The sequence below is a fragment of the Ruegeria sp. AP12 genome, assembly GCF_056540025.1.
The window spans coordinates 1-53,358 of the sequence record NZ_JBQFVZ010000011.1; the positions used below are offsets into that span (position 1 = coordinate 1).

The window sequence follows — 53,358 nt, forward strand, 5'->3', positions numbered from 1 at the left end:
GCGCGCAGGCCTTGCCCGCGCGCTGCCGGGCCCAAGGCCGCTCAGGGGCATCGGCGTCAGCCGATGGCCCGTGGCGGGCGCGGGAGTGTTCCGGGCTTCGCGTTACACCACGCGCACGCGGTCCAGCCCGTCCGTTTCGGTTACGGAACAGCAGATCGACCGCAATGTGCGCGGATGGTTGTAATCCCAAGGCCGCCCACGGTGCAGCGTCGCCCGCTCGTCCCAGATCAGGACGTCGCCCGCGGTCCATTGATGCGAATAGACATATTCGGGCCGGGTGCAAAAGGCGATGGCCTCGTCCAGAATGGCCTGGCTTTCCTTGTGCCCCAGCCCTTCGATGGCGAAGGCGTGGGATGCTATGAACAGGGCCTCTTCGCCCGTCACGGGGTTCGGCCAGATTGCCCGCCAGGGCCGATCGGGCCAGCGGGTCATCCGGGGCAGGGCTGCCAGATCGGCATCGATTTTCATGCGGGAATGCGACAGCCTGTGCCAGATGATGGCGTCTTGCAGCGGTTCTTTCAGGTGGCCGGGCATCTCGGCCCAGGCGGCGCGTGTCGAGGCAAGTTCCGTCTCGCCGCCGCTGGGTGGGACCACGAGGGCGGTCAGAATATTGATCAGAGCAGGGGTAGGCAGGAACGTGCTGTCCGTGTGCCACAGCATATTGGCCTGCAAATCCAGCAGGCGCAGATCATCGCGGGCTCGCAAGCCGTCCTCTGTCTGATTGGACAGTTCCGACACCTGAAACTCCACATCGCGCCCCGCCGCCATTTGTTCGCGATTTTCCAGCGGACCAAACAGTTCACCCAGACGCATGTGATCGTCATCCGAGATGCTCTGCCCCGGAAAAAGCAGAGCGGAATGCGTTTCAAACGCATGCCGGATCTGGGGGTAGAGATAATCCTGCGTGACCTCGCGCAGGTCGACGTCATGAACAATCAGGCCGAATTTGGGGTGCAGCGGGGTTGTGCGCATCAGGCTCCTCGGTCATGGGGCGGGGGTCGAGTTAATCCTCTTCGAACGGGTCCCATTCATCCTCGACCTCTGGCAGGGCTTCGGTTTCGACCTGTGCCGCGCGTTGTTCGGGGGTTTCTATTCTGGTGATCTTGGCCTTTGGGAAATGTGCCAGCACGGCCTGAACCAGCGGGTGTTCCGAGGCTTCTTCTTTCAGCGCCAGTTCCGCCCTGTCGCGAATCTCGGCAATCGTCGGCGCGTCGCCATCGGACACAATCGACACGGCCCAGCGATTGCCTGTCCACCGCTGCAGGGCCGAGCCCAACCGTGGGGCCAGATCCGTCGGGGCTTGCGGCGCAGGCGTAAACTCGATGCGTCCCGGCTGATAGGAAACCAGCCGCACGCCGTTTTCGACCTCGACCAACAGTTTCACATCACGGTTGACGCGGATCAGTTCGACCACGTGATCGAAACTGGGATAGCGCGCCAAAGCGGCCTGCGTGTCCTGGGCCAGCGCCGCGACCGGAGCACCCCCTGCCCCGCGAGGCGCAGGCGTATAGGTCGGTGCTGCGCGCGCTTCAACCGGTGCAGTGCCGTTGCCGTGGATCGGCATACCGCCGCCCGGTCCGCCATTTGGTGGCGCAGGTGCATCCTGCAGACGTTTGATCAGTTCTTCCGGACTGGGCAGGTCGGCCACATGGGTCAGACGGATCACTGCCATTTCGGCGGCCATCATGGCGTTGGGGGCGGCCGAGACCTCCTCCAGCGCCTTCAACAGCATTTGCCACATGCGGGTCAGCACACGCATGGGCAGGGCGTCGGCCATCTGCTGGCCACGGGCGCGCTCATCAGGGGATACTGTCGGATCCTCGGCTGCGTCCGGCGTGATTTTGACGACCGAGACCCAATGGGTGATCTCGGCCAGATCGCGCAGCACCGCCAGCGGGTCGGCCCCTTCGGCATATTGCGCGCTAAGCTCGGTCAGGGCCCCGGCGGCATCGCCGCGCAGGATCATATCCATCAGGTCCAGCACCCGGCCACGGTCGGCCAGCCCCAGCATGGCGCGCACCTGGTCGGCGGTGGTTTCGCCTGCGCCGTGAGAAATCGCCTGATCCAACAGTGAGGTTGCGTCGCGGGCAGACCCCTCGGCCGCGCGGGTGATCAAGGCCAGCGCGTCCTCGGCAATCTCGGCCCCTTCGGCGCTGGCGATCTTTTGCAGCAGACCGATCATATCTTCGGGCTCGATCCGGCGCAGGTCGAAGCGCTGGCAGCGGGACAGGACCGTGACCGGCACCTTGCGAATCTCGGTGGTCGCGAAGATGAACTTCACATGTTCGGGCGGCTCCTCCAGCGTCTTGAGCAGCGCGTTGAAGGCGCTGGTCGAGAGCATGTGAACCTCATCGATGATATAGATCTTATAGCGGGCCGAGGCGGCGCGGTAGCGGACGCTGTCGATGATCTCGCGAATATCATTGACGCCGGTACGGCTGGCGGCGTCCATCTCCATCACGTCGACATGGCGGCCCTCCATGATCGCGGTGCAATGCTCGCAGACGCCACAGGGCTCAGTCGTTGGACCGCCACTTCCGTCCGGGCCGATGCAGTTCATACCTTTGGCGATGATCCGCGCCGTGGTCGTCTTGCCGGTGCCGCGGATGCCGGTCATGACAAAGGCCTGGGCGATCCGGTCGGCTTCGAACGCATTTTTCAGCGTGCGCACCATGGCATCCTGACCCACCAGATCAGCAAAGGTTTCCGGACGGTATTTGCGGGCGAGAACCTGATAGGCGGGGCTGTCTGTGTCGGTCATGTCTGCTCTGGCGGATTCGGGACGTCGTCGCAGCGTAGTGGTCGCTGCAGCCCGCGTCCACCGCAGGGTCGGCGAAATTTGGTTTGGAAAGACCCGAGATCGGCGTAAACTGGAATCTCAGTATTTTTGAAGCACATTTTAAAAGCAGGCTTGGGTTTGGGAGGAAATCTTTGATGTCGCAACTGGTCGTCTACGCGCTGCAAGTCGGAGGCGGAACACTTGCGGTGACCTCGATGCCGGGACGCGGCGGAGATTATGCGGGCGATCTGGATACAATCGCGGATTGGAAACCCGGTCTTGTGATCTCGATGACCACGGAAGTTGAGATGTTGCAGGACGGGGCCCGGACCTTTGGCAGTGACATTCAGGGCCGCGCCAGCCGATGGGTTCATTTGCCGGTCGAGGATTTTGGCGCTCCGCCGCGCGCCGTTCAGGATCGGTGGGGGTCGGTCAGCGCATCGGCGCGGCAGGCTTTGTCCGGCGGTGGCCGGGTGCTGGTGCATTGCCGGGGTGGGTGCGGGCGATCCGGTATGGTGGTCTTGCGCCTGATGCTGGAATGCGGGGAACCGGCAGACAAGGCGCTGGCCCGGTTGCGGGCCCTGCGCCCCTGCGCGGTGGAAACCGACGAGCAGATGGCATGGGCCACGAATGCGACCCACGCAGCTTTGGATGCGCGTTCAGGCTGATACCCGTGCCGGTTCCTGCACTGGTCTTGAAGGCCTCAGGGCCAAGACCTCAAGCATGGCGCAAGGCGTTCTTGGCAAGGCCCCGGACGGAAGGGCCGCGCATGTTTCGTTAAAAATCAGGTCGGCATAGGTATCCAGCGTTTGGATCGGCGTGTCCGCCTCGGTCCCGCAGAAGATGCGTATCTGTTCTGGTCCGGCGCGAAAGCGGGCCATGCACCCTTGCGCGCAATGCGTCAGGTCGCTGCTGCCTTCGATTTCGAATCGTTCGCTGGTGACGTGGTCGGCCTTGTTCATCGCCTCTGCCAGCGCGCGTGCCATGCGCGCCATTGCGGGGCAGGGCCCGCCTGTGCGTTGGCAAATGGTCGCCACGTATTCGTGGGTTTTTGTCTTCCAGATCATCCTGCTCCCTCCGCGCGGCGGACGGGGACGTTGGCAGGCGTTTCAGCTATGCGCTGTCAGGACCTGCCCGGACACCCCGCCCGAGTTTCGGTTACGTTGATGATGGCAGGTCTCCTGACTTGCGGGTCGTTGCTTTGCCGACCTTCCCAGCCTTTCGGCCAGTGGCATTCCGGCATCGCTTACCGCTTACAGTTGCGGGGGCAGTCGCGGCCTTGGTTCGTTCCGGTTTGACCGGGCAGAACCGCACCGTGTTCCCTTTTCATCCCGACCTATTGTGTGGATCGGAAACCATCACACAACCGCTAGCGTCTGTTCGCGTTCTGAGTCAAGCGGGGTTTTGGGGGTCACGTACACATGCCTTGTGCCGGGCGACGTGTGGTCAAGTGGCAGCAGGGTTGACTCGGCTGCGGGTTGTTGTGCCTCTTGGGCAGGTAAACCGATTGGTTCAGAAAGGCCCACAGGTTCGATGTTGGACACGCAGCAGCACGTGAAGATCGAGGATTTCCAGTTTCCCGCTGGTCCGGCGCAGCTGTCGGCGCGGCTGTATCGGCCTTTTACTGATCCCGAAACGGTGGTGGTACTGAACGGGGCGACCGGTGTGCCGCGCGACTACTACCAGCACTTTGCCCGGTGGTTGGCTGCCGAGCGTGGCATGGCCTGCCTGACGTATGACTATCGTGATTTCGGTCACTCTGTTTCCGGCCCCATGAGCGACTCGCAGGTCACGATGTCGGATTGGGCGCTGATCGATATGCCCGCAGCACGGGCCGAGATGCGCCGAAGGTTTCCCGACGCCCGGCAGTGGAGCATTGGTCATTCCGTCGGCGGAATGCTGGGGCCGATTCAGCCGGATATTGACCAGATCGACCGGATGATCTGTGTCTGCTCGGGGTTGGTGACGCTGTCCGATCACCCATGGCCCTATCGGGGGTTGGCCTGGGCGTTCTGGCATGGGCATGTACCGCTGCTTGTGAAAGCCCTGGGGTATCTGCCCGGTAAAGCCATTGGGTTCGGCGCCGATCTGCCGGGCTCTGTCTATTGGCAATGGCGCAGGTGGTGCACCGCGCCGCTGAATTATGTGCCTGAGATCGGGCAAAAACTGCCACCGGCGCGCTGGTCGGATCTGGGTGTTCCGGTGGATCTGTTCACCAGCGACGACGATCAGACCGTCCCGCCAAAAGCCGTATGGCGTCTGGCGGATCTGTATGGGCTGGGCGCGCGGCGGCACCTGTTGTCGCCCAAGGAGTTCGGAGTGAAAGAGATCGGCCATATCGGCGCATTTGCCCGCCGGAATTCGGCAATCTGGCCCCGTTTGGTTGCCTGATCGTGCTGATGAGCGGATACGTGGGGGAAAGGTGAGAGGTTGGACATCGACCCAAGCGGGGCTCGTTGTGGCTGCTTCCTTCCGGACCTGACCAGGTTGGCGAGGCGCTCGCCCGCGCCAACCTCTCAGCACTTGATATAGGGAAGCCTGGGGAAAATGACAACCCGTCAGAGTGTCAGCCGGATGCGTTCGAACCCCTGCGGGTCTGGGTCCAGAACGATAGGGTCGTAGTTCTGCAATTCGGGCAGGTACTTCAGCGCGCCGGGCCCTGTTCTAAGGATCACCTGAACCCCGACCTGCGGCGTGAACGAAAACGGATGAACCGCCTGAGACAGCGGGTCGGCGGGCAGGGTCCCGGTCAGATAATCGCGTAGGATTCGCTTGATATCTATTGCGGGCAGGTTGATCGGCTCAGCCGTTTCCACAAACGGGAAATGCCCGCCACCATTGGCGCGATAGTTGTTGAGCGCGACCACAAAATCCTGATTGGGGTCAAGCGTAGACCCGTCAATTCTGGCCTGCCGGATGCGGCGGTGAGAATTGTCGATCAACTGCCCCTGAGCGTCAAACCGGGCCGGGCAGGACAGGTCGATCTGGTAGGTCAGGCCAAAGAGAAGGTCGAAATTGTACCCAACCCGACCGGAGTCGATCAGATCGGTCTCGGCGTCGCGACGCAGGGTGTTGAAAAGACCCGCCGACATCTCAAGCCAGTCCAGCACCTGAGCGCCACTGACCTTCACCGCCCTCAGTTCGTTCGGAAAGACGTAAAGGTCCGCGATGTGGCGCAGGCACACCTCGCCCGCCGGGACATCGGTATAATAGCGCGGCCCGGACCGACCACCGCATTTATAGGGCGAAACGGCGGACAACATGGGCATATTGGCCAGTGGGGTGCCGGACAGATAGGGGCGCAAGGCGGCGGCCTGCGCCGAGGCCACCAGAGCCAGCCCCCGATCAACGGCGCAAAAGCTGAAAAAGCTGTGCATCGGTTGTGCGATTCGCGCCACCGGCTCGGCCATCTTGGTGCGGGTTCGGGCGTGCACGGGTGCAAAAAGCCGGACCATGTCGGGATCCTCTGGCGTTTCAGGGGTGGGTTTGGTCCGGCGAAGCGGTCTCAACGCGACCTGCTGGTCGATGACCTGCCACCCGAGATCGGCAGAGTGGCACAGGTTCAGATCAATCACGCCCAGGTGACTTCCTGCGGACCCGGGCATGACAACCGGTTTGCCATGGACCAATCCGGCCTCGGGGTCGACATGGGCCAGCCCCTGATGGTCGTTGCCGGGAAGGGTCAGATGCGTGTGCCCGGCCACGAGGGCGTCAACGTCGTCAATGGCGGCCAGCGGGATCACGGCATTCTCCAGCCCCGGTACATCCTGATCCTGACCGAGGCCGGAATGGGCCAGCGCGATGACCAGATCACACCCCGCCGATTTCAGAATCTGCACGGTGCGTCGCGCCGCGCTCAGACAGTCCTCGACCGTGATATCATGGCCCAGATGGTGCGCTTCCCATTGCGCGGTCTGAGGGGGCAGAACCGACAACACGCCCACGCGGATGGGAATGTCTTGCCCGTTCAGAGAAATCGATTGGTCAAGCACTGCATGGCCCTGCCAGCGTTGCGAACCCCCCGACCGGCGGCGCATATTGCTGCACAGGACAGGACATGGAGCCTGATCAAGAACAGTGTCCAGCACCTCCAACCCAAAGCCGAAATCGTGATTGCCAAGCCCGACGGCGTCATAGTGCAAGGCCGCAAACCCTTGCATCATTGGATGGCCGTCAGGGTCCTGTGCCGCCTGATCGCCCAGCGGCGTGCCCTGAAGCGCATCGCCATTGTCGAACAGCAAAACAAGCGCGCCGTCTGCTTCGGTTCGTGCTGCGCGGATCAGACTGGCGGTTCGCGTGAACCCAATTGTCGGGTCCGGCTGATCCGAGTAATAGTCGAAACCGGTCAGATTCATGTGCAGATCAGTTGTCGCGAGGATACGAATATGCACATCCGAACTTTCAGTTTGACCCGGTCTAAAAGTTCCAGTTTTCACTCTTGAATTCTACTATTGGATGCTGGTGCTAAATCAAAATCAACAATTGGTAGACTTAATGCCAATGTTTCCAGGCCTGTGCAAGCATTGCCTCTGGCCGCGCATGGCCCGGCACCGCGAAAGGCCATTGCAACGCCGGGGCAGTCATGGCAGCCCTGTCAGCAAAGCCGAAGGGGCAGGTGATGATAAATGCAGAACAGGTGACTTTCGGTGGCGCGGGTCTGAACCGTGCGGCCCATATTCGGGGCGACGCCGAGAAGTTGTCACAAGCACAAGGCGATCCGGCAGCCAGATGTGTTCTGCTGTGGCGCGGTAAACTGCTGGTGCAGGGTGACAGGCTGGATCGGTTGGCTTTGCAGCCCATGTCTCATCCCCTGATCACACGTGGACCCGGAGGGATTGTTTCTGCCCCGATCTTTCTGGGGCTGGATGCTTCAGATGCCCCTTTGTTTGCGCTGGATATTTCGAACTGGGCCGCCGAAGGGCTGGACCTGACCGGTGTTGGCGCGTTTGTCGACCGGACCGAACAGCAACATCCCGACCTGCCCGAAGGCCATGTCTTTGCCGAGCTGCGCCGGATCATGACTCGCCTGTCGCCCCTTGATGCCGAACTGGCGGCGACGGCCAAGGCGGTAATCGGCTGGCATGAAACGCATAAATTCTGCGCCAAATGCGGCGCGCCCAGTGAAATCTCGCAGGCCGGGTGGCAGCGCAGTTGCCCGACCTGCGGCGCGCAGCATTTTCCGCGTACGGACCCGGTCGTCATCATGCTGATCACCCATGGCGACGCGGTGCTGATGGGCCGCTCGCCCGGCTGGCCCGAGGGGATGTATTCACTGCTGGCCGGGTTTGTCGAACCGGGCGAAACGCTTGAGGCCGCCGTACGGCGCGAGGTGATGGAAGAGGCAGGCGTGCCGGTTGGCGCGGTCTCGTACCTGTCCAGCCAACCCTGGCCGTTTCCGGCCTCGCTGATGTTCGGCTGCGCGGGCGAGGCGCTGTCGCGTGACATCGTGATCGATCCGGTCGAGATTGAAGACGCGATGTGGGTCAGCAAAACGGAAATGATGCAGGCTTTCGCAGGCGAGCATCCGACCCTGCTGCCCGCTCGAAAAGGGGCCATCGCGCATTTTCTGTTGCAAAACTGGCTTGCGGACACGCTGGACTAAGGAAAAACTGGACAAAAGGCAGCAAAGGCAGACATGCAGTTTTCAGCGCGCGAAGATATCGAAGCTCCGATCAATTCGGTATTCGAAATGGTTGCCGATTTCGAACGGTTCGAGCGTATGGCCATGCGGCGCGGCATCGATGTTCGGCGCACAACCCAAGGCGTCCCGGTCGAGGCCGGCACCACTTGGGAGACCGAGTTCAAGCTGCGCGGCAAGCCGCGTCAGATGTCGGTTGTGATGACCGATTGCGACCGTCCTGCGCAGATGCGGTTCGAAGCCAACAGCAAAGGCATGAGCGGCATTACCACCGTTGATTTTCTGGCTCTGTCACAACGCAGAACCCGCCTGAGCGTCGAAATGTCCCTAAGCGCGAAATCCCTGCCTGCCCGCCTGCTTCTGCAATCAATGAAGCTGGGGCAGGCCCGTTTCCGCAAGCAGTTCCAAATCCGCTTGGGTGAGTTCGCCCGAGAGTTGGAGCAGCGCCATAAACACGGGGCTTAGGGCGCGGCTCAGGCGGCCCGTGTGCCACCCAGCCCGAACGGGACCGCCCTGCATCAACCGCGCGGTTGCGCTGCCGGGTAGACACCCAGGATCTCGACATTGGTTGTAAAGTGCTCAAGCTCGTCCATGGCCAGTTGCACGTTCCGGTCGTCCGGGTGCCCGACGATGTCTGCGTAGAACTGTGTCGCCGTGAACGAGCCATCCAGCATGTAGCTTTCCAGCTTGGTCATGTTGATGCCGTTGGTGGCAAAGCCGCCCATGGCCTTGTACAGCGCGGCCGGGATGTTGCGCACCTGAAACACGAAGCTGGTGATCATCTCATGCGCCCCCCGGCGCGACAGGTCGGCCTGGCGGGACATCAGCAAAAAGCGCGTGGTGTTGTCGCCGTGATCCTCGATATGGCGGGCCAAGACGTTCAGACCGTAAATCTCTCCGGCCAGTTCGCTGGCCAGCGCGGCGGAATGAATGTCACCGGCCTCGGACACTTCGCGCGCAGCACGTGCGTTATCGGGGCTGACGCGTCCGCGAATGTCGTGTTCGCGCAGGAACCCTGCACATTGGGGCAGCAGCACAAGATGCGAATGCGCCTCGGTAATGTCTTCCAGTTTTGCACCCGGCACAGCGAGCAGGTTGATATGCACCCGAACAAACGCCTCTTCGATGATATGCAGACCGCTGTGCGGCAACAGCCGGTGAATATCGGCCACCCGCCCGTAGGTCGTGTTTTCCACCGGCAGCATTGCCAGATCAGCCTCGCCCGAGCGGACCGATTCGATCACATCCTCGAAGGTGCGGCAGGGCAGGGCCTCCATTTCCGGGCGCGCGTTGCGGCAGGCCTCGTGACTGTAGGCGCCGGGTTCGCCTTGAAAAGCAATGCGATTGGTCATTTGGTCGTTTCCGTGCAACAAGTTCCAGAATTGGGCGTTTCGTCGCGGTGTCTATACCTTGCCTCTCGTCAGGGGAAGCCTTAGACACCTGCACAGACAGCTGAAATGGACACGCGATCAATGTTCGACACGATGACAGTTACCAAGGCCGCAGCAGGCCTGTTCGGCACTTTCCTGGTGCTGCTTCTTGCCAAGTGGGGTGGCGACATCCTTTACCATTCGCATGGTGGCCACGGTGATGCGCAGGCCGCATATATCATCGAAACCGAAAGTTCGGGCGAAAGCGCCGACGGCGAAGAGGTGGTATTCGAGGATCTGCTGGCCGCCGCCGACGTCGAAAAAGGCGCAAAAGTCTTCCGCAAGTGCACCGCGTGCCACAAGCTGGAAGATGGCGCAAACGGCACCGGCCCGTACCTGTACGGCGTAGTGGACCGTCCGCTGGGCACGGCCGAGGGCTTTGGCGGCTATTCGGCAGGCATGCTTGCGCATGGCGGGAACTGGACCCCCGAAGCGTTGGATGCCTTCCTGGAGCGCCCCAGCAACTATATCTCGGGCACGACCATGAGCTTTGCGGGCCTGAAAAAGCCGCAAGAGCGCGCGGATGTGATTGCTTACCTGCAGACCATCGGCAACTGATTGCCCTCACGAATGTGAAAATCCCAAAGCCGTTGCCTTGTGCAGCGGCTTTTTTTGTGCCGAAAATCTTCACAAAGCGTTCACGCATTCTAAACTTGAATCATCCAAGGCTGGCGATTTAGCTAGCTGAACCGACATAGAAGATGACAACGATCCAGAGGACGAGCCATATGAAACCCCTCCTGCCTGCTTCGCGCGAGATGACCGTTCGGCATTGGGGGGCGGTTTTGGGAATGATGGCAGCCACCGCTTTTGGATCGGTAGGAATTGCGCAGGCGAATGACGAGAACATCACGCGCAGCCACGGGTATTCCTACTTTGGAAATCTGGACTATCCGGCCGATTATCCGCATCTGAACTACGTCAATCCGGATGCGCCGAAAGGCGGAGAGTTGTCATTGGCGGCGTCTGGAACATTCGACTCGCTGAACCCTTATTCGCGCAAAGGCCGTAGCGGAGCCTTGACCACCATTCAGTATGATCGCCTGTTCGAAAGTGCAGATGACAGTGTGGGCCAGTATTATGGCGTCCTTGCGGAAAGCCTGGAATATGACGAAGGGCGAAACTACGTCATTTTCCACCTTCGGCCCGAGGCGATGTTCTGGGATGGCACGCCGGTTACGGCCGAGGATGTGGTTTACAGCCACCGTTTGTTCATCGAGCAGGGGTTGCCGTCATACGCGCAAGCGGTAGGGCGCATGGTCACGGGGGCCGAGGCGTTGGATGACTACACGGTCAAATTCACGTTTAACCCCGAGGTGACGCGGCGTAGTCTGATCGAAACCGTTGGGGCCACGCCGGTGTTTTCTAAAGCCTGGTTCGAGGCGGATGACTCGCGCCGTTTGGACGAACCCCGCCTGGAAGTGGCCGTTGGGTCGGGCCCGTATAAACTGGACAGCTACGACATTAATCGTCGGATCGTGTACAAACGGCGTGACGATTACTGGGGCAAGGATCTGCCATTCAATATAGGGCGAAACAACTTCGACACCATTCGCGTCGAATACTTCGCAGACCAGACCGCAGCCTTCGAAGGCTTCAAAGCCGGTGAATACACGATCCGGATCGAGAGCGATCCCAAGCTCTGGGCGACAAGCTATGATTTCCCCAAACTGACCGAAGGTTCGGTTGTGCAGGATGAGATCGCGGATGGCAGCCCTCCGACCCCGTCTGGTTTTGTGTTCAATCTGGGCAAACCTCAGTTTGAGGACAAAAACGTGCGCAAGGCGCTGGCGCTGGCCTTCAATTTCGAATGGGCAAACGAATCCCTGCTGTTCGGTCTGAACTCACCTCGCAGTTCTTTTGTCCAAGGCACGCCGTTGGAGGCGCAGGATGTTCCCACAGGGGATGAACTGGCGTTTCTGGAAACGCTGGGGGATGTCGTTCCTGCGGACTTTTTGTCCGAACCGGCGATCATGGCGCACGAATCCAATTCGGCGCGGCTGAATGACCGTCGCAATCTGCGCAAGGCGTCCCAGATGCTGGACGAAGCAGGATGGCCGGTTGGCGACGGCAACCTGCGCCGAAACGCCGAGGGGCAGACCCTGAAGGTGAATATCCCTTACCCATCGAATTTGCCCACATCGACAGCTACGATGATCGAAACCTATGTGCAGAACCTTCAGGCGCTGGGCGTTGATGCGTCGGCAGAAAAGGTCGATCCGGCCCAATACACCCTGCGCAGCCGGGAACGCGACTATGACATGGTGTATTCGACCCGGTATGGCACGTTCCTCTCGACCGGCGGCGGCTTGCTGCAGATGTACGGGTCCGAGGAAGCGGCCTTTAGCTTGTTCAACCCTGCGGGACTGGCAAGCCCGCTGGTTGATGCAATCATCAATGCGTCATTCGAGACGGACAATCAGGCAGATCAGGACACAGCCCTTATGGCGCTGGATCGGGCACTGCGGTATGAGTTCTTCGTAATCCCCGTGGGATACATCGCGGACTACTGGACGGCCTATTACGACATGTATGAATACCCGGAAAACCTGCCACCTTACTCGCTTGGTCATCTGGATTTGTGGTGGATCAACCCCGAGAAAGAAGCCGCGCTGAAAGCGAAAGGCGCGCTGCGTTAAGATGGGCGCCTATATTCTAAGACGCCTGCTTTTGGTCATCCCGACCTTGCTGGGCATCATGGTGGTCAACTTTACGCTGGTGCAGTTCGTGCCCGGCGGGCCGGTCGAACAGATCATTGCTCAGATCGAAGGGCAGGGGGACGTGTTCGCCGGGTTCGCAGGCGGCGGCGATGCAGGCGCCGGGGCCGAGCCTGCGGGCGGCGGTGTTTTTGACGACAAGTATGTCGGCGCTCGTGGCTTGCCGCCCGAATTCATCGCCGAACTGGAAAAGGAATTCGGCTTCGACAAGCCCCCGCTCGAACGGTTTCTGAGCATGATGGGCAACTACCTGACGCTGGATTTCGGCGAGAGCTATTTTCGTTCGATCAGCGTGATTGATCTGGTGCTGGAAAAGATGCCGGTTTCGATCTCGCTGGGCCTGTGGTCCACACTGATCGCTTATCTGGTGTCGATCCCGCTGGGTATTCGCAAGGCGGTCAAGGACGGCTCGACCTTCGATACATGGACCAGCGGCGCGATCATCGTGGCTTATGCGATCCCCGGCTTCCTGTTCGCCATTCTGCTGCTGGTGCTGTTCGCCGGTGGCTCATACTGGCAGATCTTCCCGCTGCGGGGGCTGACCTCGGACAATTGGGACAGCCTCAGCCTGATGGGCAAGATCGGAGATTATTTCTGGCATATCGCCCTGCCGATTATCGCCCTGACGATCTCGGCCTTTGCAACGCTGACGCTGCTGACGAAAAACTCGTTTCTGGATGAGATCAAGAAACAATACGTCATGACAGCCCGCGCCAAGGGTTTGGGTGAGCGGAAGGTTCTGTATGGCCACGTCTTCCGCAACGCGATGCTGATCGTGATCGCCGGGTTTCCCGCCGTTTTTATCGGCGTGTTCTTCGGTGGCTCGATCATTATCGAAACGATCTTCTCGCTGGACGGTCTGGGCCGTCTGGGCTTTGAGGCCGCCGTGGCGCGCGACTATCCGGTGATCTTTGGCACGCTGTTCATCTTTGGTCTGATGGGTTTGGTCGTCGGCATCATCAGCGATCTGATGTATGTACTGGTCGACCCGCGCATCGATTTTGAAAAGCGGGAGGGGTAGATGGCGCTTTCCCCCCTCAACCAGCGCCGCTGGCGCAATTTCCGGCGCAATGGCCGGGCCTTCTGGTCGCTGATCATCTTTTCTGTGCTGTTTGGCCTTTCGCTGTTTGCCGAGTTCATTGCCAATGACAAACCGATTCTGGTGAAATACCGGGGTGAGTTCTACACGCCGGTCTTCAATTTCTACGCCGAAACCGAGTTCGGCGGCGATTTCCAGACCGAAGCGATCTATCGCGACCCCGAGGTTATGTGCCTGATCGACAGCGGTGGTCTGGACGCGTGCTTTGACGACCCCGAAGGCATCATCGAACAGATCGATGCCGGAACCTTTCAGGCCGATGGGTTCGAGCGCGGCTGGGCCATCTGGCCCCTGATCCCCTATTCCTACAATACCAGCGTCGATCGCCCCGGCGCGGCCCCATTGCCGCCCAACGGGCAGAACCTGCTGGGTACGGACGACACGAAACGGGACGTTCTGGCCCGCGTCATCTACGGCTTCCGCCTGTCGATCCTGTTCACCCTGATCGTCACCGGCGCCGCCAGCCTGATCGGGATATTCGCCGGGGCCATTCAGGGCTTTTTCGGCGGTTGGCTGGATCTGATCTTCCAACGGATTATCGAGATCTGGTCGGCGACCCCGTCGCTTTATGTGATCATCATCATGTTCGCCATTCTGGGGCGAAGTTTCTGGCTGCTAGTGGCGTTGATGATCCTGTTCAGTTGGACCGGGCTTGTGGGCGTTGTGCGAGCCGAATTCCTGCGGGCGCGCAATCTGGAATATGTTCGTGCCGCACGCGCGCTGGGTGTGGGCAACATGACCATCATGTTCCGCCACATGCTGCCCAACGCAATGGTCGCCACGCTGACTTTCATGCCGTTCATCGTCACCGGCACCATCGGTGGTCTGGCGTCGCTGGATTTTCTGGGCTTCGGCCTGCCATCTTCGGCCCCTTCTCTGGGGGAACTGACCTTGCAGGCCAAACAGAATCTGCAGGCCCCATGGCTGGCCTTCACCGCGTTCTTCACCTTTGCCATCATGCTGTCGCTGCTGGTCTTCATTTTCGAAGGCGTCCGCGATGCGTTTGATCCCAGAAAGACGTTCTCATGACCGAAAAGGTGATCAACACGCCGGTGGAACGTCTCATCCTTGTCGCGGGGCTTGCCGCATTGGGATACATCGCTCTGGTGTTGGGTGGGCTTGGCTGGGATTTCTTCACAACGCACCCCCACGGCCCGTTTCAATTCGACGTCTTTGGCCTGATTTTCCTAGTGCTGTTCGGGCCGGGTACTGCCGTTCTGATCGCCAGCGCGGTCATCTTTGCAACGAAACGGTCTTTCCCAACATGGCTGCAGGTCGGCGCGATGCTCGGCGCGGTCTGGGTTGGTTTCATGCACGCAGCGCTTGAGGGGATCAGCACATGAAAACGTCGCTGTTGAATGTGCAGGACCTGAAAGTCTCGTTCCGGCAGGACGGTCAGGTATCAGCGGCCGTCAAAGGCGTGTCCTTCACCGTGGATCGGGGCGAAACTGTCGCCTTGGTGGGTGAATCCGGGTCGGGGAAATCCGTGACGGCCCTGTCCACGGTGTCCTTGCTGGGCGACAGCGCGATTGTCGAAGGCTCGGTGCAGTATGACGGGCAGGAGATGATCGGCGCGTCCGAGGACACGCTGATGGGCGTGCGCGGCAACGATATCAGCTTTATCTTTCAGGAGCCGATGACCTCGCTCAACCCGCTGCACACGATTCAGAAGCAGATGGCCGAGTCGCTGGCGCTGCATCAGGGGCTATCAGGCGATGCGGCGCGGGACCGGATTGTCGAGCTACTGACCAAGGTGGGTATCCGTGACCCCGAAGAACGTCTGGACAGCTATCCGCATCAACTGTCCGGCGGACAGCGGCAGCGTGTGATGATCGCGATGGCGCTGGCCAATAAGCCGGACATCCTGATCGCGGACGAGCCGACAACCGCGTTGGACGTCACCATTCAGGCGCAGATCCTCGAACTGCTGGCCGAATTGCAGAAATCCGAGAATATGGGGATGCTGTTCATCACCCATGATCTGGGGATCGTCCGTCGGATCGCGGATCGTGTTTGCGTGATGAAGGATGGCGAGATTGTTGAAACCGGTGTTACGGCTGAGATTTTCGACAACCCGCAACACCCCTATACGCGCAAGCTGCTGGCGGCTGAGCCTTCGGGCCACCCTGACCCTGTTGCACATGACGCAGAAGAGGTCGCGCGCACGGACCATCTGAAGGTCTGGTTCCCGATCCAGCGGGGTTTCCTGAAACGCACCGTGGGTCATGTGAAGGCGGTCAATGACGCCACGCTCAGCGTAAGGGCGGGCGAGACATTGGGGATCGTCGGCGAAAGTGGCTCGGGCAAGACCACATTGGCGCTGGCCATCATGCGGCTGATTGCGTCAGAAGGCGGCATTACCTTCCGCGACCAGAACGTCCGCCGCTGGTCCACGCGGCAGTTGCGGCGACTTCGCAAGGATATGCAGATCGTGTTTCAGGACCCGTTCGGCAGCCTCAGCCCGCGCATGACCTGCCAGCAGATCATCGCCGAGGGGCTGGCCATCCATAAGGTCGATCCCCATCGCGCCCCGCGCGAATTGGTGGCCGAAGTGATGACCGAAGTGGGCCTGGACCCGGCGTCGATGGATCGCTACCCGCATGAGTTCTCGGGCGGGCAACGTCAGCGCATCGCGATTGCGCGGGCCATGGTTTTGCGCCCGAAACTGCTGGTTCTGGACGAACCGACCAGCGCGCTGGACATGACGGTGCAGGTTCAGATCGTCGATTTGCTGCGCGATCTGCAGCGGAAATACGGGCTGGCCTATCTGTTCATCAGCCACGATCTGAAGGTTGTGCGCGCCATGTCCCATAATGTCGTCGTCATGCGCAACGGTGACGTGATCGAGATGGGCGCGGCAGAAGACCTGTTTGAAAACGCGCAAACAGACTATACGCGCGAGTTGATTGCGGCGGCGGGCTGACGCCCGCCCGACGCGTTTCTCAGGCGCTGGCCTTTTCCCGGTCGGCGGGTTTGGGAACCGGTCCGCGCAGCTCCTCATAATGATCAAAGCTGAGCTTGACCCAACCGGTCCCGCGCGTGGCGCTGGCGAGGGTGCGGTGTAGCTCATCCTGTGCAACGGCCGGAAGCTGCGCATTGAAGATCTCCCAGCCCGAGGCGTTTGGATTGCCCTCGAACCCCAGAACCTGCCCTTGCAGCGTGCTGATCGTGGGCACCAGATCGCCGACGAAATCCGACGGCAGGTGAATCTCGGCGGTCAGGATCGGTTGCAGGACCACGGGTTTGGCTTCGGGCAGGGCCTCGCGGACGGCGTTCTTGCCTGCGGTGCGGAAGGCATAGTCCGAACTGTCGACATTGTGGTGCTTTCCGTCGCTGAGTGTGACTTTGACATCCACAACCGGAAAGCCTTCGGGGCCCTGTACCAGCGCGTCCTTGGCCCCGTGTTCGACCGACGGGATATAGTTCTTCGGCACGGCCCCGCCCTTGACGATTTCCTCGAACTGAAAGCCCGACCCGCGCGGCAGCGGCGCGACCGAGATGACCACATCGGCAAATTGTCCGGCCCCGCCGGATTGCTTGCGGTGCCGATGCCGGTGTTCCACCTGCGTGCGGATGGTTTCGCGATAGGCGGTTTCAACCGCGCTGGTTTCGATTTCGATGCCGAAATCTTCTAACAGCTTCGCCGTCACCCGCCGCATATGCTGTGGCCCTTGCGAGCCCAGAACGGAATGACCGCTGAGTTCATCCTGCTCCATCTGAAGCCCCGGATCGATTTCGACCAGTCGGGTCAGGGCGTTGGACAGGCGCACGTCGTCGCGTTCATGCGCGGGCGAGACGATCTGCCGGTGCGCAACCGGGTGCGACGCGGCCCAATCCGGCAACGGTGTTGCCGCACGGCTGTCATAAATAAAACCGGGATTCAGGTGATCGGATTTGACCGCCAGACCGATCTGCCCGGCCTCCAACGCATTAATCTGGGTTTTCGCGTCCAGCGTGGTCAGGTTGCCCACGGTTTCGCCGCCCAACGCCTCATGCGCTTTGACGCCATCACCAAGGCCGCGCAGAACGGTGATCTTGCCGATATGTTTCTTCACATCGGCAAAGCCTGCGATTGCGCGGGCATTGTCTGCCGCTTCGTCACGCCCGGCGGCGATATCAAACTCAGGCGCCTCGTGCCGCAGGGCTTTCATCAACCGGGTCAGGCCATTGCCATGGCTTGCGGCCCCCAGACAGGCCGGGATCAACTGGTGGTTTTGCAGGACCTGCGCGGCGAGGTCATAGACCTCGGCGCTGGGGGGCTGCTTGTCCTCGATCAGTTGTTCTAACAGGTTGTCATCGAAATCGGACAGGGTTTCCAGCAATTCGGTGCGGGCCTCCTGCTCGCGATCCTCGACCGATTGCGGCAATTCGATCAGGGCCGAGGGTTGGCCTTCCTGATATTTCCACGCGCGTTCAGAAATCAGATCGACCGCGCCGATGATCGTTTCCCCTTCGCGGATCGGAACCTGGCGCAATGCGATGTGGTTGGTGCAATAGGTTTGCAGCGCCGCGATAATGTCGCGGATGCGGCCGTTGGGGTTGTCCATCCGGTTGATGAACAGAAAGCAGGGGATGCCGGCCTCTTCGACCAATCTCAGATACGGCGCACACAGCACAGCGGCGTCTGGATCGGGTGGCACGACGACGACTGCCGCGTCCGAGATTGCCATGGCCGGACCGACATAAGCCAGCGCATCGCCGCCGCCATCAACGTCAACCGCACACCATGGTTCGTCCAAGTAAGAAAAACCGTGCAAATGCACGGTTCCGGATACGTCGAATGTTGTGGGGCGCCCGTCGAGGCGGCTGATGGCCTCGACCAGAGTGGATTTGCCCGATTGACTGGGGCCCAGGACGGTGAAAACGCGCATATGTGCTGTCCCTCTTTCAGGTTGCAGAGTGGCTGCACGAATGAGGATGTCGAACGCAAAAGCGTCGGCACGGGATGTCTGCGAATTTACCTGCCTCGAATTGCGGACCAGTTTAACGGGCCACACCCCAAGTGTGGAGAAAACAGAAGCCTTGCGTCAAGCCCCTGTTCGAAATCTCGCGAGGCGGGCGGAAAAGCCGCCCGCGGTCTTTGGGTCAGATGGCGGAACTATGCCCGGCCTTGCTGAGGTCGTAGGCATCGAAGGTCCGCGCGATCATCCGGGTCAGGGCGCGGGCTTCGGGCGGGATGAACAGCCCGTCCTCGGTGATGCGCAGCAAACCGTCAAACGCCGTATTCGCGGCGCTGTACATCGCGTTCAACTCTGTGGCGGTGATGTCGTAGTTGCGCAGAATCTCGGCCGAGTTGATCTTGAAATCGCACATCAGCGCTTCGATCAGCCGGGCGCGCAGCACATCCTGAGCTTTGAACAGATGCCCGCGCGAGGTTGAAAACCGCCCGTCGCGAACCGCCTTGGTATGCGCCGAGGTCGCCGGATTGTTCTGTGCGTAGCCCTGCGGGAAGCGCGAGATCGAACTGGCACCGACCCCAATCAAAACCTCGGCCTGATCGTCGGTATAGCCCTGGAAGTTGCGCTTTAACTGCCCCGCGTTCAAAGCCCGGGTCAGGCCGTCTTCCTGTGTTGCGAAGTGGTCGATCCCGATCTCGGCATAGTTGTCCCACATGAACAGGCGGCGGGCCGTGTCGAACAGGTCCAGCCGTTGTTCGGGCGTCGGCAGCGCGTCTGATGGAATCAGCTGCTGCCGCTTGGCCATCCACGGCACGTGGGCATAGCCATAAAGCGCCACGCGGTCCGGGCTGAGCGACAGAAGCTTCTGCACGCTTTCGGTCATGCGGGCCTTGGTCTGATGGGGCAGACCGTACAGAATATCGGCATTCAGACTGGTGATGCCGCGCGCGCGGATCATGTCGACCGCTTCGCGGGTGGTGTCATAGCTTTGAATGCGCCCGATGGTCTTTTGAATCTCATCATCGAAATCCTGCACACCGATCGAGGCGCGGTTCATGCCTGCCTCGGCCAGGGCATCCAGACGCGCATCGTCAATCTCGTTCGGGTCGATTTCGACCGAGAACTCGGCATCCGGGCCCATCGGCACAATGCCCAGGATATGCTGCGCCAGTTCGCGCATCAGGTCCGGGTTCAGCAATGTCGGCGTTCCACCGCCCCAATGCAGGCGCGACAGCACGACGCCGTCTGGCAGGCGCGCGGCCAGCAAGTCCAGCTCGGCCTTCAGAACATCCACATAGGCAATGACCGGGTTGTCCGTCTGCGTGCCTTGCGTGCGGCAGGCGCAGAACCAGCACAGCCGGCGACAGAAGGGGACGTGGATATATAGCGAGACGGCGCTTCCGGGTTTTATTGCGGAAATCCAGTCGCCATAAAGGTCAGCCCCCACGTCATTGCTGAAGTGGGGGGCGGTTGGGTAGCTCGTGTAACGCGGCACTTTCGCGTCAAATAGTCCAAGCCTTGCCAATTGTGATTTATCTATCATGACGATAACCTTATGAGGCCAACGACTTGGCTGCTTTGACAGAGATCAAGTGGGAACGCGCATGACAATTAAAGCACAGTTCGATCACGCCAATTGCGAAGACTGCCCGATTCGTCACCGGGCCGTCTGTGCACGCTGTGATACGGATGAGTTGGAAGCCCTTGAAGAGATTAAGTATTACCGCAGTTTCGAGGCGGGTCAGACGATCATTTGGTCAGGCGATCAGATGAACTTTGTCGGTTCGGTCGTGTCGGGAATCGCCTCTTTGACCCAAACGATGGAGGATGGCCGGACCCAGATGGTGGGTCTTTTGCTGCCCAGTGACTTTGTGGGACGACCGGGGCGTGACGCCGCGGCCTATGACGTTCAGGCCACCACGGACGTGGTGATGTGCTGCTTTCGCAAGAAACCGTTCGAGGATTTGATGAACGCGACGCCGCATATCGCGCATCGCCTGTTGCAGATGACATTGGACGAGCTGGACGCCGCGCGCGAGTGGATGCTGGTTCTGGGGCGCAAAACCGCGCGGGAAAAGATCGCCAGTCTTTTGTCGATCATTGCGCGTCGCGATGCCTCGATCACGCAAAAGGGGCTGTCGGGGGCGATTGTCTTTGACCTGCCTCTGACCCGCGAGGCGATGGCCGACTACCTCGGCCTGACGCTTGAGACGGTCAGCCGTCAGATTTCGGCCCTGAAAAAGGACGGGGTGATTGCGCTGGAAGGCAAACGCCACGTGACCATTCCCGACATGGGCCGATTGATGGATGAGGCCGGTGACGATTCGGATGGTGGGTTCCTGGTCTGACCAGATCAGTCACCCGCGTTGGCTAAACCTGATTGGGTTCGCTTTGGCCTAGCTGATCTTGCTGCCCGAGCCTGATGGTGTTCGACCAGCGGTTCCGGGCAGGATCATCTGCATCAGGAAGGTCAACAGGGATGCCGCAGTGGCTCCGACCGCAATCCATCCGAAGTACCACAGCTTACCTGCCAAGGCATCTTCGGCATATGAGGCGGCGAATTGGGTCTGACCGTATTTTGCAACACCAAAAGCGAACGCTGTGAGCACCACGGCAACAGCCAGCCTTGCTACCGGAACCGACACGCGTGCAAGCAGGGTTGCAAGGATCAGCCCGATTAGCGCGCCAAACAGCAGCGTTTTCTGCGACCACCATGGGTGGGCACCCAGAGGCTTGGCGACATCTGCGCCGATAAGAATGGCCAGCATGACCGCAGCGGCAAGGGTTGGGATAAAGGTGCGCATTGTGCCTCCGTCGATTTGAAACCGAGGTAGGGAGTGTCCGCGCACCACGCCAGCATCGTTTCACCGCACTAGCGGGCATGTGAAGATGCGGCAGCCCGGGTGGCAGAAGGTGCCGCGAAACGGTTGCACGTTCATGCGCGCCCGAACTCTCATCCGGTCGTACTTGACGCCGCTTTCAAAGCTCCAGCCCCTCAGCGGGGTTCAGTGGGCCAGAAAAACCGGGACGGCGGATTGTTCCAGCATGTTGCGTGTTGCACCGCCAAGGATCGCTTCGCGAAAGCGGGAATGGCCATATGCCCCCATGACGATCATGTCGGATTCCGTATCCATCGCGTGCCGGTTCAGAATGTCCGAGACGCGGGTCATTGTCTTGCTCAGCACCTCGATCTCGCATTTGACGCCGTGCCGCGCCAGCATCTGGGACAGCATCCCGCCGGGATCGGACCGGTCAGGCCCGTGCCGCGGCGGGTCGATGACCACGATACGGGCCACATCAGCCGCCTTGAGGAAGGGCAGGGCGCGGCGCACGGCGCGCATCGCCTCGATGCTTTCGTTCCACGCGATCATGATGCGCTTGGGCACCGACATCGGACGGGCGGTATTCGGGACGACCAGCACAGGCGCGTGGCCTTCGAACATGGCGGCTTCGATAATCGGTTCGGCCTCGGCGCCGCGATCCTCACCGTACGGATGCGGCAACACGACCAGATCCGAAAACCGCGCCCGATGTGCCACATGGCGGCCAATATCTGCGATCTGGGCCACACCGCTTTCGGCTGACCAGCGGGCCCCGGTTTTGCGCAGATACTCCTTAGCGAAGGCCAGCAACTCATCCGCTTCGGCATTGGCCCGGCTAAGCGTTTCCTGAAGGATCAACGCATTTGCCCCGGCATAGTAATAGCCTGTCTGACTGCGATCGACGCCCAGACACAGGGCCTCGGCATGACCATCCTGCGCTTCGGCCAGTGCCGCCAACTGGGCAAGCGCGGCCTGTGCGCCCTGTGTTTCGGTCATGATTGTGAGAAGAGATTTATACGCCATGTCGACCTCTTGACTTGGGGTCAACGGTCCCCTGCGACCAGATAACCCATTCATAGAGGTATGCGTGTCATAGAAAACGGGTGTCTGTCTTGACTCAGATCAAAGCAGCCCAGGCTGCAATTCTTCAATACAGCAAACAGTCAAAAAGGTTCTGCGCGGCACGCAAATTGCGCGGGGCACGGTAAAGGGACGCAATATGTCGAATTACATCAAGCTGATCGTGCTTGGTCTGGTCGTGGTATTTGCCGCGATCGGGTCCAATTATGCACGCGATTTGGCGTATCAGGTGCATGCGATTCTGGTGATGGTCATCGCCGGCGGTCTGTTCATCTGGACGCTTCGAAACACGGATGAGCCAGATATTCTCACTGATCGCTCGGGCGAATACATGGATGACGTGATCCGCTACGGCGTGATCGCAACCGCCTTTTGGGGCGTGGTCGGGTTCCTTGCAGGGACCTTTATTGCGTTCCAGCTGGCCTTTCCGACGCTCAATTTCGAATGGGCGCAGGGATACCTGAACTTCGGGCGGCTGCGTCCGCTGCACACCTCGGCGGTGATTTTTGCCTTTGGCGGCAACGCGTTGATCGCAACCTCGTTCTATGTGGTTCAGCGTACCAGCGCCGCGCGGCTTTGGGGTGGAAACCTCGCGTGGTTCGTGTTCTGGGGCTACCAGTTGTTCATCGTGCTGGCTGCCACCGGGTACGTTCTGGGCGGAACCCAGTCCAAGGAATATGCCGAGCCGGAATGGTATGTTGACCTGTGGCTGACCGTCGTCTGGGTCGCTTATCTGGCGGTCTATCTGGGCACGATCATCAAGCGGAAAGAGCCCCATATCTACGTGGCAAACTGGTTCTACCTGGCCTTCATCGTCACCGTCGCCATGCTGCACCTGGTCAACAACATGACCATCCCGGTCAGCATCTGGGGTTCGAAATCGGTCATCGTCTGGTCGGGCGTGCAAGACGCCATGATCCAGTGGTGGTACGGCCACAACGCCGTGGGCTTTTTCCTGACTGCGGGCTTCCTGGGCATGATGTACTACTTCATCCCGAAGCAGGCCGAACGTCCGGTGTTCAGCTACAAGCTGTCGATCATCCACTTCTGGGCGCTGATCTTCCTGTATATCTGGGCCGGTCCGCACCACCTGCACTATACCGCGCTGCCCGACTGGGCCTCGACGCTGGGCATGGTGTTCTCGGTGATCCTGTGGATGCCGTCCTGGGGTGGCATGATCAACGGCCTGATGACCCTGTCGGGCGCGTGGGACAAGCTGCGCACCGACCCGGTGATCCGGATGATGGTGATCTCGGTCGGCTTCTACGGCATGTCCACCTTTGAAGGTCCGATGATGTCGATCCGCGCGGTTAACTCGCTGAGCCACTACACCGACTGGACCATTGGTCACGTGCATTCCGGCGCGCTGGGCTGGAACGGCATGATCACATTCGGTGCGCTGTACTTCCTGGTGCCTGTCCTGTGGAAGCGCGAGCGTCTCTACTCGCTGCAAATGGTCAGCTGGCACTTCTGGCTCGCCACCATCGGCATCGTGCTCTACGCCGCGTCGATGTGGGTGACCGGTATCATGGAAGGCCTGATGTGGCGCGAAGTGGATGCCAACGGCTTCCTGGTGAACTCGTTCGCCGACACCGTGGCGGCCAAGTTCCCGATGTACGTGGTGCGCGGTCTGGGTGGGGTCATGTTCCTCGCTGGGTCGGTGATCATGTGCTACAACCTGTGGATGACTGTGCGGAAAGCGCCGGCCCGTGAGGCCAGCCTGACCGTCGCGGTCCCGGCTGAATAAGGAGGGCCGGAGCAATGGCAATTCTCGACAAACATAAGATCCTCGAGACCAACGCGACCCTCCTGCTGATCTTCAGCTTTCTGGTCGTGACCATCGGTGGCATCGTACAGATCGCACCTCTGTTCTATCTTGAGAACACCATCGAGAAGGTGGAGGGCATGCGCCCTTACACCCCACTCGAAATGGCGGGACGCGAGATCTATCTGCGCGAAGGCTGCTATGTCTGCCACAGCCAGATGATCCGCCCGATGCGGGACGAGGTCGAACGTTATGGCCACTACTCGCTGGCGGCTGAATCGATGTATGACCACCCGTTCCAGTGGGGGTCCAAGCGTACCGGGCCTGATCTGGCCCGTGTCGGTGGCCGTTACTCGGACGACTGGCATGTGCGCCACCTGCGCGATGCGCAATCGGTGGTGCCGGAATCCGTGATGCCGAAATATGGCTTCCTGGAACGTCGCAAGATCGACGGTGAATATATCGGCGACATCATGGCGGCAAACGCCGTGGTCGGCACGCCCTACACCGAAGAAATGCTGGAAAACGCCGTGGCCGACTTCCGCGCGCAGGCCGATCCGGACAGCGACTATGACGGGCTGCTGGAGCGTTATGGCGACAAGGTCAATGTGCGCAACTTCGACGGTCAGTCCGATCTGACCGAGGCCGATGCGCTGATTGCCTATCTGCAGATGCTGGGCACGCTGGTCGATTTCTCGACCTTCACCCCGGCAGCCAGCCGATAACAGGAGGGTATGATGGAAGAATATACACTCTTACGGCAATTCGCGGATAGCTGGATGCTGCTGCTGCTGTTCACCTTCTTTCTTGGCATCGTGGTTTGGGTTTTCCGCCCCGGTGCCAGCAAGGAATACAAGGACACCGCCAACATCCCGTTCCGGCACACCGATGCCCCCGCCCAGCAAGACAAACCCGCCACACCCAAGGAGGCGCGGCCATGAGCAAGACACCTGAAAAACAGCCGGGCGATCCGAATACAACCGGCCATAGCTGGGACGGGATCGAGGAATTCGACAACCCGATGCCCCGCTGGTGGTTGTGGACCTTCTACGCCACGATCTTCTGGGGCGTGATCTACACCATCATGTATCCGGCCTGGCCGCTTGTGCAATCGGCAACGGCGGGTGTGACGGGCTGGTCATCGCGCGCTGAGGTGCAAAAGGAACTGGTCGCGTTTGAAGAGGCCAACGCGCCTTTGAACGCCCAATTGGTGGATACGCCGCTCGACGATATCTCGAAGGATGCTGAGCTTCAGCAATATGCCGTCAACGCGGGCAGCGCCGTGTTCCGGACCTGGTGCGCGCAGTGCCATGGTTCGGGTGCGCAGGGCGCGCCGGGCTTCCCGAACCTGCTGGATGACGCATGGCTGTGGGGCGGCACGATGGAGGATATCCATTTTACCGTCAGCTATGGCATCCGGAACGAAGAAAGCGACGATGCGCGCTATTCCGAGATGCCGGCCTTTGGTGAGATCCTCGAGAAGGAAGAGATCACCCAGGTGGTTCAGTACGTCATGTCGCTGACCAACGCGCAGACCGACGATGCGGCTGCACAGGCGGGCAAGGTTGTGTTCGAAGACAACTGTGCGGCCTGTCACGGCGAAAACGGTCAAGGCGACATGTTCCAGGGCGCTCCGAACCTGACGGATGCGATCTGGCTGTACGGCGGCAGCGAAGAGGCGCTGATCGAGACCGTGACCTATAGCCGTTTTGGCGTGATGCCGAACTGGGATACCCGCCTGACCGAGGCGCAGATCCGCGCCGTATCCGCTTACGTCCACCAGTTGGGCGGGGGTCAGTAAGCGCAAAAGAATACCTGCGGGCGGTTCGCTGCCCACAGGTCCCGGCACCGGCTGTTCCATCTGTTCGCGCGTTTCCTGAACAGCCGGTGCCTATTTCAGGTCTGAGGACAGGACTGCCCCGTGGGCAGATGTGTCAGAACCCTGCTTGTGTCTTTCTGAACCGATCTGGGCGCGTGTTTCGACAAAGGATGACCCACCGGCGGCAAGGCGATCAGCTTTGGCTTCGCCTCTGAGTGCGCGGCAGGTGTAGTTGCCGGTTGGTGCAGTCTGGTCGCGTTCAATATCGCTTTGGCATAAATCGAGAGCATGGGTTCCCTCCTGTCGCTGTGTTGCGGATAACAACAAGATTGTGTTCTCCGGCAAAAAATGCGAACCAATTAGCGTTCCAAAATGTAAGCAGGGATTACACGTGAATTGGCTGAAGCTACCCCCGCTGGCCTCATTAAGGGCCTTTTCTGCCTTTGCAGATAGGGGCGGCGTCGTTCAGGCTGGCGAGGCATTGAATGTTAGCCATGCTGCCATAAGTCAGCAATTGCGCGCGCTTGAGAAACACATGGGCGTCGCGTTGGTTCAGCGTGACGGCAAATCCCTGACCTTGACCGCCGAAGGCGAACAGCTGGCTCGCGCCCTGCATCTGGGTTTTGAATCCATCGGCACCGTTGTGGAAGAGCTTATGAAATCGGGCGAGGCGCGTCCGGTGCACGTATCGCTGACCTCAAGTTTTGCGGCGTCGTGGCTGATGCCGCGTCTACCGGCGTTTCAGGCCGAATACCCACAGATCAACCTGGCGATTGACCCATCGCCGCATCTGGTTGCCTTGACGCCCGGAGGCGTCGATGTCGCGATCCGCTACGGGGCGGGCGGATGGTCGGGTGTCGAGTCCGAGATGTTGCTGGAAACACCCTTTGTCGTTGTCGCTGCCCCCGGCCTGTTGGGGGGCAAAACCAGCTGGACTCCGGAAGAACTGGCCCATTTGCCCTGGCTGGAGGAGTTGGGCACAACCGAGGCATCCACATGGCTTGCCAAGCGTGGTGTGACTCATCCGCCTTTGGCCGGGCGTATGTCTTTGCCCGGAAACCTGCTGCTGGATGGGCTGCGTGCCGGTCAGGGTGTCACCGCAACGGTGCGACATTTCGTCGAAAACGACATCCGCGCCGGGCGTCTGATCGAGCTGTATGCCGAGCCGGACCCCAGCGGATACCATGTTTTAACTGCAAAAACGCCGCTTAGGCCGGCTGTGAAGACATTTGTGACCTGGTTGAAGCGGCAATCTGGTAGCATGTGATAAAAGATGTTTGTTCGATGCGCGTTTTGACCCATGTCAAAGTTTGCGCGGACATGATCTGGAAGAAGACGCTAGCAGAAGACCCATTTGGAGCCAGCCAGTGAGCGATTCCGATCCCGCCCCCAGCTTGTATGCCGCGCGCGAGCCGATTTTCCCAAGACGCGTATCCGGCCCGTTTCGGAACCTGAAATGGATCATCCTGATTGTCACGCTGGGTATCTACTATGTGACCCCGTGGATCAGATGGGATCGCGGGCCCAGCCTGCCGGATCAGGCGGTGCTGCTGGATCTGGCCAACCGGCGGTTTTATTTCTTCTGGATCGAGATCTGGCCGCATGAGTTTTACTTTGTGGCCGGGCTTTTGATCATGGCCGGTCTTGGGTTGTTCCTGTTCACCTCGGCCCTTGGTCGCGTCTGGTGCGGTTATGCCTGCCCGCAAACGGTCTGGACCGACTTGTTCATTCTGGTCGAGCGCTGGATCGAAGGGGATCGAAACGCGCGATTGCGCCTACACCGGCAGAAAAAAATGGACTTCCGTAAGGCGCGGCTGCGGCTGACGAAGTGGACGGCCTGGTTCCTGATCGGCCTCGCAACCGGCGGGGCCTGGGTGTTCTACTTCGCCGACGCGCCCACATTGCTGCGCGATCTGGTCACCGGCAATGCGCACCCCGTGGCCTACACGACCGTGCTGATCCTGACAGGTACAACCTTCCTGTTTGGCGGTTTTGCCCGTGAACAAATCTGCATCTATGCCTGCCCCTGGCCGCGCATTCAGGCCGCGATGATGGACGAAGACACTCTGGTCGTCGGCTACCGCGAATGGCGGGGTGAGCCGCGCGGTAAAGGCAAACGCACTGCCGATTCCGAGTTGGGCGATTGCATCGACTGCATGGCCTGCGTGAATGTCTGCCCCGTGGGGATCGACATCCGGGATGGCCAGCAGTTGGAATGCATCACCTGTGCGCTGTGCATCGACGCCTGTGATGACATGATGGCCAAGATCGGCAAACCGCGTGGGTTGATCGACTATATGGCGCTGAGCGATGAGGCCAACGAACGCTCGGGTAAGCCGCCCAAGAATGTGTGGAAGCACATCCTGCGGTTCCGGACGATCATGTATACGGCGCTGTGGTCACTGGTTGGGTTCGCATTGCTGTTCGCGCTGTTCATCCGGTCCGATATTGATCTGACGGTTGCACCTGTTCGCAACCCGACCTTCGTGACCTTGTCCGACGGCACCATCCGGAACACCTATGATGTGCGTCTGCGCAACAAACACGGCGAAGACCGCCTGTTCAGCCTGTCGCTTGCCGGTGATCCGTCGATGCGATTGGAGATTGAAGGCACAAACCTGCATACTGTGAATGTCACGGCCGACACAGCACAGTTGGTGCGCGTGTACATCACCGCCTCTCGCGATGCTGGCCCAGCGGGAGCGGAAACGACGCCGGTTCGGATTTGGGTCGAAGACATCACCAGCGGCGAGCGCGCCTACAAAGACACCACGTTCAATGGCCGAGGGAACGGATCATGACAGAGCGCAAATTCACCGGGAAACACGCTTTGGCGGTTTTCGTCGGCGCCTTTGGGGTGATTATCGCCGTGAACCTGCTGCTGGCCTATAACGCGGTGAAAACCTTTCCGGGGCTCGAGGTTAAGAACTCTTACGTCGCCAGCCAGGAATTCAATGAGCGGTTGAAGGAACAACAGGCGCTGGGCTGGGAGGTCCGGGCCGAGACCAAGGGTGGCTTGCTAATCCTGCACATTACCGATGCCACGGGTGCCCCGGTTCAGGTGGCCGAATTGCAGGCGGTCGTGGGTCGCGCGACCCATGTAAAGGATGATTTCTCGCCGGATTTTACCTTTGACGGTATCGCCTATGCGACGCCTGCGACGCTGGGCAAGGGGAATTGGAATATCCGCCTTGTGGCACGCGATCATGCAGGGGCCGAGTTCACACAGCGCGTACCACTTTATGTGAAAGGTTAACGGAGTGACGGCGCAAATCACATCCGGAACGGCGGCTTGCCCGGGGTGCATTGCGACCCCGGCAGAACCAGCGCGCCCAATCCCCGAGGATGTTCAGATTGCGCTGTCCTTGCCGGGCATCCACTGCTCGGCCTGTATTGCGAATGTCGAACGCGCATTGAACGCGCATCCGGGTGTCGAGGATGCGCGGGTCAACCTGACCCTGAAACGCGCCATGATCAAAGCCGCGCCCGAGACGCGGGCGGCGGAGCTGATCCCGGTGCTGGAACGCGCCGGGTATGAGGCGCATGAGCTGGATCCGGCTGCCCTGTCCGCAACCAGCGCGGATAAGGCGGGTCGGGATTTGCTGATGCGGCTGGCGGTGGCCGGTTTCGCCTCGATGAACGTGATGTTGTTGTCGGTTTCGGTCTGGTCAGGGGCGGCGGACGCGACGCGCGACATGTTCCATTGGATTTCAGCCGCCATTGCCTTGCCTGCCATTGCCTTTTCGGCGCAGCCGTTCTTTACCAATGCCTGGTCGGCCTTGCGGGTTCGTCGCCTGAATATGGACGTACCGATTGTGCTGGCCATCCTGTTGGCTTTGATGACGTCCCTTTGGGAAACGGCCCTGAGCGGTGAACATGCCTATTTCGACGCTGCTCTGACCCTGACCTTCTTCCTGTTGGCCGGGCGGTATCTGGATTACCGGACCCGCGCCGCCGCACGGTCCGCGGCCGAGGAACTGACCGCTCTTGAGGTGCCGCGCGCCATCCGCGTGATCGACGGGGTCGAGGAAGAGGTTGCCGTGTCAGCCCTGACCGTGGGCGATCTGATCCTTGTGCGGCCCGGTGGGCGCATGCCGGTGGACGGCCAGATCATCTCGGGCCGGTCCGAACTGGACCGGTCTTTGCTGACCGGAGAAACCCTGCCGGTCTTTGCCGACGCAGGCCAGAGCGTCAGCGCGGGTGAGGTCAACCTGACCGGCCCGCTGACCATCCGCGCCACGGCGGTGGGCGAAGATACCTCACTCCACCGGATGGCCGATCTGGTTGCGATCGCGGAATCCGGGCGGTCCCGGTACACGTCGCTGGCGGATAAGGCAGCCAAGCTTTACGCGCCGGGCGTTCACATTCTGTCGGCACTCAGCTTCGTTGGTTGGTACATCTATTCCGGCGATCTGCGCACCGCGTTGAACATCGCGGCGGCGGTGTTGATCATCACCTGCCCCTGCGCCTTGGGGCTGGCTGTGCCTGCGGTGACGACAGCCGCCTCGGGGCGGTTGTTCCGCAAGGGGATGCTGATCAAACACGCCACCGCTCTGGAACGTCTGGCCGAGGTCGATACGGTCGTGTTCGACAAGACTGGTACGCTGACCTCCGGCGCGCCGGAACTGACCAATCTGGGCGACCATTCCCGCGCTGACCTGGAAATTGCGTTGGCCTTGGCCGAGGCATCAGGCCACCCGCTTTCGGTCGCATTGGCGCAGGCGGCGCGTGCCGCCGGGGTCAAACCTGCCGCAGTGAAAGAAATCGTCGAAGTACCCGGATATGGCACAGAAGGCCTGTATCGCGATCAGCGTGTCCGATTGGGCCGCGCGGCCTGGGTTGGCGGGGCGCAAGGGGCTCAGACCTCGGCCTGGCTTTCCGTCGGATCAAACCCACCCGTGCCCTTCACATTCTCGGACGCCCTGCGCCCCGGCGCAGCAGAAGCGGTCGAGGCGTTTGCGCGGTCGGGCAAGCAGATCATCCTGATCTCGGGTGATTCCAAAGGTGCCGTTCAGGCCTTGGCCGATAAGCTGGGTATCGAAAACTGGATTGCCGAGGCGCTGCCTCAGGACAAAGCGGCGCGCATTCAGGAGCTCAGCGATCAGGGAGGGCATGTCCTGATGGTGGGCGATGGTCTGAATGACACGGCGGCGCTGGCTGCAGCGCATGTCTCGATCTCTCCGGCCTCGGCATTGGATGCGGCTCGGGTCGCCTCGGATATCGTTCTGCTGGGCACCGATCTGTCGCCCATTGCGGACGCTTGCGACACCGCCGTCAAAGCCACCAAACGGATTCGCGAAAACTTTCGCATTGCCACCGTGTATAACGTGATCGCCGTCCCGCTGGCGGTGATCGGGCTGGCAACGCCCCTGATCGCGGCCTTGGCGATGTCGACCTCGTCCATTACCGTGTCCCTGAACGCCCTTCGGCTGAGGTAACCCAAGAATGGAAGTACTGGCCTATCTGATCCCGATTTCCCTGTTTCTGGGGGGTGTTGGCCTAGTCGCGTTTGTCTACACCGTCCGTTCGAACCAGTATGAAGATCCCGAAGGCGACGCCCGTCGAATTCTCAGCGATGAATGGGACGATAAGCCCAAGCCGTAACCGGGTCGCATCGCCCAGGCAGAGTTGATCCGAACCGCCCTTGAAATTGCCGCAATGCCCGGCTATGTCCGGCCTATCCGCTAGCAGAGAGATCAAGCCACATGGCCACCACCAACCCGATCCAGTTCATTCAGCAAGTCCGTGCCGAAGTCTCCAAGGTCGTCTGGCCGACCCGGCGTGAGGTGCTGTTGACCACGGTCATGGTGTTCATCATGGCGGCGCTGACGGCTGTGTTTTTCGCTCTGGTCGATCTGGGTATTCGCGGCGGCTTGCAACTGATCCTGGGCGCGTTCAGCTAAGCCGGTCCGGGCGGGCGGAAACGCCACTGCCCCCTTGCACAGCACGGCGTGTCAGAGTAGGTGACATGACTATTCGGAATGGGCGTGCGGCGAATCAGGTTGCGCGCCGCTTTTTATTCCGGGTCACGCGATAGAATTTCAATGAAGGGCGCTTGCACCGCCCTGACGGCAAACAAGGACGACAGGTTCATGGCGAAACGGTGGTACTCGGTCAGCGTTCTTTCGAATTTCGAAAAGAAGATCGCAGAGCAGATCCGCACGTCGGTGGCTGAACAGGGCCTTGAGGACGATATCGACGAGGTTCTGGTGCCCACCGAAGAGGTGATCGAGGTGCGCCGGGGCAAGAAAGTCACGACCGAACGCCGTTTCATGCCCGGCTACGTTTTGGTGCATATGGAAATGTCCGATCAGGGCTATCACCTGATCAACTCGATCAACCGCGTCACCGGTTTCCTGGGCCCGCAGGGCCGCCCGATGCCCATGCGCGACGCCGAGGTGAACCAGATCCTCAACCGCGTTCAGGAAGGCGAAGAAGCGCCCAAGCTGATGATCAGCTTTGAGGTGGGTGAAAAGGTCAAGGTCAACGACGGCCCGTTCGAGGATTTCGACGGCATGGTCGAAGGCGTGGACGACGAAGCACAGAAACTGAAGGTCTCGGTCTCGATCTTTGGTCGGGAAACGCCGGTGGAACTGGATTTCACTCAGGTTACGAAGCAGAGCTAACCGGGCCCGCAACGAATTGTATAACGCCGCGACGCTTGGGCTCGCGGCGTTTTGTTTGTGAACCAAGCGGTCTTTAGCTGCGTTTGGTCTGAACCATCACCCAGTCGGGCAATCGCAGGTCCCAGTGAATGACGGCGGCCCGCATGGCGAATATCAAGGTTGCGCAGACGACGCCTGACACGGTCGAGTGTTCCGGAACCAGAGACAGCAGCAGGACATAAAGGGCGCATCCGACGGATACCGGAAACGCATAGATATCCCGGCTCATGAGCAATGTGGGTTGCCCGGCCAGCACGTCGCGTATGATGCCGCCGCCAACCGCCGTAACCACCCCGAGGATCACCGGCCCGACCGGCAATCCGAACCCCAACCCCCAGGCCTTGTTTGCGCCCTGAATTGCAAACAGCGCCACGCCGAGGCCATCGGTATATAGCATGAGGCGGTAAACAGACTCCTGCCGGGCAAATCTGTAGGCATAGACGGTCACAAGACTGGCGATGAGCGCCACCCAGATGTAGTTCGGATCCATCGACCAGAACACCGGCGCATCCAGCACCATGTCGCGAATTGTGCCGCCGCCAATTGCGGTCACGATCCCCAAAACTCAGGCGCTGTATATGTCGATGCCCCGCGGGGCGACCGCCAGCACGGCGGTGATTGCAAAGGCCGCCATGCCGACCAGGCCGATCAGGTATTGAAAGTCCATGACCACGTGTCCGTTGTTTATTGTTCTCAGGTGCCCGGAATGGCGCGTCAGGTGGGTACCGCAGCATTTGCTTTGGTGCCGAGTGAGTAGCAAAAGTGCTTTGGGTGCAAGTCAGTTCTCTATCGAGGGTTTCTTCTTTGCAGCCTCGAACATTTCGTCAATCACTGCCAATAAGCGCGGCACTTCTTCGAATGCTTCCAGAGAGAGGGGGCATCCGTATGAAGAGCCGCCCGGATTACAAGATTCCACTCTGGGTATTGTCATCCATTTGAGAGTGATGTGCGGCTGTGTCCCACCAGTCGCTTCCTTCAATGAAACTGTTGCAAATGTGCACAATGAGTCACACATGCCTAGAATATGCCTATCATTGATCAATGGGCGTTTTGACAACAGTCGTAAATCTCTTCCTCCTTTCTCATTTGGCTCACCAGAATAGAGAAGCCAAAAATCGTCGTTGAAAGACGGTTGATCAGCGCGGATGACCGCTTGGATTGAAGGTGTTTCGTCGACCTCAAAATCAAGCCAGCGGCCGATCTTGTTGTGGCCGTAAGGGTGATCATGAGAATTGAAATTTGCTATGGTTGAAAGCATTCGATGGCCCCGACTATCGCGAAGAATTTCTGGAATGCCTGCGGCAAGTTCATAGAACGCCAGAAGATAGTGACAGCAGTTGGAGACTTTGAACCTGCCGCCGTCTGAGAAAGAGCGTCTGGTGTTGTTCTCTTCGTCCAGTTCGACATACCTGCCTGGCAAAAGTCCACCGGTGAAAGTGGGTGGTTTTTCGGTCATCAAGCCAATTGTCGGGAAATAGTACAGATCCGGCCCCAATTTGTAGGTAATGTAACCAACAGGAAATTGAGCGCAGTCTTCGACGGCGCATAGCTCTTGCCATTCACGTCGGAGTTTCTGAATTCTCTGTTCTTTCGCAGCTTCCTCCTGTTCTGACCTTGCTTTAAGGCCGAAATGTATGCTTGCCCCAAACAGGACAAGCCACAGCAAGAAAAGCCCGCCTATGAGTTTTAGAATGCGCTGCGCAATGTTCATTTGGATGATTTTTTAAATTCGACTTTTACTCACTGTAATTCCAGTACGCTGCGAAGCAATGCTCTTGCCAACCCCACCATTCCCCTATAAACGCCGCCTCTATCGTCTTCGGGCGAGATTCTCTCGTGGGAGGTTGCTGGGATCGCGATCCCGGATCGGACCACGCAACATAATCTGGGTGGAACGCGTTTCACCTTAGTTGAAAGGAAAACCAAATGGCCAAGAAGCTTGCTGGTACAATGAAGCTGCAGGTTCCTGCAGGTCAGGCGAACCCGTCGCCGCCAGTTGGCCCCGCTCTGGGTCAGCGCGGCATCAACATCATGGAATTCTGCAAGGCGTTCAACGCCAAGACCGCAGACATGGAGCCCGGCGCTCCGTGCCCGACCGTGATCACCTATTATCAGGACAAGTCCTTCACCATGGACATCAAGACGCCTCCCGCGTCTTACTACCTGAAAAAAGCGGCTGGCCTGAAGCCGGTTGGCAAGCGTAACCGCCCCCGCGGTGCGGAAAACCCCGGTCGTGAGACTGTGGCAACCGTGACCTCGAAGCAGGTTCGTGAAATCGCCGAAGCCAAAATGAAAGATCTGAACGCCAACGACGTCGAAGGCGCAATGCAGATCATCCTGGGCTCGGCCCGCTCTATGGGCATCGAGGTGAAGTAAGATGGCAAAACTCGGTAAACGTACCCGCGCTGCGCGCGAAGCTGTCGCCGGCAAGGAAAACCTGTCGGTTGAAGATGCGGTTGCTCTGGTCAAGGGCAATGCAACCTCGAAATTCGACGAGACCATCGAGATCGCGATGAACCTGGGCGTTGACACCCGTCACGCGGACCAGATGGTTCGTGGCGTTGTCGGCCTGCCGAACGGCACCGGCAAAGCGATGCGTGTTGCAGTTTTTGCGCGCGGCCCGAAAGCTGACGAAGCGAAAGAAGCAGGCGCAGATATCGTTGGCGCAGAGGACCTGATGGAAACCATTCAGGGCGGCACCATCGAATTCGATCGCTGCATCGCCACCCCGGACATGATGCCGATCGTCGGTCGTCTGGGTAAGGTTCTGGGCCCCCGCAACCTGATGCCGAACCCCAAGGTCGGCACCGTGACCATGGATGTGAAAGCAGCCGTGGAAGCAGCCAAGGGCGGTGAAGTTCAGTTCAAGGCGGAAAAAGGCGGCGTTGTGCACGCCGGTGTTGGCAAAGCGTCGTTTGACGAAGCCAAGCTGGTCGAAAACGTCCGTGCCTTCATCTCGGCCGTAGCCAAAGCTAAACCGTCGGGTGCCAAAGGCACCTACATGAAGAAAATCGCGCTGAGCTCGACCATGGGCCCGGGCGTGACTCTGGACGTGGCGGCTGCTGCGGGCGAATAAGCCCCGGCTTTCAGTCACTAGAAAATGGACCCGGGTCGTGCGAACGGCCCGGGTTTTTCTTTGCCTCAGGCGTTACAGAAAGATTTGACGTAAGCGGGTTTCCAGGCGGTCGCGCTTGCGCTCCTCAAACTGGCTGCACATGAAATCCGGCCGCCACAGGCGCAGCCAGTCTTTCAGCAGGCGACCGCGCAGGCAGCAATCCAGGATCTCCATGTCGATAGGGTGGCGGTAGAGTTTGAAGAACATTTGTTTGTTGGTTTTCAGGATGCCGCTTCGGTCAACCTCGGGCTTGGGGCCGTCCCGGAATATGTCCGCTTTCAGGAAATCCACGATATCATAGACGGCCAGCTTGTCCCGTGCTTCGGTGAAATCCAGCCCGATAGTGGTGCCTTGACCCATGATCAGGTTCAGGCCGTGGAAATCTCCGTGCGAGAACACGCGCAGGTCGGGCCGGTTTCGAAGGCGTGCGGCTTCGGCCAAGAAAGCCTCGACCATGGGCTGGCTGATCCGGGCGATATCGGGGGGAACGAGTGTTGACAGTTCGCGGATGTTGTCGGTCATCCAGCGCGGTCGGAACGCGTAGTCGGTCGGCTTCTGGATGCTGTGCAGGTGATGCAGCCACGACCCGCTGCGGCGGTAGATCTGGGCAACCTGTTTATCGTCGGTGCTGTTGTAGATCACATCGACGGCGGTGGGGCGGTCGACATATTCGGTGACCATGAACGCGCCGCCGGGCGACAGGAATACCGGGCGGACCACGCGGGCGGTCTCGTGCCGTCGGAAATGATCGTGCACGCGGGTCAGCACCTGGAATTCGTTGGGCAGCCGTCCGGATTCGGGTGAGATGGTGTCGATCTTCAGCGCATAGTTCTGCGACGGTGTTTCGACCTTCATCACAAAGCGCGAACCGGGGAAGCCATGTGATCGGTAGACGCTGTGAAGCCCGGTGATGCGGTCGCGCAGGTGATCGCGCGCAAATTCGTTGGCAAACTCGCGGGCCATGTCGTATTCGGAAATCGTAAGTGTTGGCATGGTCTCGCAAATCTGCGTCTGAATTTCTGTGCCCCGGCGGCGGGTCTGACAAGACAAGAGCGGTGCAATCGTGTCAATGGTTCGCCCGAACCGGACATACGGGCGATAGATCGCTGGTACGTGCAATTTAGCCCTTGGAAACCGGACCTGTCTGCCCTAAGTAGACCTGCGGAATAAAGCGTGCGATTCGTCGTGCGCTTTCTTTCGTTTCGTCCAAGACGGTGGGTGGTGCCAATCGGCCCCTTAATTCCCTGCCTGAGACGGGTAAGACCAAAGAATTCTGAGGGTCCCACCCTCGGGCGCGTTTTGGCCAATCCCGTAATAACGGACCTGAACGCCGGAGCGAAAGCTGCGGCAAATATGAGCCGGGGTGAGGTATCGCCCCTAACTTGGAGAGAACTGTGGATAGAGCCCAGAAAGAGAAAGTGGTCGAGGAACTCGGCCAAATCTTCGAAAGCTCTGGCGTCGTAGTGGTTGCTCACTACGCCGGTCTGACAGTTGCCGAGATGCAGGACCTTCGCGCACGTGCTCGTGACGCGGGTGGTGCCGTGCGTGTTGCCAAGAACAGGCTCGCCAAAATCGCCCTTGAGGGTAAGCCGTGTGAAAGCATGGCCGACCTGCTGACAGGGATGACCGTTCTGACCTATTCCGAGGACCCCGTGGCAGCAGCCAAGGTGGCCGAGGACTTCGCCAAGGATAACAAGAATTTTGAGATTCTTGGTGGTGCAATGGGTGAGAACGCTCTGGACCGCAAAGGCGTCGAAACAGTTTCGAAAATGCCGTCTCGCGAGGAGCTTATTGCTTCGATCGTGGGCTGCATTGGCGCACCTGCTTCGAACATCGCCGGCGCGATTGGCGCACCTGCAAGCAACATCGCAAGCATCCTTTCCACCATCGAAGAGAAGGCGGAAGCTGCGTAAGCGGTTGGCACTGAATGATCTGCGTAGGGGAAACCCCCTGACGTTGGAACACACACTGTAAACGGAAAGAGCTGATAAAATGGCTGATCTGAAAGCACTCGCAGAAAGCATCGTGGGTCTGACCCTGCTGGAAGCACAAGAACTGAAAACCATCCTCAAAGACGAATATGGCATCGAGCCCGCAGCTGGCGGCGCAGTTGTCATGGCAGCCGGTGGCGACGCCGGTGGCGCAGCTGAGGAAGAGAAAACCGAATTCGACGTCGTTCTGAAGAACGCCGGCGCTTCGAAAATCAACGTGATCAAAGAAGTTCGCGGCATCACCGGTCTGGGCCTGAAAGAAGCCAAGGAACTGGTCGAAGCTGGCGGCAAGATCAAAGAAGGCGTTGACAAGGCAGAAGCCGAAGAAGTCAAAGCCAAGCTGGAAGCAGCTGGCGCCGAGGTCGAGCTGGCCTAAGCCTGCTTACCGGTGCATCGCTGATGCGCCTGAAATTTTGGCTGGGTCCGGAGAAATCCGGGTCCAGCCGAACCTGTCTTAGAAAGGGCCTCAATCATGGGGGCGTTTTCTAAGACACGGTTTTCGGATCGGGAGGCCGCCTTCGGGACGGTGGCCATGAATTGATCCGGACGTGTTGTCTCGATTGTGCAAGATGCCGGGGCCCGACGGTGTCTTTGCCCGCTGAGAACATCGAAAGGTGACATCTGACATGGCTCAAACGTTCCTTGGCCAGAAACGTCTTCGTAAATATTACGGCAAAATCCGCGAAGTGCTGGAAATGCCGAACCTCATTGAGGTTCAGAAATCTTCTTATGATCTTTTCCTGCGCTCCGGCGATGCAGAGCAGCCCACCGACGGCGAAGGCATCAAAGGCGTGTTCCAGTCGGTTTTCCCGATCAAGGATTTCAACGAAACCTCCGTTCTGGAGTTCGTGAAATACGATCTGGAAAAGCCGAAATACGACGTCGAAGAGTGCATGCAGCGCGACATGACCTACAGCGCGCCGCTGAAGGTTACTCTGCGTCTGATCGTGTTTGATGTCGATGAGGACACCGGCGCGAAATCGGTCAAAGACATCAAGGAACAGGACGTGTTCATGGGCGATATGCCCCTGATGACACCGAACGGGACGTTCATCGTGAACGGCACCGAGCGTGTGATCGTGTCCCAGATGCACCGCTCGCCCGGTGTGTTCTTTGACCACGACAAGGGCAAGACCCATTCCTCGGGCAAGCTGCTGTTTGCCTGCCGCATCATCCCGTATCGCGGCAGCTGGCTGGACTTTGAGTTCGACGCCAAGGACATCGTGTTCGCCCGTATCGACCGTCGCCGTAAGCTGCCTGTGACGACCCTGCTTTATGCGCTGGGTCTGGACCAGGAAGCGATCATGGACGCGTATTACAACACCGTGTCCTACAAGCTGGACAAGAAGAAGGGTTGGGTCACGCCGTTCTTCCCCGAGCGTGTACGCGGCACCCGTCCGACCTATGATCTGGTTGACGCCAAATCCGGTGAAGTGATTGCCGAAGCAGGCAAGAAGGTCACCCCGCGCGCGGTCAAGAAGCTGATCGACGAAGGCACCGTTACCGACCTGCTGGTTCCGTTCGATCACATCGTTGGCAAATATGTCGCCAAGGACATCATCAACGAAGAAACCGGTGCGATCTATGTTGAAGCTGGTGACGAGCTGACGCTGGAATACGACAAGGACGGCGACCTGATCGGTGGCACCGCGAAAGAGCTGATCGACGCGGGTATCACCGACATTCCGGTTCTGGACATCGACAACGTCAATGTTGGTCCGTACATGCGCAACACTATGGCGCAGGACAAGAACATGAACCGCGAAAGCGCGCTCATGGACATTTACCGCGTCATGCGTCCGGGTGAGCCGCCGACCGTCGAGGCTGCGTCCGCTCTGTTCGACACCCTGTTCTTCGACAGCGAACGCTATGACCTGTCCGCCGTTGGCCGCGTGAAGATGAACATGCGTCTGGCTCTGGACGCGCCGGACACCCTGCGCACCCTGCGTCGCGAAGACATCGTGGCCTGCATCAAGGCGCTGGTTGAGCTGCGTGACGGCAAAGGCGACGTGGACGATATCGACCACCTCGGCAACCGTCGTGTGCGTTCGGTCGGCGAACTGATGGAAAACCAGTACCGCGTTGGCCTGCTGCGCATGGAGCGCGCGATCAAAGAGCGTATGTCGTCGGTCGAGATTGACACCGTCATGCCGCAGGATCTGATCAACGCGAAACCGGCTGCGGCTGCTGTTCGTGAATTCTTTGGCTCGTCGCAGCTGTCGCAGTTCATGGACCAGACCAACCCGCTGTCGGAAGTCACCCACAAACGCCGCCTCTCGGCGCTTGGCCCCGGTGGTCTGACGCGTGAGCGCGCAGGCTTTGAGGTGCGCGACGTACACCCGACCCACTATGGTCGGATGTGCCCGATTGAAACGCCCGAAGGTCCGAACATCGGTCTGATCAACTCGCTGGCCACTTTTGCCCGCGTGAACAAGTATGGCTTCATCGAAACACCCTACCGCGTCGTCAAAGACGCCGAGGTGACCGATGAGGTTCACTACATGTCCGCGACCGAGGAAATGCGTCACACCGTGGCGCAGGCGAACGCGACCTTGGACGCTGATGGCAAGTTCATCAACGATCTGGTGTCGACCCGCCAGGCCGGTGACTACACCCTTGCCCCGCGTGAGAATGTGGACCTGATCGACGTGTCGCCGAAGCAGCTGGTCTCGGTCGCTGCATCGCTGATCCCGTTCCTTGAAAATGATGACGCCAACCGCGCTCTGATGGGCTCGAACATGCAACGTCAGGCGGTTCCGCTGCTGCGCGCCGAAGCGCCGCTGGTCGGCACCGGGATCGAGGAAAAGGTTGCGATCGACTCGGGTGCTGCGATTCAGGCGAAACGCGCCGGTATCATCGACCAGGTCGATGCCCAGCGTATCGTTATCCGCGCCACCGAAGATCTGGAACTGGGCGACGCTGGCGTTGACATCTATCGTCTGCGCAAATTCCAGCGGTCGAACCAGAACACCTGCATCAACCAGCGTCCGCTGATCAAGGTGGGTGACACCGTCCAGAAGGGCGAGGTTATTGCCGACGGTCCGTCGACCGATATGGGTGAACTGGCCCTTGGTAAGAACGTGGTCGTCGCGTTCATGCCGTGGAACGGTTACAACTACGAAGACTCTATCCTGATCTCGGAGCGTATCGCGCGTGACGACGTCTTTACCTCGGTCCATATCGAGGAATTTGAAGTCGCCGCCCGTGACACCAAGCTGGGCCCGGAAGAGATCACCCGCGACATCCCCAACGTCGGTGAAGAAGCGCTGCGCAACCTCGACGAGGCCGGCATCGTTTACATCGGCGCGGATGTTGAGCCGGGCGATATTCTGGTCGGCAAGATCACTCCGAAGGGCGAAAGCCCGATGACCCCGGAAGAAAAGCTGCTGCGCGCCATCTTTGGTGAAAAAGCATCTGACGTGCGCGACACATCGCTGCGCGTGAAGCCGGGCGATTACGGTACGGTCGTTGAGGTCCGCGTTTTCAACCGTCACGGCGTCGAAAAAGACGAGCGTGCGCTGCAGATCGAGCGTGAGGAAGTCGAACGTCTGGCCCGTGACCGGGACGACGAGCTGGCGATCCTTGACCGCAACATCTATGCGCGTCTGCAGGGCCTGATCCTGGGCAAAACCGCTGTCAAAGGCCCGAAAGGCGTCAAGGCAGGGTCGGTGATCACCGAAGATCTGCTGGAAACCCTGACCCGTGGTCAGTGGTGGCAGCTGGCGCTGGAAGGCGAGCAGGACGCACAGATCGTTGAGGCTCTGAACGAGCAGTACGAAGTGCAGAAACGCGCTCTGGACGCTCGTTTCGAAGACAAGGTCGAGAAAGTCCGTCGTGGCGACGACCTGCCGCCGGGTGTGATGAAGATGGTCAAAGTCTTCATCGCCGTGAAGCGTAAGCTGCAGCCGGGCGACAAGATGGCCGGTCGTCACGGGAACAAAGGTGTGATCTCCAAGGTTGTTCCGATGGAAGACATGCCGTTCCTAGCCGATGGTACTCCGGTAGACTTCTGTCTGAACCCGCTGGGTGTGCCTTCGCGTATGAACGTAGGTCAGATCCTTGAAACCCATATGGGTTGGGCCGCGCGCGGTCTGGGTCTGAACATCGATGAGGCTCTGGGTGAATATCGCCGGTCCGGCGATCTGACCCCGGTGCGCGAAGCGATGAAGCTGGCCTATTGCGAAGATGTCTACGAAGAAGGCATCACCGGTCTGGACGAGGATGGCCTGATCGAAGCTGCGGGTAACGTGACCCGCGGTGTTCCGATCGCAACCCCGGTCTTCGACGGCGCCAAGGAAGCAGACGTCAACGATGCGCTGGTGCGTGCGGGCTTCTCGGAAAGCGGTCAGTCGGTTCTGTTCGACGGTCGTACCGGTGAGCAATTCGCGCGTCCGGTCACCGTGGGCATCAAGTACCTGCTGAAACTGCACCACCTGGTGGATGACAAAATCCACGCGCGTTCAACCGGGCCGTACAGCCTGGTGACCCAGCAGCCGCTGGGTGGTAAGGCGCAGTTCGGTGGTCAGCGCTTTGGTGAGATGGAAGTCTGGGCTCTGGAAGCTTACGGCGCCGCCTACACCCTGCAGGAGATGCTGACGGTGAAATCGGATGACGTCGCTGGCCGGACCAAGGTCTATGAGTCGATCGTCAAGGGCGAGGATAACTTTGAAGCGGGCGTACCGGAATCGTTCAACGTTCTGGTGAAAGAAGTCCGTGGCCTCGGCCTGAATATGGAACTCCTGGATGCGGAGGTTGAGGAGTAAGGGCGCTGCCCTTTCTCCCGTCCCCCCTTCCGCAAGATTTGAGGTAACAAATGAACCAGGAAATCACCAACAACCCGTTCAACCCGCTGACGCCGCCCAAGGTTTTCGACGAGATCAAGGTCTCGCTGGCGTCGCCCGAGCGGATCCTGTCTTGGTCCTATGGCGAGATCAAGAAACCCGAAACCATCAACTACCGGACGTTCAAGCCTGAACGTGACGGCCTGTTCTGCGCGCGTATCTTTGGCCCGATCAAAGATTACGAATGTCTGTGCGGCAAGTATAAGCGGATGAAGTATCGCGGCGTTGTCTGCGAGAAATGCGGTGTGGAAGTCACCCTGCAGAAAGTCCGCCGCGAGCGTATGGGCCATATCGAACTGGCCGCGCCCGTTGCGCACATCTGGTTCCTGAAATCGCTGCCGTCCCGCATCGGTCTGATGCTGGATATGACGCTGCGCGATCTGGAACGCGTTCTGTACTTTGAAAACTACGTTGTCATCGAGCCCGGTCTGACCGACCTGACCTACGGCCAGATGCTGACCGAAGAAGAGTACATGGACGCGCAGGATGCCTATGGCATGGACGCGTTCACCGCCAATATCGGTGCGGAAGCCATCCGTGAGATGCTGGCCCAGATCGATCTGGAAGCCGAAGCCGAGCAGCTGCGCGCTGATCTGGCCGAAGCAACCGGCGAACTGAAGCCCAAGAAGATCATCAAGCGTCTGAAGGTTGTTGAATCCTTCCTCGAGTCGGGCAACCGGCCTGAATGGATGGTGATGACCGTGATCCCGGTCATTCCGCCAGAACTGCGTCCGCTGGTTCCGCTGGATGGTGGCCGTTTTGCGACTTCGGATCTGAACGATCTGTATCGCCGCGTGATCAACCGAAACAACCGTCTGAAGCGTCTGATCGAACTGCGCGCGCCTGACATCATCGTCCGCAACGAAAAGCGGATGCTGCAGGAATCCGTTGACGCTCTGTTCGACAACGGCCGTCGTGGCCGCGTGATCACCGGCGCCAACAAGCGTCCGCTGAAATCGCTGTCGGACATGCTGAAAGGTAAGCAGGGCCGCTTCCGTCAGAACCTTCTGGGTAAGCGCGTCGACTTCTCGGGCCGTTCGGTCATCGTGACCGGCCCGGAACTCAAGTTGCACCAGTGTGGCCTGCCCAAGAAGATGGCGTTGGAACTGTTCAAGCCGTTCATCTACTCGCGCCTTGAGGCCAAGGGTCTGTCTTCGACCGTGAAACAGGCGAAGAAACTGGTCGAGAAAGAGCGTCCCGAAGTGTGGGATATCCTCGACGAGGTGATCCGCGAACACCCAGTCATGTTGAACCGTGCGCCGACGCTGCACCGTCTTGGCATCCAGGCGTTCGAGCCGGTCCTGATCGAAGGTAAAGCCATTCAGCTGCACCCGCTGGTCTGTTCTGCCTTTAACGCCGACTTCGACGGTGACCAGATGGCGGTTCACGTGCCCCTCAGCCTTGAGGCGCAGCTGGAAGCCCGTGTTCTGATGATGTCGACGAACAACGTTCTGTCGCCTGCAAACGGCGCGCCCATTATCGTTCCGTCGCAGGATATGATCCTGGGTCTCTACTATGTGACCCTGGAACGCGAAGGTATGCCGGGCGAAGGCAAGGTCTTTGGTTCGATCGAAGAAGTTCAGCACGCGCTGGACGCCGGTGAAGTGCATCTGCACACCAAAATCACCGCGCGGATCACGCAGATCGACGACGAAGGCAACGAAGTTCAGAAGCGCTATGAAACCACACCGGGCCGTTTGCGCCTGGGTGCGTTGTTGCCGATGAACAACAAGGCGCCGTTCGAACTGGTCAACCGCCTGCTGCGGAAGAAAGAAGTGCAGCAGGTGATCGACACCGTCTACCGTTACTGCGGTCAGAAAGAGTCGGTCATCTTCTGTGACCAGATCATGTCGATGGGCTTCAAAGAAGCGTTCAAGGCGGGCATTTCGTTCGGCAAGGACGACATGGTCATTCCGGACGACAAGTGGGGCATCGTTGATGACACCCGCGGTCAGGTGAAGGACTTTGAACAGCAGTACATGGACGGTCTGATCACTCAGGGCGAAAAGTATAACAAGGTTGTCGATGCCTGGTCGAAGTGTAACGACCGCGTCACCGAAGCCATGATGTCGACGATCTCGTCGTCGGATCGGGCAGAGGACGGGTCCGAGCAGGAACCGAACTCGGTCTACATGATGGCCCACTCGGGTGCGCGTGGCTCGGTCACTCAGATGAAACAGCTGGGCGGTATGCGCGGCCTGATGGCCAAGCCGAACGGTGACATCATCGAGACGCCGATCATCTCGAACTTTAAAGAAGGTCTGACCGTTCTCGAGTACTTCAACTCGACCCACGGTGCCCGTAAGGGTCTGTCGGATACCGCTCTGAAGACGGCGAACTCGGGCTACCTGACCCGTCGTCTGGTGGACGTGGCGCAGGACTGCATCGTTCGTGAGATCGACTGTGGCACTGAGCGTGCGATCACTGCCGAAGCCGCTGTGAACGACGGTGAGGTTGTTGCCTCGCTGGCCGAACGTGTGCTGGGCCGTGTCGCTGCTGACGATGTTCTGCGCCCGGGCACGGACGAGGTGATCGTCGCAGCCGGTCAGTTGATCGACGAACGCATGGCGGACACCATCGACGAAGCCGGTGTTGCCTCGATGCGCATCCGCTCGCCTCTGACCTGTGAGTCCGAGGAAGGCGTCTGCGCAACTTGCTACGGTCGTGACCTGGCCCGCGGTACCATGGTGAACACGGGTGAAGCTGTCGGCATCATCGCCGCCCAGTCCATCGGTGAACCCGGTACGCAGCTGACGATGCGGACCTTCCACATCGGTGGTGTTGCCCAAGGTGGTCAGCAGTCGTTCCAGGAAGCCAACCAGGAAGGCGTTGTCGCGTTCGAGAACCCGCAGATTCTGGTCAATGCCGCAGGTGAAAGCCTGGTCATGGGCCGGAACATGAAGCTGGTGATCAACGACGAGCACGGCGAAGAGCGTGCCAGCTTCAAGCTGGGCTACGGTTCCAAGCTGTTCGTCAAGGACGGCACCAAAGTGGCCCGTGGCGACAAGCTGTTCGAATGGGACCCGTACACCCTGCCGATCATCGCCGAGAAAGCCGGTACCGCGAAATATGTCGATCTGGTTTCGGGCCTTGCCGTCCGCGACGAGACCGACGAAGCAACCGGCATGACCCAGAAGATCGTGATCGACTGGCGCGCGGCCCCCAAAGGCAGCGACCTGAAGCCCGAGATCATTCTGGTCGGTGAAGATGGCGAGCCGGTCCGCAACGATGCGGGCAACCCGGTTCACTATCCGATGTCGGTGGATGCGATCCTGTCGGTCGAAGACGGTCAGCAGGTCGAAGCCGGTGACGTTGTCGCGCGTATCCCGCGTGAAGGCGCCAAGACCAAGGACATCACCGGTGGTCTGCCGCGTGTGGCTGAACTGTTCGAAGCCCGTCGTCCCAAGGATCACGCGATCATCGCAGAAGCCGATGGTTACGTGCGCTTTGGCCGCGACTACAAGAACAAGCGCCGCATCAGCATCGAACCGGCTGACGAGTCCATGGAGACCATCGAGTACATGGTGCCCAAGGGCAAGCACATCCCGGTCGCCGAAGGGGACTTCATCCAGAAGGGTGAATACCTGATGGACGGTAACCCGGCTCCGCATGACATCCTGTCCATCATGGGTGTCGAAGCGCTGGCGGATTACATGATCGACGAGGTGCAGGACGTCTATCGTCTGCAGGGCGTGAAGATCAACGACAAGCACATCGAGGTCATCGTGCGCCAGATGCTGCAGAAGTGGGAGATCCTGGATTCAGGCGACACCACCCTTCTGAAAGGCGAGCATGTCGACAAGCAGGAGTTCGACGCAGCCAACGAGAAGACCATCGCCCGTGGTGGTCGTCCGGCGCAGGGCGAGCCGATCCTTCTGGGGATCACCAAAGCCTCGCTGCAGACGCGTTCGTTCATCTCGGCGGCCTCGTTCCAGGAAACCACCCGCGTTCTGACCGAGGCTTCGGTTCAGGGCAAGAAGGACAAGCTGGTTGGCCTGAAAGAGAACGTCATCGTCGGACGTCTGATCCCCGCCGGTACCGGTGGTGCTACCCAGGCCGTCCGCCACATCGCGCAGTCGCGTGACAACGTGGTCATCGAAGCCCGTCGGGAAGAAGCCGAAGCCGCCGCTGCTCTGGCCGCCCCGGCATTCGACGACGACATGGTGGGGGATGAGCTGGACGTTCTGGTGGAAACCCCGGAAAGCCGCGAGTAAGTTTCGCTTAAGACAATTGAAAAAGGCCCCGCGATTGCGCGGGGCCTTTTTTTGTTCAGTGCGCCGACACCTATAGCAACGGCATTCTTGGAAGGTCGGTTGGATCAGGTACGGCTCCGGCTGCCGCAATAAGCGAACAGTTCTGCCAGCTGTTGTAACGGGCGAATAGACGGCAATATTCGGCTGTAATCAAAATGACCTCACATTTTTGGGATTTTTTTTGAGAAAAGCGGGCGATTTGCGTCGAGTGTGGGCAAATACGCCGTGCCCGGTGCAGCCTGCGGCTGTATCGGGTGCCAATCAGTTTACAGGTGCTGCGGGTTTTGGATAGGCCCTTTTGGCCTGGACAGGTGTCTCCCCACACCACCGTCATGCTGGGCGAGATCATTGATTGATGAGTTGACATTTCAGCGACCTGAAAGACCAATGCCCAAAAGCATTTGTATTTGGATCAGACTAGAATGACCCCCAATGTCAGAGGCGCGCTGTTGATGATGGGTAGCATGATGGCCTTTACCGTCAACGACACACTGGTGAAGGTTGCGCTGCAGGACCTGCCTTTGTTTCAGTTGATCGCGATGCGAGGTGTGCTGGCGACGGTGCTGATCTATCTGCTGGCCCGGCATCTTGGGGCGCTGCATCTGAACTTTCCGCGGCATGACAAAATCCTGGTTGCCCTGCGGTGTCTGACGGAATTGTCGGCCACGTTCTTCTTTCTGGTGGCCTTGAAAAACATGCCGCTGGCGAATGTGACGGCGGTTTTGCAGGCGTTGCCGCTGACCGTGACGCTGGGGGCGGCGCTGTTTTTCAATGAAAGCATCGGTTGGCGGCGGATGATCGCCATTGCGATTGGGTTCGCCGGAATGCTGCTGATCGTCCGACCGGGGCCCGAGGGGTTCAACCTGTATGCGGTCTACGCGCTGCTTGCGATGCTGTCGGTTACTGTGCGCGATCTGATCACGCGGCGCATGTCGGCACAGGTGCCTTCGATGGTGGTCACTCTGGCGACGTCCTTGTCAATCACGGTGACGGCGGCGATCATCTCGGTGTTCGAAGGCTGGGTGCCGGTTGCGCATGTAACCGGTGGGTTGGTGGCGGCTGCGGCCGTGTTTGTTCTGATGGGTTATACGTTCAGCGTGATGGTCATGCGGGTGGGCGAGGTCGGATTTGTCGCCCCGTTCCGCTATTCCAGCCTGTTATGGGCGCTGGGTCTGGGCTGGCTTGTCTTTGGGGATTGGCCGGACAGCGTCACGCTGATGGGTGCGGCCTTGGTTGTCGTGGCGGGGCTGTTCACGCTCCTGCGCGAGCGGTCGCTTCAATCGGACGACTGAACCTGCCGCAGAGCATCCGGATCAATCGCAAAACGCTGGCGCAGGATCTGTTCATCGGCGGGTCGGACAGGCGTCAGGTCATTCAGGTTTTTCCGGGCCTGAGGCGAGTCGTTATGCGCATGCAGTGCGCGCACCCACATCGGGCTGTCCGGCAGGGTGACGACCGGCATGACCCGGCTGATCTTGTTGTGGGTGAAGTTCATGATGGATTTTGGGTTGCCTGCCGCGACATACATGCCCAAACCGGCCGTGACCAAAGGCCGGTGAATCTGCGCCGTAAAGACGCCCGCATCCCCGGAATGCAACAGATAGCCGCTATTGAAATCGATGCCCACTGTGTCGTGCTGTTTCAGGGTTCCGCCGCAATCCTGCGCCGCCGCTCGCAAGCGTTGGACAAAATCGATGGCAATGGCATCGTCATCGTCGTGGCGGAATTGCAGGCAGGGCTGGTCCGGGTCCTTGCGCGCTGCGTTCAGCACCTCTTGCATGACTTTGCGGTGCCGCTTTGGCGGTTTGGGGATGATCTGCACCTGCGGCAGGTCCCGCGTGATGTCGCGTAGCCGGTGCAGGGCCGGTTCGGGCAGACACTCGCCGACAACGATCAGAAACTGGAAGCGCTCATCCGTCTGGTGCCGCAGGCAGGGCAGGGTCAGCGTTTCGAAAAGGTGGAAACGCTGCTCCAACCTGACCGGGTCATAGAGAAAACGCCGCCGATCCTCGATCGTGTCATGCATGACTTGAAAGCCGCCAACGGCAGGGTATGAAAACCGACACAGACCGATAACCTGCATCATGGCCGGTCGTCCGGTTTTTTGCTGTGGGCTGCCTGCACGGCATCGGAGTCGATGGCAAAGCGGGCGATGAATTCCCCGGCTTGCTGCGGCGTCAGCGGGCGAAGCTCGGTTTTGTCCGTCCGCGCATGGGGCGAGTCGTTGAACCCGTTCAGCCCGCGCACCCACATCGGCGCATCAGGTTGGCTGATCACTGGCATGAACCGGGCCAATCGGTTGTGCAATCGGTCGAATATGGTTCTGCTGCTGCCGCCCTGAACAAACATCCCAAGGCCGACGGCCAACAGCGAGCGCATGACGGCGGTGGCCTGAATCCCACCCGGCCCGAACCGCGCCAGATAGCCTGAGTTGAAGTCGATCCCGACACTCTCATACCGTTGCATCAGGCCTGCGTTGTCGTTTGCCGTCCGGCGCAGCCGTTCGACAAAATCCACCGAGACCGCGTCGTCGTCATCATTTCGGAACTGTATGCAGGGTTGATCCGGCGTCTGGCGTGCGGTGTTCAGAACGTCGCGAACCACAGCTTTGTGAGGCGCGGCGTCCTTCTGGAAAATGCGGATCTGGCGCACGTCGGACGTGACGTCTTGCAGTCGCTCAAGAAAGGGTTTGGGCAAACAGGTTCCGGTCAGCAGGATCAGATCGAAACCCGGATCGGTCTGTTCGCGAAAGCAGGGCAGGGTGGTGGTTTCGAAAAGGCGGAACCGTTCTTCCAGCCGGGCGGGGCTGTATAGGTAGGCCCGCCGGTCCTCGACCGTGTCATGCAGGATCTGAAAGCCGTCAGTGGCGGGAAAGGAAAAACGGCACAGGCCGAGGATTTGCATGATTCACCCGCTGGGACATCCGATGCGGCGACTATGCCCGCGCATCCGATGGGCTGCAACGAATGGAACGATTGCCAAACCGGAGCACGCCCTGATAAATCGCCCCAACACGGCCAGTTGACCTGCGGACCGGGTGTGCTGTTGACACTTGGGCCGACTCCCCTTAATACGCGCGACATCTCGGTACCGGGGGCCGCCCCATAACCGATTTCAGAAATGAACTGGTCAAGGCCCGGACAATTTTGCCGTTCGCGCCCTCTGATAACCAACCGCGACGTTCACCTCGGAATGGGAACGCTCGCGGATTTTGCGCTTGTGGACGCATGAGTGCAGCAAATTTAACCGCACGCAACCCGCGTGCATGTCATGTGTGTTGCAAAACGGGGAAGAAACCGGAATGCCAACTATTCAACAGCTGATCCGCAAACCGCGGCAGCCCAAAGTAAAACGCTCGAAGTCCATGCACCTGGAGCAGTGCCCGCAGAAACGCGGCGTCTGCACCCGCGTGTACACCACCACACCGAAAAAGCCGAACTCGGCTATGCGTAAGGTTGCCAAGGTGCGCCTGACCAACGGGTTCGAGGTGATCTCGTACATCCCCGGTGAAAGCCACAACCTGCAGGAACACTCGGTTGTTCTGATCCGTGGCGGCCGTGTGAAAGACCTTCCCGGTGTGCGTTACCACATCCTGCGCGGTGTTCTGGATACTCAGGGCGTCAAAGATCGTAAGCAACGTCGTTCGAAATACGGCGCGAAGCGTCCCAAGTAAGAAGGAGAGGCTGATATGTCACGTCGTCACGCCGCCGAAAAACGCGAAGTTCTGCCTGACGCCAAATTTGGCGACAAGGTTCTGACCAAATTCATGAACAACCTGATGATCGACGGCAAGAAGTCGGTCGCAGAGCGCATCGTCTACAACGCCTTTGACCGCGTTGAGAACAAGATCAAGCGCGCACCTGTCGAAGTGTTCCACGAAGCGCTCGACAACATCAAACCGTCGGTCGAGGTTCGCTCGCGCCGGGTTGGTGGTGCAACTTATCAGGTTCCGGTCGAAGTCCGCCCCGAGCGCCGCGAAGCACTGGCCATCCGCTGGCTGATCACTGCAGCGCGCGGCCGCAACGAAAACACCATGGAAGAACGCCTCGCCGGTGAGCTGCTGGACGCTGTACAGTCCCGCGGTACCGCCGTGAAGAAGCGCGAAGACACCCACAAGATGGCCGAGGCGAACAAAGCCTTCAGCCACTACCGTTGGTAATTCAGAGGCTTATCAAAAATGGCACGCGAATATCCGCTCGAACTGTACCGTAACTTCGGTATCATGGCGCACATCGACGCAGGTAAGACCACCTGCTCGGAGCGTATCCTGTATTACACTGGTAAATCCCACAACATCGGTGAGGTGCACGATGGTGCAGCCACCATGGACTGGATGGAGCAGGAGCAGGAACGCGGCATCACCATCACTTCGGCTGCGACCACCACGTTCTGGGAACGCACCGAGGACGGTCAGACCGCCGATACCCCCAAGCACCGCCTGAACATCATCGACACCCCCGGTCACGTTGACTTCACCATCGAAGTTGAGCGTTCGCTGGCGGTTCTCGACGGTGCCGTCTGCGTTCTGGACGCAAACGCCGGTGTTGAGCCCCAGACCGAAACCGTGTGGCGTCAGGCTGACCGCTACAAGGTTCCGCGTATGGTTTTCGTCAACAAGATGGACAAGATCGGCGCAGACTTCTTCAACTGCGTTCGCATGATCGAAGACCGCACCGGCGCACGCGCTGTTCCGGTTGGTATTCCGATCGGCGCCGAGTCCGAGCTGGAAGGTCTGATCGACCTGGTCACCATGGAAGAGTGGCTGTGGCAGGGTGAAGATCTGGGCGCAAGCTGGATCAAAGCTCCGATCCGCGACAGCCTGAAAGACATGGCTGACGAATGGCGCGGCAAGATGATCGAAGCGGCCGTCGAAATGGACGACGACGCGATGATGGAATACCTGGAAGGCAATGAGCCCGACGTTGAGACCCTGCGCGCCCTGCTGCGCAAGGGTACTCTGGACATCGCGTTCGTTCCGGTTCTGGGTGGTTCGGCGTTCAAGAACAAAGGCGTTCAGCCGCTACTCAACGCTGTGATCGACTATCTGCCCAGCCCGCTGGACGTTGTCGATTACATGGGCTTCAAACCCGGCGACGAGGAAGAAGTTCGTGACATCGCCCGTCGTGCCGATGACGAGATGGCCTTCTCGGGTCTGGCGTTCAAAATCATGAACGACCCCTTCGTTGGCTCGCTGACCTTCACCCGGATCTACTCGGGCACCATGAACAAGGGTGACTCGATCCTGAACTCGACCAAAGGTAAGAAAGAGCGCATCGGTCGCATGATGATGATGCACTCGAACAACCGGGAAGAGATCGAAGAAGCGTTTGCAGGCGACATCATCGCGCTGGCGGGTCTGAAAGACACCACCACCGGTGACACCCTCTGTGATGCGAAAGATCCGGTGGTTCTGGAAACCATGACCTTCCCCGATCCGGTGATCGAGATCGCGGTCGAGCCCAAAACCAAGGGCGACCAGGAGAAAATGTCCCAGGGTCTGGCCCGTCTGGCCGCCGAAGACCCGTCCTTCCGTGTGGAAACCGACCTGGAATCGGGTCAGACCATCATGAAGGGCATGGGCGAACTTCACCTGGACATCCTGGTTGACCGTCTGAAGCGCGAGTTCAAGGTTGAAGCGAACATTGGTGCACCGCAGGTGGCCTATCGTGAAACCATCTCGATGCCGGTCGAGCACACCTATACCCACAAGAAACAGTCGGGTGGTTCGGGTCAGTTCGGCGAAGTTAAGCTGGAAATCCAGCCGACCGAGCCGGGCGAAGGCTATTCGTTCGAAAGCCGCATCGTTGGTGGTGCCGTTCCGAAGGAATACATCCCGGGTGTTGAAAAAGGCATCAACTCGGTCATGGATAGCGGCCCGCTGGCTGGCTTCCCCGTGATCGACTTCAAGGTTGCCCTGCTGGACGGTAAGTTCCACGACGTTGACTCGAGCGTTCTGGCGTTCGAAATCGCGGCCCGTATGTGTATGCGTGAAGGTATGCGCAAAGCTGGCGCGAAGCTGCTGGAACCGATCATGAAGGTCGAAGTGATCACCCCGGAAGAATATACCGGCGGTATCATCGGCGACCTGACCTCGCGTCGTGGCCAGGTGTCTGGTCAGGAACCGCGCGGCAACGCGATCGCGATCGACGCGTTCGTTCCGCTGGCGAACATGTTCGGCTACATCAACACCCTGCGTTCGATGTCGTCGGGCCGTGCCCAGTTCACCATGCAGTTCGACCACTACGATCCGGTTCCGCAGAACATCTCGGACGAGATCCAGGCGAAATACGCATAAGCGAAGATTTGAGGGAGCTCCGGTCAGGGGCTCCCTTCATTACCGAAAAAGGAGGCCATCATGGCAAAGGAAAAGTTTGAGCGTACAAAACCGCACGTCAACATCGGCACGATTGGCCACGTTGACCACGGCAAGACCACGCTGACCGCAG

Annotated in this window: 47 protein-coding genes, 1 other RNA gene and 1 riboswitch; of the genes, 33 read left to right on the forward strand and 15 right to left on the reverse strand. The window is 59.6% G+C overall.

Annotated features, from left to right (window positions below):
• Positions 1-102 precede the first annotated feature (102 nt).
• Positions 103-972 carry a TauD/TfdA dioxygenase family protein gene (locus ACR0E6_RS19930; RefSeq protein ID WP_480586558.1) on the reverse strand — a complete coding sequence of 290 codons (870 nt, stop codon included), beginning with the start codon at positions 970-972 and terminating at the stop codon, positions 103-105.
• A 31-nt stretch (positions 973-1,003) separates the two neighbouring features.
• Positions 1,004-2,761 carry a DNA polymerase III subunit gamma/tau gene (locus ACR0E6_RS19935; protein WP_480586560.1) on the reverse strand — a complete coding sequence of 586 codons (1,758 nt, stop codon included), beginning with the start codon at positions 2,759-2,761 and terminating at the stop codon, positions 1,004-1,006.
• A 173-nt stretch (positions 2,762-2,934) separates the two neighbouring features.
• Between ACR0E6_RS19935 and ACR0E6_RS19940 the strand changes: the two genes are divergently transcribed.
• Positions 2,935-3,447: a protein-tyrosine phosphatase family protein gene (locus ACR0E6_RS19940; protein WP_480586563.1), complete on the forward strand. Its 513-nt coding sequence runs from the start codon at positions 2,935-2,937 to the stop codon at positions 3,445-3,447.
• Here ACR0E6_RS19940 and ACR0E6_RS19945 read toward each other — a convergent pair.
• The gene (locus ACR0E6_RS19945; protein WP_480586566.1) at positions 3,439-3,846 is read right to left on the reverse strand and encodes a hypothetical protein; all 408 of its coding nucleotides are present in this window, start codon (positions 3,844-3,846) and stop codon (positions 3,439-3,441) included. The two genes, ACR0E6_RS19940 and ACR0E6_RS19945, sit on opposite strands and share 9 nt — an antisense overlap.
• Before the next feature lie 87 nt (positions 3,847-3,933).
• Positions 3,934-4,154: riboswitch (cobalamin riboswitch) on the reverse strand.
• A gap of 158 nt (positions 4,155-4,312) precedes the next feature.
• On the opposite strand from ACR0E6_RS19945, the gene ACR0E6_RS19950 reads away from it, so the two are divergent.
• Positions 4,313-5,170 (forward strand): alpha/beta hydrolase family protein, encoded by an 858-nt coding sequence (locus tag ACR0E6_RS19950; protein ID WP_480586569.1) that lies wholly within the window; start codon positions 4,313-4,315, stop codon positions 5,168-5,170.
• 29 nt (positions 5,171-5,199) lie between these two features.
• Here the strand turns inward: ACR0E6_RS19950 and ffs are convergent.
• Positions 5,200-5,298: signal recognition particle sRNA small type (ffs, locus tag ACR0E6_RS19955), an RNA gene on the reverse strand.
• Between the two features lie 39 nt (positions 5,299-5,337).
• On the reverse strand, positions 5,338-7,215 hold the full coding sequence (locus ACR0E6_RS19960; protein WP_480586572.1) for a bifunctional 2',3'-cyclic-nucleotide 2'-phosphodiesterase/3'-nucleotidase: 1,878 nt from the start codon (positions 7,213-7,215) through the stop codon (positions 5,338-5,340).
• Positions 7,216-7,397: 182 nt separating this feature from the next.
• Between ACR0E6_RS19960 and nudC the strand changes: the two genes are divergently transcribed.
• Together nudC and ACR0E6_RS19970 are read left to right on the forward strand one after the other, a co-directional pair.
• Entirely contained in the window at positions 7,398-8,381 is a 984-nt protein-coding gene (gene nudC, locus ACR0E6_RS19965) for an NAD(+) diphosphatase (protein ID WP_480586631.1), read from the forward strand.
• Positions 8,382-8,414: 33 nt separating this feature from the next.
• The gene (locus tag ACR0E6_RS19970; RefSeq protein ID WP_170455105.1) at positions 8,415-8,882 is read left to right on the forward strand and encodes an SRPBCC family protein; all 468 of its coding nucleotides are present in this window, start codon (positions 8,415-8,417) and stop codon (positions 8,880-8,882) included.
• A gap of 53 nt (positions 8,883-8,935) precedes the next feature.
• Here ACR0E6_RS19970 and ACR0E6_RS19975 read toward each other — a convergent pair whose 3' ends face one another.
• Positions 8,936-9,769, reverse strand: coding sequence for a prephenate dehydratase (locus ACR0E6_RS19975; protein ID WP_170455103.1), 834 nt, complete (start codon positions 9,767-9,769; stop codon positions 8,936-8,938).
• 120 nt (positions 9,770-9,889) lie between these two features.
• On the opposite strand from ACR0E6_RS19975, the gene ACR0E6_RS19980 reads away from it, so the two are divergent.
• The 6 genes from ACR0E6_RS19980 (at position 9,890) to ACR0E6_RS20005 (ending at position 16,586) form a co-directional block, all read left to right on the forward strand.
• Positions 9,890-10,405 carry a c-type cytochrome gene (locus ACR0E6_RS19980; protein WP_170455395.1) on the forward strand — a complete coding sequence of 172 codons (516 nt, stop codon included), beginning with the start codon at positions 9,890-9,892 and terminating at the stop codon, positions 10,403-10,405.
• Positions 10,406-10,575: 170 nt separating this feature from the next.
• Positions 10,576-12,486 carry an extracellular solute-binding protein gene (locus ACR0E6_RS19985; RefSeq protein WP_480586576.1) on the forward strand — a complete coding sequence of 637 codons (1,911 nt, stop codon included), beginning with the start codon at positions 10,576-10,578 and terminating at the stop codon, positions 12,484-12,486.
• Position 12,487: 1 nt separating this feature from the next.
• Positions 12,488-13,585: a microcin C ABC transporter permease YejB gene (locus tag ACR0E6_RS19990; protein WP_170524023.1), complete on the forward strand. Its 1,098-nt coding sequence runs from the start codon at positions 12,488-12,490 to the stop codon at positions 13,583-13,585.
• Entirely contained in the window at positions 13,586-14,692 is a 1,107-nt protein-coding gene (locus ACR0E6_RS19995; RefSeq protein WP_170634351.1) for an ABC transporter permease, read from the forward strand.
• On the forward strand, positions 14,689-15,006 hold the full coding sequence (locus ACR0E6_RS20000; RefSeq protein WP_480586579.1) for a hypothetical protein: 318 nt from the start codon (positions 14,689-14,691) through the stop codon (positions 15,004-15,006). Before ACR0E6_RS19995 ends, ACR0E6_RS20000 begins: the two co-directional genes overlap by 4 nt.
• Entirely contained in the window at positions 15,003-16,586 is a 1,584-nt protein-coding gene (locus ACR0E6_RS20005; RefSeq protein ID WP_170737913.1) for an ABC transporter ATP-binding protein, read from the forward strand. The genes ACR0E6_RS20000 and ACR0E6_RS20005 overlap by 4 nt, the downstream gene beginning before the upstream one ends.
• A 19-nt stretch (positions 16,587-16,605) precedes the next feature.
• Here ACR0E6_RS20005 and ACR0E6_RS20010 read toward each other — a convergent pair whose 3' ends face one another.
• Positions 16,606-18,534, reverse strand: a complete 1,929-nt coding sequence (locus tag ACR0E6_RS20010) for an elongation factor G (RefSeq protein WP_480586582.1) — start codon at positions 18,532-18,534, stop codon at positions 16,606-16,608.
• 214 nt (positions 18,535-18,748) lie between these two features.
• Complete coding sequence (hemN, locus tag ACR0E6_RS20015; RefSeq protein ID WP_480586585.1) at positions 18,749-20,104, reverse strand: oxygen-independent coproporphyrinogen III oxidase; 1,356 nt, start codon at positions 20,102-20,104, stop codon at positions 18,749-18,751.
• Positions 20,105-20,165: 61 nt separating this feature from the next.
• Here hemN and fnrL point away from each other — a divergent pair, with 61 nt between their 5' ends.
• Positions 20,166-20,909 (forward strand): transcriptional regulator FnrL, encoded by a 744-nt coding sequence (fnrL, locus tag ACR0E6_RS20020; protein ID WP_170524042.1) that lies wholly within the window; start codon positions 20,166-20,168, stop codon positions 20,907-20,909.
• A 48-nt stretch (positions 20,910-20,957) separates the two neighbouring features.
• On the opposite strand, the gene ACR0E6_RS20025 is transcribed toward fnrL, so the two are convergent.
• Together ACR0E6_RS20025 and ACR0E6_RS20030 are read right to left on the reverse strand one after the other, a co-directional pair.
• Complete coding sequence (locus ACR0E6_RS20025) at positions 20,958-21,365, reverse strand: hypothetical protein (RefSeq protein WP_480586589.1); 408 nt, start codon at positions 21,363-21,365, stop codon at positions 20,958-20,960.
• Positions 21,366-21,566: 201 nt separating this feature from the next.
• Positions 21,567-22,406 carry a universal stress protein gene (locus tag ACR0E6_RS20030; protein ID WP_480586590.1) on the reverse strand — a complete coding sequence of 280 codons (840 nt, stop codon included), beginning with the start codon at positions 22,404-22,406 and terminating at the stop codon, positions 21,567-21,569.
• Between the two features lie 196 nt (positions 22,407-22,602).
• Here ACR0E6_RS20030 and ccoN point away from each other — a divergent pair, with 196 nt between their 5' ends.
• The 11 genes from ccoN (at position 22,603) to nusG (ending at position 32,673) form a co-directional block, all read left to right on the forward strand.
• Positions 22,603-24,210 (forward strand): cytochrome-c oxidase, cbb3-type subunit I, encoded by a 1,608-nt coding sequence (gene ccoN / locus ACR0E6_RS20035; RefSeq protein ID WP_170455084.1) that lies wholly within the window; start codon positions 22,603-22,605, stop codon positions 24,208-24,210.
• A gap of 14 nt (positions 24,211-24,224) precedes the next feature.
• Complete coding sequence (gene ccoO / locus ACR0E6_RS20040; RefSeq protein WP_170455081.1) at positions 24,225-24,953, forward strand: cytochrome-c oxidase, cbb3-type subunit II; 729 nt, start codon at positions 24,225-24,227, stop codon at positions 24,951-24,953.
• A gap of 12 nt (positions 24,954-24,965) precedes the next feature.
• Positions 24,966-25,169, forward strand: a complete 204-nt coding sequence (locus ACR0E6_RS20045) for a cbb3-type cytochrome c oxidase subunit 3 (protein ID WP_170524051.1) — start codon at positions 24,966-24,968, stop codon at positions 25,167-25,169.
• A complete protein-coding gene (gene ccoP, locus ACR0E6_RS20050) occupies positions 25,166-26,029 on the forward strand; it encodes a cytochrome-c oxidase, cbb3-type subunit III (protein ID WP_480586594.1) in 864 nt (287 codons plus the stop codon). Before ACR0E6_RS20045 ends, ccoP begins: the two co-directional genes overlap by 4 nt.
• Before the next feature lie 409 nt (positions 26,030-26,438).
• Positions 26,439-27,314 (forward strand): LysR family transcriptional regulator, encoded by an 876-nt coding sequence (locus ACR0E6_RS20055; RefSeq protein WP_480586597.1) that lies wholly within the window; start codon positions 26,439-26,441, stop codon positions 27,312-27,314.
• Positions 27,315-27,414: 100 nt separating this feature from the next.
• Positions 27,415-28,848: a cytochrome c oxidase accessory protein CcoG gene (ccoG, locus tag ACR0E6_RS20060; RefSeq protein WP_480586599.1), complete on the forward strand. Its 1,434-nt coding sequence runs from the start codon at positions 27,415-27,417 to the stop codon at positions 28,846-28,848.
• A complete protein-coding gene (locus tag ACR0E6_RS20065; RefSeq protein WP_170624520.1) occupies positions 28,845-29,303 on the forward strand; it encodes a FixH family protein in 459 nt (152 codons plus the stop codon). The genes ccoG and ACR0E6_RS20065 overlap by 4 nt, the downstream gene beginning before the upstream one ends.
• Before the next feature lie 4 nt (positions 29,304-29,307).
• Positions 29,308-31,485: a heavy metal translocating P-type ATPase gene (locus tag ACR0E6_RS20070; protein WP_480586602.1), complete on the forward strand. Its 2,178-nt coding sequence runs from the start codon at positions 29,308-29,310 to the stop codon at positions 31,483-31,485.
• Positions 31,486-31,492: 7 nt separating this feature from the next.
• Positions 31,493-31,651, forward strand: coding sequence for a cbb3-type cytochrome oxidase assembly protein CcoS (ccoS, locus tag ACR0E6_RS20075; RefSeq protein ID WP_170455067.1), 159 nt, complete (start codon positions 31,493-31,495; stop codon positions 31,649-31,651).
• Between the two features lie 101 nt (positions 31,652-31,752).
• The gene (gene secE / locus ACR0E6_RS20080; protein WP_050605011.1) at positions 31,753-31,950 is read left to right on the forward strand and encodes a preprotein translocase subunit SecE; all 198 of its coding nucleotides are present in this window, start codon (positions 31,753-31,755) and stop codon (positions 31,948-31,950) included.
• 189 nt (positions 31,951-32,139) lie between these two features.
• The gene (gene nusG / locus ACR0E6_RS20085) at positions 32,140-32,673 is read left to right on the forward strand and encodes a transcription termination/antitermination protein NusG (RefSeq protein ID WP_008758130.1); all 534 of its coding nucleotides are present in this window, start codon (positions 32,140-32,142) and stop codon (positions 32,671-32,673) included.
• Positions 32,674-32,746: 73 nt separating this feature from the next.
• On the opposite strand, the gene ACR0E6_RS20090 is transcribed toward nusG, so the two are convergent.
• Together ACR0E6_RS20090 and ACR0E6_RS20095 are read right to left on the reverse strand one after the other, a co-directional pair.
• A complete protein-coding gene (locus ACR0E6_RS20090; RefSeq protein ID WP_480586604.1) occupies positions 32,747-33,265 on the reverse strand; it encodes a trimeric intracellular cation channel family protein in 519 nt (172 codons plus the stop codon).
• Positions 33,266-33,490: 225 nt separating this feature from the next.
• Positions 33,491-34,423: a hypothetical protein gene (locus ACR0E6_RS20095; RefSeq protein WP_480586607.1), complete on the reverse strand. Its 933-nt coding sequence runs from the start codon at positions 34,421-34,423 to the stop codon at positions 33,491-33,493.
• Between the two features lie 215 nt (positions 34,424-34,638).
• On the opposite strand from ACR0E6_RS20095, the gene rplK reads away from it, so the two are divergent.
• Both rplK and rplA read left to right on the forward strand, forming a co-directional pair.
• Positions 34,639-35,088: a 50S ribosomal protein L11 gene (rplK, locus tag ACR0E6_RS20100; protein WP_010440985.1), complete on the forward strand. Its 450-nt coding sequence runs from the start codon at positions 34,639-34,641 to the stop codon at positions 35,086-35,088.
• Between the two features lies 1 nt (position 35,089).
• A complete protein-coding gene (rplA, locus tag ACR0E6_RS20105) occupies positions 35,090-35,788 on the forward strand; it encodes a 50S ribosomal protein L1 (RefSeq protein ID WP_170455063.1) in 699 nt (232 codons plus the stop codon).
• A 72-nt stretch (positions 35,789-35,860) separates the two neighbouring features.
• Here the strand turns inward: rplA and ACR0E6_RS20110 are convergent, their stop codons facing one another.
• Positions 35,861-36,820: a phosphotransferase family protein gene (locus ACR0E6_RS20110; RefSeq protein WP_480586609.1), complete on the reverse strand. Its 960-nt coding sequence runs from the start codon at positions 36,818-36,820 to the stop codon at positions 35,861-35,863.
• 401 nt (positions 36,821-37,221) lie between these two features.
• Here ACR0E6_RS20110 and rplJ point away from each other — a divergent pair, with 401 nt between their 5' ends.
• The 5 genes from rplJ (at position 37,222) to ACR0E6_RS20135 (ending at position 48,204) form a co-directional block, all read left to right on the forward strand.
• Positions 37,222-37,740 carry a 50S ribosomal protein L10 gene (rplJ, locus tag ACR0E6_RS20115; protein WP_170335589.1) on the forward strand — a complete coding sequence of 173 codons (519 nt, stop codon included), beginning with the start codon at positions 37,222-37,224 and terminating at the stop codon, positions 37,738-37,740.
• Between the two features lie 79 nt (positions 37,741-37,819).
• Entirely contained in the window at positions 37,820-38,194 is a 375-nt protein-coding gene (gene rplL / locus ACR0E6_RS20120; protein ID WP_008755409.1) for a 50S ribosomal protein L7/L12, read from the forward strand.
• Positions 38,195-38,444: 250 nt separating this feature from the next.
• Positions 38,445-42,581 (forward strand): DNA-directed RNA polymerase subunit beta, encoded by a 4,137-nt coding sequence (gene rpoB, locus ACR0E6_RS20125; RefSeq protein WP_480586612.1) that lies wholly within the window; start codon positions 38,445-38,447, stop codon positions 42,579-42,581.
• Positions 42,582-42,631: 50 nt separating this feature from the next.
• The gene (gene rpoC / locus ACR0E6_RS20130; RefSeq protein WP_480586616.1) at positions 42,632-46,873 is read left to right on the forward strand and encodes a DNA-directed RNA polymerase subunit beta'; all 4,242 of its coding nucleotides are present in this window, start codon (positions 42,632-42,634) and stop codon (positions 46,871-46,873) included.
• A 461-nt stretch (positions 46,874-47,334) separates the two neighbouring features.
• Entirely contained in the window at positions 47,335-48,204 is an 870-nt protein-coding gene (locus ACR0E6_RS20135; protein ID WP_480586619.1) for a DMT family transporter, read from the forward strand.
• Here ACR0E6_RS20135 and ACR0E6_RS20140 read toward each other — a convergent pair.
• A complete protein-coding gene (locus ACR0E6_RS20140; RefSeq protein ID WP_480586622.1) occupies positions 48,189-48,998 on the reverse strand; it encodes a putative rhamnosyl transferase in 810 nt (269 codons plus the stop codon). The genes ACR0E6_RS20135 and ACR0E6_RS20140 overlap by 16 nt on opposite strands.
• Positions 48,995-49,816, reverse strand: coding sequence for a putative rhamnosyl transferase (locus ACR0E6_RS20145; RefSeq protein ID WP_480586625.1), 822 nt, complete (start codon positions 49,814-49,816; stop codon positions 48,995-48,997). The genes ACR0E6_RS20140 and ACR0E6_RS20145 overlap by 4 nt, the downstream gene beginning before the upstream one ends.
• Before the next feature lie 397 nt (positions 49,817-50,213).
• Here ACR0E6_RS20145 and rpsL point away from each other — a divergent pair, with 397 nt between their 5' ends.
• From rpsL to ACR0E6_RS20165, 4 genes are all read left to right on the forward strand, one after another.
• Positions 50,214-50,585: a 30S ribosomal protein S12 gene (gene rpsL / locus ACR0E6_RS20150; RefSeq protein WP_005621086.1), complete on the forward strand. Its 372-nt coding sequence runs from the start codon at positions 50,214-50,216 to the stop codon at positions 50,583-50,585.
• Between the two features lie 15 nt (positions 50,586-50,600).
• A complete protein-coding gene (gene rpsG / locus ACR0E6_RS20155; protein ID WP_039529242.1) occupies positions 50,601-51,071 on the forward strand; it encodes a 30S ribosomal protein S7 in 471 nt (156 codons plus the stop codon).
• An 18-nt stretch (positions 51,072-51,089) separates the two neighbouring features.
• Positions 51,090-53,207 (forward strand): elongation factor G, encoded by a 2,118-nt coding sequence (fusA, locus tag ACR0E6_RS20160; protein WP_480586628.1) that lies wholly within the window; start codon positions 51,090-51,092, stop codon positions 53,205-53,207.
• Positions 53,208-53,267: 60 nt separating this feature from the next.
• Positions 53,268-53,358: GTP-binding protein (locus tag ACR0E6_RS20165; RefSeq protein ID WP_215675807.1), on the forward strand; the 91-nt coding region annotated here is incomplete at its 3' end.

Coding starts and splice junctions, on each gene's coding strand:
- ACR0E6_RS19930 (WP_480586558.1), bottom strand. CDS start 972: ATGCGCACAACCCCGCTGCACCCCAAATTCGGCCTGATTGTTCATGAC.
- ACR0E6_RS19935 (WP_480586560.1), bottom strand. CDS start 2,761: ATGACCGACACAGACAGCCCCGCCTATCAGGTTCTCGCCCGCAAATAC.
- ACR0E6_RS19940 (WP_480586563.1), top strand. CDS start 2,935: ATGTCGCAACTGGTCGTCTACGCGCTGCAAGTCGGAGGCGGAACACTT.
- ACR0E6_RS19945 (WP_480586566.1), bottom strand. CDS start 3,846: ATGATCTGGAAGACAAAAACCCACGAATACGTGGCGACCATTTGCCAA.
- ACR0E6_RS19950 (WP_480586569.1), top strand. CDS start 4,313: ATGTTGGACACGCAGCAGCACGTGAAGATCGAGGATTTCCAGTTTCCC.
- nudC (WP_480586631.1), top strand. CDS start 7,398: ATGATAAATGCAGAACAGGTGACTTTCGGTGGCGCGGGTCTGAACCGT.
- ACR0E6_RS19970 (WP_170455105.1), top strand. CDS start 8,415: ATGCAGTTTTCAGCGCGCGAAGATATCGAAGCTCCGATCAATTCGGTA.
- ACR0E6_RS19975 (WP_170455103.1), bottom strand. CDS start 9,769: ATGACCAATCGCATTGCTTTTCAAGGCGAACCCGGCGCCTACAGTCAC.
- ACR0E6_RS19980 (WP_170455395.1), top strand. CDS start 9,890: ATGTTCGACACGATGACAGTTACCAAGGCCGCAGCAGGCCTGTTCGGC.
- ACR0E6_RS19985 (WP_480586576.1), top strand. CDS start 10,576: ATGAAACCCCTCCTGCCTGCTTCGCGCGAGATGACCGTTCGGCATTGG.
- ACR0E6_RS19990 (WP_170524023.1), top strand. CDS start 12,488: ATGGGCGCCTATATTCTAAGACGCCTGCTTTTGGTCATCCCGACCTTG.
- ACR0E6_RS19995 (WP_170634351.1), top strand. CDS start 13,586: ATGGCGCTTTCCCCCCTCAACCAGCGCCGCTGGCGCAATTTCCGGCGC.
- ACR0E6_RS20000 (WP_480586579.1), top strand. CDS start 14,689: ATGACCGAAAAGGTGATCAACACGCCGGTGGAACGTCTCATCCTTGTC.
- ACR0E6_RS20005 (WP_170737913.1), top strand. CDS start 15,003: ATGAAAACGTCGCTGTTGAATGTGCAGGACCTGAAAGTCTCGTTCCGG.
- ACR0E6_RS20010 (WP_480586582.1), bottom strand. CDS start 18,534: ATGCGCGTTTTCACCGTCCTGGGCCCCAGTCAATCGGGCAAATCCACT.
- hemN (WP_480586585.1), bottom strand. CDS start 20,104: ATGATAGATAAATCACAATTGGCAAGGCTTGGACTATTTGACGCGAAA.
- fnrL (WP_170524042.1), top strand. CDS start 20,166: ATGACAATTAAAGCACAGTTCGATCACGCCAATTGCGAAGACTGCCCG.
- ACR0E6_RS20025 (WP_480586589.1), bottom strand. CDS start 21,365: ATGCGCACCTTTATCCCAACCCTTGCCGCTGCGGTCATGCTGGCCATT.
- ACR0E6_RS20030 (WP_480586590.1), bottom strand. CDS start 22,406: ATGGCGTATAAATCTCTTCTCACAATCATGACCGAAACACAGGGCGCA.
- ccoN (WP_170455084.1), top strand. CDS start 22,603: ATGTCGAATTACATCAAGCTGATCGTGCTTGGTCTGGTCGTGGTATTT.
- ccoO (WP_170455081.1), top strand. CDS start 24,225: ATGGCAATTCTCGACAAACATAAGATCCTCGAGACCAACGCGACCCTC.
- ACR0E6_RS20045 (WP_170524051.1), top strand. CDS start 24,966: ATGGAAGAATATACACTCTTACGGCAATTCGCGGATAGCTGGATGCTG.
- ccoP (WP_480586594.1), top strand. CDS start 25,166: ATGAGCAAGACACCTGAAAAACAGCCGGGCGATCCGAATACAACCGGC.
- ACR0E6_RS20065 (WP_170624520.1), top strand. CDS start 28,845: ATGACAGAGCGCAAATTCACCGGGAAACACGCTTTGGCGGTTTTCGTC.
- ccoS (WP_170455067.1), top strand. CDS start 31,493: ATGGAAGTACTGGCCTATCTGATCCCGATTTCCCTGTTTCTGGGGGGT.
- secE (WP_050605011.1), top strand. CDS start 31,753: ATGGCCACCACCAACCCGATCCAGTTCATTCAGCAAGTCCGTGCCGAA.
- nusG (WP_008758130.1), top strand. CDS start 32,140: ATGGCGAAACGGTGGTACTCGGTCAGCGTTCTTTCGAATTTCGAAAAG.
- ACR0E6_RS20095 (WP_480586607.1), bottom strand. CDS start 34,423: ATGAACATTGCGCAGCGCATTCTAAAACTCATAGGCGGGCTTTTCTTG.
- rplK (WP_010440985.1), top strand. CDS start 34,639: ATGGCCAAGAAGCTTGCTGGTACAATGAAGCTGCAGGTTCCTGCAGGT.
- rplA (WP_170455063.1), top strand. CDS start 35,090: ATGGCAAAACTCGGTAAACGTACCCGCGCTGCGCGCGAAGCTGTCGCC.
- ACR0E6_RS20110 (WP_480586609.1), bottom strand. CDS start 36,820: ATGCCAACACTTACGATTTCCGAATACGACATGGCCCGCGAGTTTGCC.
- rplL (WP_008755409.1), top strand. CDS start 37,820: ATGGCTGATCTGAAAGCACTCGCAGAAAGCATCGTGGGTCTGACCCTG.
- rpoB (WP_480586612.1), top strand. CDS start 38,445: ATGGCTCAAACGTTCCTTGGCCAGAAACGTCTTCGTAAATATTACGGC.
- rpoC (WP_480586616.1), top strand. CDS start 42,632: ATGAACCAGGAAATCACCAACAACCCGTTCAACCCGCTGACGCCGCCC.
- ACR0E6_RS20135 (WP_480586619.1), top strand. CDS start 47,335: ATGACCCCCAATGTCAGAGGCGCGCTGTTGATGATGGGTAGCATGATG.
- ACR0E6_RS20140 (WP_480586622.1), bottom strand. CDS start 48,998: ATGATGCAGGTTATCGGTCTGTGTCGGTTTTCATACCCTGCCGTTGGC.
- ACR0E6_RS20145 (WP_480586625.1), bottom strand. CDS start 49,816: ATGCAAATCCTCGGCCTGTGCCGTTTTTCCTTTCCCGCCACTGACGGC.
- rpsL (WP_005621086.1), top strand. CDS start 50,214: ATGCCAACTATTCAACAGCTGATCCGCAAACCGCGGCAGCCCAAAGTA.
- rpsG (WP_039529242.1), top strand. CDS start 50,601: ATGTCACGTCGTCACGCCGCCGAAAAACGCGAAGTTCTGCCTGACGCC.
- fusA (WP_480586628.1), top strand. CDS start 51,090: ATGGCACGCGAATATCCGCTCGAACTGTACCGTAACTTCGGTATCATG.